This window comes from Amycolatopsis acidicola, assembly GCF_007713735.2.
Lineage (GTDB): Bacteria > Actinomycetota > Actinomycetes > Mycobacteriales > Pseudonocardiaceae > Amycolatopsis_E > Amycolatopsis_E acidicola.
In genome coordinates this window covers 110,180-164,138 of record NZ_VMNW02000006.1, presented here as the reverse complement: position 1 = coordinate 164,138, position 53,959 = coordinate 110,180, and the positions used below count along the sequence as shown (strand labels likewise).

The following is a 53,959-nucleotide window of genomic DNA, read 5'->3' as shown; positions in this document are numbered from 1 at the left end:
GTGCAGGCGCCAGGCCAGCGCGAACGGCGACCGCAGGCTCGCGGACGCGAAGGCGGGGCCGGGACGGGTCGGCACGATCGCCATCCCGACGTCACGCTTCGGCAGCAACCAGTACGCGATCGCGGAGAAGGCCACGGCCGCCGCGACCAGCGGGAGCACGACCCACCAGTGGTCACCGGCGTAGGGCCGGAGCTGGACAGCCCAGCCCAGCGGCGAAAACCACGAGAGCCAGCTGATGTCCTTCGCCGAGTCGCCGACTCCGCGCACCATGAAGAACACGCCGAGGACAGCGCACGCGACCCCGTTGGCTGTCCGCGAGTACTCCACCAACTGCGCCGCGATACCCGCCACACCACCGAAAACCAGCCCGGTCAGCGCGAGGCTGAGTCCGAACCCGACGGAACCCGCCGCCGGCAGCCCGGCCGCGAGCAGGGACACAGTCGAGATCAGCCCGGTGGCCACGGAGGCCAGGCCGGAGACGAGAAGCGCGGCTGTCAACGGCGCGTAGCGGCCGGTGACGGTCGAGGACAGCAGCTCCTGACGGCCCGTGTCCTCCTCCTGCCTGGTGTGCCGGATGACGGTGAAAATGCACGCCAGCGCAAGGAAAAGCCCGAGGAAGGTCAGGTACTTCCACGCCGTGTAGCCGCCGGCGGTGGTCAGGTCGAACGCCGGGCCGTAGATCAGGTTGGTCGACGGGTTCGCCGCCGAACCGCCCTGCAGCGACTGCCGGCTCGCCGCGTCGGGATAGAGCTGCTCGTACAGCCGCGCCGTCGCCGCCGGGATGACGGCGATCAGGATCACCCAGATCGGCATCGTGACCCGGTCGCGCCGCAGCGCGAGCCGGACCAGGTGCCGGGTGCCGACGAACTGGTTCATCGCGAACTCGCCTCGGTCGTGTAGTGGCGCAGGAACAGCTCTTCCAGCGTCGGCGGCTGGCTGGTCAGGCTGCGCACGCCGACCTCGGTCAGCTGGCGCAGCACCTTGTCCAGCGAGTGGGTCTCCACGTCGAACCGCACGCGGTTGCCCTCGAGCTTGAAGTCGTGCACGTCCGGCAGGCTGGACAGCCCGTTGGGGTGCCCGGCCAGTTCGGCGGTGATCGACGTGCGGGTCAGATGCCGCATGTCCGCCAGCGAACCGGTTTCCACCGTGCGCCCGTTCCGGATGATGCTGACCCGGTCGCACAGCGCCTCGACCTCGGCGAGGATGTGGCTGGAGAGCAGCACCGTGCGGCCGCGCTCGCGCTCCTCCTCGATCGCGTACTGGAAAGTGGCCTCCATCAAGGGATCCAGGCCCGAGGTCGGCTCGTCCATGATGAGCAGTTCCACGTCGGAGGCCAGCGCGGCGACGATCGCCACCTTCTGCCGGTTGCCCTTCGAGTACGTGCGGCCCTTCTTCTTCGGGTCGAGGTCGAAGCGCTCGATGAGCTCCTTGCGGCGGCGCTGGTCGAGCCCGCCGCGCAGCCTGCCGAGCAGGTCGATCACCTCGCCGCCGGAGAGGTTGGGCCACAGGTTGACGTCGCCGGGGACGTAGGCGAGCCGCCTGTGCAGGCTCGCGCCGTCGCGCCACGGGTCACCGCCCAGCAGTTCGACCTTGCCGGCGTCCGCGCGCAGCAACCCCAGGAGCACACGGACGGTCGTGGACTTACCGGCGCCGTTCGGGCCGAGGAACCCGTGCACCTCGCCCGTCGCGACCTGCAGATCAAGCCCGTCGAGGGCTTTCGTCGGCCCGAACGTCTTCGTCAGGCCGGTGATGGAGATGGCGTTACCCATGCCGCGGACGCTACACTTGTTTCACAAATTTGTGAAGTTAAGAAAATGTATGGATGACGTGAAGATCGTTGGGGGCGTCAGGAAGGATGGAGTCATGCCGAGCCAGCCGCCTCCCGTGGAAGAAGCCGCCCTGCCCTTCATCGAGAAGATGGGCAGCGTGCTCTTCAACGCGGGAATGCCGCGGATGCCCGCGCGTGTCTTCGCGGCCACGCTCGCCGCGAACTCCGGCAGCCTCACCGCGGCGGAGCTGAGCGGGGTGCTCAAGATCAGCCCGGCGGCGGTGTCCGGCGCGGTGCGCTATCTCGAACAGGTCGGCATGGTGCAGCGCGGGCGCACCCCCGGCGACCGGCGCGACTACTTCACCATCGGCAACGACTTCTGGTACGAGTCCGTGATCCGCCAGGAGGACAAGGTCTTCACCGAGCTGTCCAAGGTGCTCGTCGAGGGCATGGACGCCGTCGGCGCGGACAGCGAGGCGGGCAGGCGGCTGGCCGAGACTCGCGACTTCTTCGACTTCCTGGCCACCCAGCTGCCGCTGCTGATCGAGCAGTGGCACCGGCAGCGGCTCAGCGAAGGCCGTGCAACAGGGTCTTGACCAGGCTCTTCGCCAGCCCGGCGGAGTCCACGTCCTCGGCCTCGAACTGCCAGAAGAAGGCTTGCTGGAAGCAGGCGCCGAGCAACAGGGCCGACATCGCGTCCGGATCCGCCGCGCGTGGCAGCCTGCCCAGCCGCTGCTCGGTGTGCAGGTAACGGCTCAGTCCGGCCAGCGGGTTGCGCGGCCCGGCGCCGCGCGCGTGGATGGCGTCCCGGTGCGCGGTGAGGAGTTCCCTGGTGGAGAACAGGGAAGCCGCGATGGGAAAGCTCTCGCGGTAGAAGTGCAGCGCGGCCTCGGTGACCTTGACCAGATTGCCCCGCACGGTGCCCTTCCCGGCGTTGGCGGCCAGCTCCGCCAGCGTGCTGCCGAGCGCGGGTAGCTGTTCGGAGAGCACGCCGAGAAAGATCTCCGTCTTGTCCTGGAAATGCTTGTACAGCGCGGCTTCCGAGTAGCCGGCGGAACGGGCGATCTCCTTGGTGGTGGCCCGCGCGTAGCCCTGCTCCCGCATGATCCGCGCCGCGGCGGCCAGGATCTCGTCCCGTGTGCCCATTCTCAGTCCGTTCTCAGTGCTCGCTTGACGGTTGGTGAGTACTCACTAACCATAGCTGGTGAGTGAACACTAACCGAAGCGGAGGGACGATGAAACTCACGGTTTTCGGGGCCAGCGGAGGCACCGGCGTCGAGGTGGTACGGCAGGGGCTTGCGGCTGGGCACCAAATCACCGCCGTGGTAAGGGATCCGGCACGGCTCGACGTTCCGGCAGGCGAACGGCTCGAGGTGGTGACCGCCGAGGTGTTCGATCCGCAGGCCCTTGTGCCCGCGATCGCGGGGCGGGACGCGGTGATCTCCGCGCTCGGCCCACGCGGCCGCGGGCCGACGGTGATCTGCCGCGACGGCACGAGCAGCATCATGAAGGCGATGGAAACGGCTGGTGTACAGCGATTGCTTGTCGTGAGCAACAGCGGGATGCACACCGACGGTGACGGCTTCTTCACCGCCAAGCTCGTCAAACCGATCCTCATCCGCGTGCTGCGCGAGGGTTACGCCGACATGCGCGAAATGGAGGAGCGCGTGCGGGTCAGTGGTCTGCAGTGGACGGTGGTCCGGCCGCCGAGGCTCACGAACTGGCCGCACAGTGGGGAAATCGCCAGCAAAGTGGGCGGAAACGTCAAGGGCAGCTTCAACATCGGCCGCGCGGACCTCGCGGATTTCCTGCTGCGGGCGGCGGGAGAGGACAGTCTCATCCGGACGGCGGTGTCGGTGGCGAAGGGTTAGCTCAGTTGGGCCGATCGGGTGAAAGTGCCCGCGCCCGACCAGGGGCTACGAAAAAACTTCTGCCGCTGTGTATCTGTGGGCGCCCCCGCCGCGTCCTAGGTGGCGTCGGTTGAGTAGGCCCCCTTATGGAGGATGCATGAGCTCCGATCGCTCTTGCGAGGAGGAAATCGCGGCACTGCGCGATTCCCTTGCCACGCTGGGGGATCCGTGGCAAGCGGGGGAGACCTTGCTGAGCAGGCTGGGGGGTGAGTCGCGTGCGGTGCGGCTGGGGGTGCCGGCCCCGAGCGCGGCCGAGGTCGATGCCAGGGCGGATTTGCCAGGGCAGATGTCCGAGGTCGCGCTCGGGACCGCCGGCCAGGCCTGCACGGCGGCCTTCGCGCCGACGGGGGAGTTGCCGAGGTCGTTCGATCTGCGCAAGACGTGCGACGGCGACTACACGACGCCGGTGAAGGACCAGGGGGAGTGTGGGTCCTGCGCCGCGTTCGGGGTGGTCGCGGTGTTGGAGGGCACCGCGGCCTACACCCGGCGCCGGGCCGGCCTCGATCTGGACCTGTCCGAGGCGCACCTGTTCTTCGGGCACGCCAAGGAGCGCGACTACACCAGCACCAGTGGTGCCTGGCCGGACGACCTGCTCGGCGACTGCGTTTCGACCGGGGTCACCTTCGAGGACTACTGGCCCTACGTGGACTCCGGTGCCGGCGCGCTCAACCCGGACTGGCCCAACCGGGTCGCGCACGCGGCCGAGATGGTCGACCTGACCAGGGACCCGGCGGGGATCAAGCACCACATCTACGGGTACGGGCCGGTGACCGCGTGCATAGTGGTCTACGAGGACTTCTTCCACTACACCGGCGGCGTCTACCGGAGCACCACGAAGGACAGCAGTGGGGGACACTGCGTCGCGATCGTCGGCTGGGACGACGACCAGGGCTGCTGGATCGCGAAGAACTCGTGGGGCACCGACTGGGGCGAGGGGGGATTCTTCCGGATCGCCTACGGCGAGGCCTTCATCGAGGATTATCCGGAGCCCAGGCCGACGACACTCGGCTGTACGGGCGCAACCCTGCGTGCGTGGCTACCAGCGCAGCGCACGCTCGGCCTGTCCGTCTCCGCGCATGATGCGGGCGGCTGGGCGTATTTGGAGAACCTGGGCTGGACCCGGCTCTCTGGGGGGACGGGCAGCGCACGGCTACTCGCGCTGCTCGCCGACGCGCGGGCGGGAGGGCATCCCGTCAGCCCGTTCGTGCAGAACGACCAGTTACTCATGGTCCAAACCACCTTCTGACCTTCAGCAGGGGAGCGACAATGACCACCAGCGAAACCGAAGAAACCGGCCCAGCGCCGGACGGGATGACCCCGACGGGCAACTTCGAGCCGAACACCCCGCCTCCGGGTGGGAATTTCGAGCCGAACACGCCTCCGCCGACGGGCAACTTCGAGCCCAACACTCCGCCCCCTGGCGGGAATTTCGAGCCCAATACCCCGCCTCCGGGTGGGAATTTCGAGCCGAACACGCCTCCGCCGACGGGCAACTTCGAGCCCAACACTCCGCCCCCTGGCGGGAATTTCGAGCCCAATACCCCGCCTCCGGGTGGGAACTTTGAGCCCAACACCCCGCCGCCGGCCAACGGCACGGTGCCCTCGCCCAACGGCGGCGTCGTCACCACGCCCGCCACGTCGAACGGGTGGATCGCCAACCGCGTGATCCAGAACGTCTGGAGCACCAGCGCGCAGCCCGGCGTGTGGGCCCTCGTCGGCGGCGACGGCTGGAAGCGCCTCGCCGGTTCGGAGTCGGGCCGCAACCCGCTGACCGCGCTGGCGCTGCTGGCGAAGGTCAACGGCCTGCCGGTGTCGTACCACGTGGACGCCTACGGCCAGATCGACCAGTTGCTGGTCTGACGCGATGAAGCTGGTGGTGGCCGGCAGCCGAGGGGGCCGCCGGCCACCACCTCCCTACGGGGCGCGAGAGGAGGAATCCAGTGGCACTGGTCCGGCTGGCGCAGGCCGACGCGGGGGAGACGGCCGAAGTGCGTGTCGGGGACACCGTGGAGCTGCGGCTCCCGGAGGCGAAGATGTCCGGTTACCAGTGGCGCTGGCAGCTTCCCGACGCGGTCCGGGTGGTCGTGGACGAACACGTCCGGGGAGACGGCCACGAGGGGGCGGTGGCGCAGGGGGAGCGGCCACCGGGTGCAGGGGGGATACGTCGGCTGGCGTTCGACATCGTCGGCGCCGGCCGGCATCTGGTGCGTGCGGAACTGGCGCGGCCCTGGGAGGGGGAACCGCGCCGTTCCGTCACGTTCGTGCTGTCCGCGAGTGAGGATGCTGGTCCGAACGGGTGACATTGGTATCTGGCGATGGCTGACCGCCTCTGTTTCCGGCGAGAGCGGGATACTGCCTGCGCCGGACGAGGAGCGAAGTCTGAGAGCGGGGGCGAATGGGGTGACGGAAGTCCACACCGCCGAGGCGGACCCTCCGTGGGAGGGCCTGCGCGGGCCGGAGTTGTTCGCGGCCTGTCTCAACGCGGCGCGCGAAGGGAACAAGAAGGGCCTCAACCGCTTGGTCCGCGAGCTGACGCCCCTGGTGTGGAACGTCGCCCGCGGCCACGGGCTGGACGCGCACAGCGCGGAGGACGTGGTCCAGACGGTGTGGCTCGCCCTGCTCAGCCACCTCGAGCAGCTCCGCGAACCGAAGGCGCTCGCGGGCTGGCTGGTCACCACGGCGCGGCACGAGGCGCAGCGCGTCAACGGCCGGAAGGCGCCGCCGGTGCCGCTCACCGACGAGATGACGGAGTCCGTGCCGAGCACACTGCCCGCCCCGGAGGCCGAGGTGTTGCGCACCGAGCGCGACCGCAAGATCTGGGCGGCCTTCAGCAAGCTCCCGGCCCGGTGCCAGCGCCTCTTGCGGCTCACGGTGCTCGACGGGCGCGCCGAATACCGGGTCGTCGCCGAAACACTCCAGATGCCGCGCGGCAGTATCGGACCCAATCGTGGCCGCTGCCTCAAAACGATGCGTGAACTGCTGAACAGCGAAGGGGGCAGCGCGTGAACGAGACAGAAGCGCCGGAGGGCGGCGCCCATCCGGACGACGAGATGCTGCTCGCCGAACTGGGCCGGGTCATCGCGATGGCCGACCCGCCGCCAGCGGGACTGGTCGAACGCGTCCAGTTCGCGCTGGAGCTGGAAAACCTCGACGTCGAAGTCGCCCGCTGGGTGCGGGACGACGAGCTCGCCGGGGTTCGCAGCAGTGTCGACCAGGGCACGATCACGTTCACCGTCAGCGATCTGACCGTGATGATCAACCTCACCCGCACCGGCAGGTCCCATCGCATCGACGGCTGGCTGGTGCCGGCCGGGATGCACGGCGTGGAGGTCAGGGTGGCCGAGCACGGCGCGTCGCGGACCACGGCCGACGAGGGCGGCCGGTTCGTGCTGGAGGAGGTTCCGCGCGGTACCACCCAGATCGTGATCTCCGTCGGGGGTGCCGGGTGCGACCGCACGGTGGTCACGCCCGCTGTCGTTCTCTAAGGTCACCGGCCGTACGCCCGGCGGGCGGGGTGTGCTCAGATAAGGTCTGTGTCCCGCCAGCAACGTGTGCTCGCGGCCGCGGGCCGGCTGTACCAGCGTGGCCGCGCCGCCGCGGCCGACCACGGCCCAGCGCAGGCCGCGCGGCTGTTCACCGGTGCGCTCAAGCAGCTCGACGCGGACGGGACCGCCGACGAGGACTGGCTGGAGCTCCGCGCGCGGATCCTGATCAGCCTCGCGTCGGCAGAGGTAGAGACCACTTCGATGAAGGCGGGTCTCGTCCACCTCGAAGCCGCGCGCGCCCACCTTCGCCGTCTGCCGGAGAATTCGCGGCGCGCCACGATGGAAGCGATCGCCGGGCTGCAGCACGCGCTGATGTTGTTCCGGGTCGGCAGGCTCACCGAGTCGCTGGCACAGTTCGACGCCGCGCTGCCGGTGCTGGAGCAGGAGGCCCCGGACGATTGGCTGTTGTTCGCCAACAACTTGATGAACCGGGCGTACGTCAACCTCGCGGTGAGCAAACCGGATGCCGCGCTCGTCGACCTCAACCGGTGCCTCGAACTCGCCATCCGGCACGGAAACCGGCGGCTGGAAGGAAAAGTCCGACACAACCTCGGTGACAGGGCGCAGCTCGTCGGCGATATCCCCGCCGCGCTCGATCAGTACGAGCAGGCCGCGCGGCTGCTGACCGAAGCCGGGCCGGGTTCGCTGCCACGGCTCCGGATGGACCAGGCGCGGGCGCTGCTGACGGCCGGGCTCGCCGAGGAAGCGGCGCGGCATCTCGAGGAAGCTCTTCCCGGGCTGAAGAAGAACAGGGTGATGCAGGACTACGCCGAGGCGCAGGTGACCGGCGCCGGTGCGGCGATCCTGGACGGCGACTACGCGCTGGCGCGCCAGTTCGCGACGTCCGCGCGGCGACATTTTCTCAGGCGCAGCAACGAAAGATGGGCCGAGGTCGCGGCACTGGCGCGGCTGCGCGCCGACGCCACGGAGGCGTTGGACGACGGCCGCCGCCCGCCGAAGAAGCTGCCGGGTCAGCTCGTCGACCACGCCACCCGGCTGGGTGAACTCGGTCTGCGGGACGAGGCGGCCGTCGCGCGTTTACTCGCCGTGCGGCTGCTTTTGCGGCGTGACGCGGTGGACGAGGCCGAGGAGTTGCTCGCGCACGTCCCGAAGCCACGCCAGACCACGCCGGTCGACCACGTGATGCTGCGCCGGCTGTGTCATGCGGAATTGGCTGTGGCGAAGGGAAACTCGCGTTCAGCGCTCGCGCAGGCGCGGGCCGGGTTCGCCGAGCTGAGCCTGGTGCGCGATCGCATGGGCGGGCTGGACCTGGTGTGTGGCACGGCGGTGCACGGCCAGGAACTGGGCAGGCTCGCGTCCGGTCTCGTGCTGGAGCGTGCTCGCGGGCACGCGGGCGCGCGACGGCTTTTCGTTTGGCAGGAACGAACTCGCGCGCAGGTGTACCGCTACGAGCCGCTCCCGGCGATCGCGGATCCCGTGCTGGCGCGGCTGATCACCGAGATGCGGCACCTGCAGCGCGCGGCGCAGCAGGATCGGCTGGCGGGCAAACCGGTCGCCGCGCTCGAGGCGCGATACCGCGAGCTGCAACGGGAAGCGGGCCGGCTGGGGTGGTACACGAGCCCGTGGGGCAGGCCGCGGCCGGTGTCCGCGCCCGAGGACGTGGCCGAACACCTGGGTGATCGGGTACTGGTGAGCCTCGTCGGGCACGAGGACGCGGTGTGGGCCGTGGTGGTGCGGGACGGCCGGTTCCGGCTGCTGCGGCTCGGGCCGCTCGGGGAGACCGTCGAGATCACCAAGCAGCTGCACGCCGACCTCAATGTGCTTGCGCCGGACCAACTCGCCGCTCCGCTCGTCGCCGCGGTCACGACGTCGGCGGAGAAGCGCGCGAAGCTGCTTGACGAACTCCTGATCGGCCCGCTCGCCGACGCGATCGGCGATCGCGAGCTGGTGATCGTTCCGTTCGGCGAGTTGTACGCCCTGCCCTGGGCCGCGTTGCCGAGCCTCCGTGGGCGCCCGCTTTCCATCGCCCCGTCGGCCACGGCGTGGCGGACCGCGGCGGAACGCAGCCGCCCGGATCCCGTCGTGCTCGTCGGCGGTCCCGGCGTACCCGGCGCGATCGGCGAGGTGCGGGAGCTGCGGTCGGTGTACCCGAAGGCGACCCTGGTCGACGGGCAGGGCGCGACGAGCGGCGCGGTGCTGGAGGCGCTCGACGGTTCCGGCCTCGCGCACCTGGTCGCGCACGGCGCGCACGAACCCGCGAACGCCCTGTTCTCCCGGCTCGACCTCGTCGACGGCCCGCTGTTCGCGCACGAGACCGCGCGCCTGGAGCGCCCGCCGGAGCGGGTTGTGCTGGCCGCCTGCGAACTCGCGATGAGCCACATCCGGCCCGGCGAGGAAGCCCTCGGTTTCGCGGGCGCACTGCTTGCCAGTGGCTCACGCGCCGTCGTCGGTGCCATCGCCCGCGTCGGCGACAGCGCGGCCGCCGACGCGATGACCGACCTGCACCGCAGGCTGGCTTCCGGCGTCTCGCCCGCGCTGGCCCTCGCCGAAGCCACTGCGGTCGACCCGCTCCGGCGCCCGTTCCTGTGCCTCGGCGCGGGTTAGCGACCGTCCCTTTCGGACTCAGCCGCGCGCACCAGCCGCCCGGCGAGGAACACGATCGCCGTGCGGAGGAGCTTCTGCACGACCGGCCCGCTGCCGGGGAACTTCTCCTCGAACGAGCCGCGCCAGCGCAGTTCGGTGCCGCCGTCCGCGGCCGGGGTGAACAGGACCTCGGCGCGGTAGTCCTTGACCGGGCCGTTGCGGGCGAAGGTGTAGACGTGCCGCCGGTCCTGTTCGTACTCCAGCGTCTCCTCGAACATCAGCATCGGGAACAGGCCGACGCGCCGGATCGCGCCGACGCCGCCGACCGGGTCGGCCCACCGTTCCCAGCCGCTCTGCACGATCAGCGGTTTCGCCCAGTCGGACCAACGCGCCCCGTCCACTTCGAGCTGGAACAGCTTCGCCGGCGCGGCGCTGCTGGTGCGGACGACTTCGAAGGTGAACGTGTCCGGCATCGCGGCCCTTTCGCTCGTGGTGCACTCCGGGAGACTTTGGGGTGTGATGGTCGCATGGGCATCAACTTCGACGAAATGAAGAAGAAGGCGCAGGACGCGCTGGGCCAGAACGCGGAGAAGATCGAGCAGGGCATCGACAAGGCGAGCGGGTTCGCGAAGTCGAAGTTCGGCCAGCACTCCGAGAAGATCGACAACATGAGCACGAAGGCCAAGGACTTCCTGCACAAGAACCAGGGCGACGACCCCGGCCCGAAGTAGGCCCGCGCCTACGCCACCTCGCCGATGGCGGTGTCGTCGGCGATCGAAGTGATGCGGCCACCTCGCTCGCCCAGCCCGCGCAACCCGTCGCGGGCGTCCGGCGCGTCCAGGTTCACGCGGACCCCGGCCGGCGTCGCCTCACGGGCCTGCGCAAACGCTTGCATACCCTCGTGACCTGCGGTGATGGTCGCGGCGAGCCCGCCGGTCGAGGCGAGCGAGCCGCGCATCGCGCCGAGCCTGCCGAGCGCCTCGTCCAGCACCGGCAGCAGCGCGTCCCGGTTGCCCTCGGTCATCGCGCGCACCAGCTCCGGCCGCGTGCCCGCCACCCGCGTCCCGTCCGTGTAGGAGCCCGCGGCCAGCGCCATCGCCAGCGGCCCGCCCTGCGCCCCCACGGTCGCCAGCACCGCGGCGAGCAGGTGCGGCAGGTGGGAGATCCGGGCGACGGCCTCATCGTGCGCTTCCGACCCGAGCGGCACCACGTGGGCGCCGACGTCGAGCGCCAGCCTCGCCACCTCCGCCCAGGCGTCCAGATCGGTGTCGTCCTCGACGCAGACCACCCACGCGGCGCCGCCGAACAGCGCTGAGTTACCCGCGCGCCAGCCGGATTCGGCCGTGCCCGCCATCGGGTGCCCGCCGACGAAGCGCGTCTCGGGCGCGAAGGCGAGGACGGACGCCCGCACGGCCGACTTCACGCTCGTCACGTCGGTCAGCAGGCAGTTCGGGGCGTGCTGACCGACCTTGCGCACCACCTCGTCGAGCGCGGTGAGAGGCACCGCGAGCACCACCATCGCGTCCCGCTCCGCGGCTTTTCGCAGCGCGGAGCCGAGGTCGGTGGTGGTGTCGAAACCGTCGGCGGCGGCCGCGGCGGCATCGGCCTCCGACTCCGTCGCGCCCCACACCTCCCGGCCGACCGCCGCGGCGGCGCGCAGCAACGAGCCGCCGATCAACCCGAGTCCGATCACGCATACGTCTCGCACGGGGCGTCATCCTGCCAGTGTTCGGTGCGGCGGGCGCAGGGCGTCCAGCGCGAAGGCCGCGTGCATTGCCACACCGGCGGAGAAAGCGCTTTCGTCATACGTCACGCGATTGGAGTGATTGGCCGCCGCTTCGTCCGGCTCGGTGTCCGGCGGGCATCCGCCGACGAACGCGAAGGCCCCGGGAACTCGTTGCAGCACATACGAAAAGTCCTCGGCCCCCATGATCGGGTCCCGCATCACGACGGCCTGGTCCTCGCCCAGCACCTCGCGCGCCAGCGCCAGCGCGCGGCCTGCTTCGAGCGGGTCGTTCACCGTGACCGGGTAACCCGGTTCGATGTCGGCGTAAACCCGGCAGCCGTGCGCGGTGCCCACGGCTTCGCACACCTTCGGCAGCTCGGCCCGCACGAACGCGCGCGTGCTCTCCGAGAGCGTGCGGATCGTGCCCTCCAGCTCGGCGGTCTCGGGGACGATGTTCGTCGTGGTGCCCGCCGCTATCCGGGTCACCGACAGCACGGCGGGCTCGAACACGCTGACGCGCCGGGTGATCAGCGTCTGCAGGGCGCCGACCATCTCCGCGGCGGCCGGGATCGGGTCGATCGTGTGGTGGGGCGCCGAACCGTGCCCGCCCTTGCCGATCACCTGCACGCTGAAGGTGTCCGCCGAGGCCATCAGCGGCCCGGGCCGCGTCTGGATCTGGCCGGCCGGCATGTTCGCGATGATGTGCAGGCCGAAGACCCGCTCGACCCGTTCGCCGGCCGCGTCGAGCACGCCTTCGTGGATCATGTGCCGCGCGCCGTGGAAACCCTCCTCGCCGGGCTGGAACATGAACACGACCGAACCGGCCAGCTCGTCGGCGTGCCGCGTGAGCAGCTTCGCCGCCGAAACGAGCATCGCCGTGTGGGCGTCGTGCCCGCAGGCGTGCATGGACCCCTCGACGGTCGACGCGTACTCGACCCCCGTGTCCTCCTGCAGCGGCAGCGCGTCCATGTCGGCTCGCAGCAGCACCGCCGGGCCGGGTTGCCCGCCGCGCAGCACGGCCGTGACCGAGGTGGTGCTCTTGCCGCGGGTGATCTCCAGCGGCAGGCCGTCCAGCGCCTGCAGGATCTTTTCCTGGGTGCGGGGCAGCTGGAGCCCCCGTTCGGGGTAGCGGTGGAGGTCCCGCCGGAGCTCGACAGTGGCCGATTGCAGGGTCTCCGCCTCGGCGCGCAGCCCGGCGAGCCGTGCGTCCGGCAGCGAAGGCAGATCAGTGGGTCCGGTCATGGGTCGATCCTCACCCATATCCGTACTTCGCAGGTATACGGTGTGCGCATGGCGGTGCAGGAGCCGGTCGCGGGTTTCGCGGTGGCCGTGGTTCGGGAGGACGGCCGATGGCGCTGCAGCGCGCTGGAGCCCGCCGCGCTCACGAACCTGGACGCGGCGATCACTGAGCTGGCGAAGATGCGGTCGACCGGGGCGGTTTTCGGGCTGCTCGCGGTGGACGACGAGTTCTTCGTGATCGTCCGGCCCAGTCCGCGCGGGCCCTCGTTGTTGTTGTCGGACGCCGCGGCGGCGCTGGACTACGACATCGCGGCGGACGTGCTCGACCTGCTGCGCGCCGACCCGCCGGACGAGGACGACGAGTCGATCTGGCCGGAGGGCGATCTGGAGATCCTCGCCGACATCGGGCTGCCCGCCCCGGAGCTCGAGGTGATCGCCGGCGAGGTGGATCTGTATCCGGACGAGCAGCTGCAGATGATCGCCCAGCGCTGCGGGTTCGACACCGAGCTGAGCGCGCTGCTCGACGAGATCTGATGGACGACGCCGATCGCATCCGCGTCGCACTCGACGCCGCCCGCTCGGCGGGGCCCGACGTGCCGATCGGCGCCGCGGTGTTCGCCCCCGACGGCAAGCTGCTGGCCGGCGCCCGCAACGCGCGCGAGGAGCTGGGCGACCCGACGGCGCACGCGGAGATCCTCGCCCTGCGCGAAGCGGCCCGGAACCACGGCGACGGCTGGCGGTTGGAGGGCTGCACGCTCGCGGTGACGGTCGAGCCTTGCACGATGTGCGCGGGTGCCCTGGTGAACGCCCGCGTCGCACGGTTGGTGTTCGGCGCGTGGGAACCGAGGACGGGAGCCGTCGGGTCGTTGTGGGACGTGGTGCGCGACCGGCGGCTGAACCACCGGCCCGAGGTCGTCGGCGGCGTGCTGGAGGACGAGTGTGCGGCGCTCCTGGACGAGTTCTTCGCGGGGCGCCGGGAGGCGTGAGCCGCCGCCCGATCACGAGGCGCAGGTGGGTGCGGACGCGCTGAGACCGTGCAGTACCCTAGTCGGCGGTAGCGTGTCCGAGCGGCCGAAGGAGCACGACTCGAAATCGTGTGACGGTTAACCCCGTCCGTGGGTTCAAATCCCACCGCTACCGCTCTTTGAGCAGGCAGAGCGTCCCTCCCCGGGTTGAGCGGGGAGGGGCGTTTTGTCGTTGGGTCTCAGTTTGGGTCTCATTTGCACTCGGCGCGCCGGTCCAGGCCCGTCCGCCTGCGGTTGTACTATCGACTGATGGACCGTCGTTGGCCTGTTGTCATCGCCGGGATACTGGCGGCCACAGCCACTGCGGCCCAAGTCCTGGCGGGCTTCGAGGCGCTTCCCTACCCGGTCCAGATCGTCTTGCTGATCGTCACCGCGTTTGCCGCCGGTGCTGCAGTTGTTCTTAGCGCCATCACTACTTCAAAAAAACCTCGTTACTTGACAAACGACTGAGTCTGGCCGTCAAGGCTGGGCTTGTTTTCGCTGTTCAGGCCGGTATTGTGGCCCCGGCCCCGCCATCTTCGCCTTCGTCCGGAAGCAGTTCGGTCAGGTGGCGCCCCCACTGCTCTGGCAAAGTTCCTGCGAGTTGTCGTATCGCCTGCTGCTGCTCGGGCGTGAGGTCCGGCCCGTTCACCGCCTGGTCGTCCTTTCCAGCTTGCTTCCACATCAGCTCGCCCACTTCCTTCGCGATGGACGTCACGACCTCACGCGGCACGTGCATGTACCTCTTGGCGATCGCGGCGTCCGACCAGCCCATCAGTTCCATGACGGCCGGGAGCGGAACCTTGAGGACAAGCAGCATCGTCGCCGCCGTGTGCCGCGCGTCGTGGAGCCTGGCGTCCCGCACGTCGGCCTTACGGAGGAGGGACTTCCAGGCACGGTGGTACTCCTTCGGGTGCAGAACGCCCCCGCAGGGATTCGTGAACAGCCAATCGCCCTGAACCCACAGGTCGGCTGCTGCCCTCCGCTCTTCAGCCTGTCGAGCCCGATGAGCCTCCAATGCGTCGATCAGAGGGGCAGGCAAGCCGACCACGCGTTGCCCGGCGCGAGACTTCACCTCGCCGACGACAATCCCTCCGCCGTGACGGTGAGGGCAGTTCGCCGGACGCTCCTCGCCGCAACGTTCCTCCGGCGAGCATCCGTGCTTCCAAGTCATCTGCTGGACAGCGCGCCGAATCGTGAGCGTGCCGGAGCCCGCGCGATGCGGGCACGCCTCCGGCTTGCGCTGGCTCCGGCAGACGCTCACCACGGCGCAACCGTGCTCCCACGCGATATCAACGTCCGACCAACGAAGTCCCAGCGCTTCACCGCGCCGAAGCCCGAGCGTCAGCGCGACGATGAACCGGGCGCCGTTGCGCATGGTCGAGGCGACATCGAACAGTCGTTGAGCTTCCTCGACTGTGAAAGGCACGATCTCTTCCACCACAACGCGCGGAGCCTTCGCCACCCTCGCCGGATTCTGCGTGATGTGCTTGCGCCTCACTGCTTCGTTTAGAGCAACGCGGACCGTCCGATGGGCCAGGTGTGCAGTCGCAGGCTTGAGTCCTTTCCCTTGCGGGGAAGGCGCAATCATGCGGCCGTAGAGCTTTTCGAGGTGCTCAGGCTGAAGCTTGTCGAGCCGATGCGCACCGACACCGGGGATCAGGTGCTTGTAGACCGAAGCTCGATACCCAACCATCGTGGTCGGTCGCACGGTCGGGGCCGCGATGTTCTCAACCCAGTGCGTAAGCCACTGCGCCACAGTCTGGACTCGGCCGGGCTTACGAACGTTGCCCGCATCCCTCTCCTTTTCGAGCGCCCGTACGGCCTTGATGACTTCACTTTCGGTCTTCCGCTTGACGTGGCGACGGTCCGGCGTGCCGTCGTCGCGCACACCCACGGTCACGCGACCGTGCCATTTCCCGTCCTTTCCTAAGTAGACACTGGAGGTGCCATTCGGCGCACGAGTGCCCTCGGGGCGTTTGTTGCGTCCCACTGATTTTTCTCCTATTTGTGTCAGGCGAAGTTGTTTCAGGCGGCTTTTTGAGCAGAGATGAGCCGAGCGGCATAGGCCGTGACCGCGTCGGCAGGGATGCGCCGCAACGTGCCGATCAATACGGATTCCAGGTCGCCGGACTTCACGAGTGCGTAGGTCTTGGTCCGGCCGATTCCCAAGCGTGCGGCGGCTTCTTCGACTTTCAGGAGCACGCGTTCCGGCATCGTGGCCGGACGCGGCGCCTCCTGCGGCTGGTTCACCATCAGTTCAGCGAGTTTGGCCAGGAGCGAGGCGATCTCCGCCGCCTTGGTGTCATTGGTCATCGCGCCTCCTCGGGGTTGCCGGGCGTTTCGTCCGCGACTGCCGCGACCTCCGCGACCGCGCTGTTCAGCGAGGTTGCGGCCGGTGTCTTAGCGCCGCGACCAAGCGCGACCGATTGGGCCGCGCCGGTCGCGCTTGGTCGCGGCGGGGGCGCGGCGTCAGATGGAGCGTTGGCCTGCTCGGTTGCGTTGGTCGCGGAGGTCGCGGCCGTTTCGAGCGGCGGCAGGTAGCGGCTCCACGCGTCGGTAAGTCCGCCGTCGCCGTCGACGCGGTAACCCTTGAGTGCCTTGCCGTTGACCTTGATGTCTTTCGGTCGCACCAAGTACCGCTCAAGCTCCTTGGCGAGTCGTCGAGAGTCGAGAGGCTTGCCCTGAAGGTCGGTCCACGGCCCGTCTTCGACGTCATGCAGTTCCCGAATCAACTCGGCCGTCACCATGCGGTCGGTGCCGCGTGCGGTGAAGATGTCGCGCATATCGGCCAGCAACCGCACGCCGAGCGAGGCAGGCCGCGATCCTGCCTCCACAACGAAATGGCGGCACGCTTTACGTGCGATCTCCGGCCAGTGCCCGCCTGCCGCGTCCGCGATGGCCAGCAGCGGCCGCCAGATCTCCGCCGCACGGTCCCGGACACCTTCGGGTCGCTCGGGCCGCGCCCCGGCGATCTCGTCCGCGACACGGGCTGTCCAGGCCCCGAGGTCGGCTCGAATCGGCGTGGCTTCCCGCTCAACGTCCTGTTCTATGAACTCCTCGACCACTTCGTCATAGCGGCGCTTGCGCATGTGGATCGTGATTGCCCGAGTCGTAATCGTGTCGGGCATCCCTCCCGCGATCCCGGCCAAGGCAACGGGTGCGTAGACGGGGAAGCGGGTGACGTTCATGCTCTTCGCATCGCCCACGCACCGCGTGACGGTCGCCGTGCGCTTGTAGCCCGCGTTCAGCAGCGCACGGAGATCCTCGTTGTTGCCGCCTGTCTTTGGGTTGAACACTGCGTCGATCTCGTCGAACAGCAGCGTCATCGGCCCGTCGACAAGCATCCGGAAGATGGCCGCCGGAGTGATGCTGATGGTCATCTCCGGTTTCGCCACCAGGTACTGACCGACCTCCAGCACGCGAGTCTTGCCACTACCTGGCTCCGCGGAATCCAGGATGAGCCGGGGCGTGACGTAGAGCCGTTCGGCGACGTGCGTGTGTGCGTACCAAAGGGCCAGCGTCGGCGCGCAGTGCTCGTTCGGGAACGCGGAGAACCGCGACACGAACGCCACCACCGCGTCCAGCACTTCCCCGCCCGGCTTGAGAAAAGTGCCGGCCGGGGCCGGGCCGAGCCAGTCCAGTGGTTGCACCGGCGCGACCTCGGGCAGCTCCCGGTTCGGCGCGATGCCGTGGTCTTCGGCCTGTTTTGCAGCGCTGTGCCGCGTCATCCAGACCCGCTGGCAGTTCTCGGAGCAGAAGTCCGCCGACGGTGAGTCGTCACGCGGCCGACCGCACTGGCGGCAGTTGGTGGCTGGTTCGTCGGCAATCGCCGCGTCGATCGCCGAGAGAGCTTCGGTGATGTCAGCCATCAGGCAACGACCTCCAGCCGCGCCGAAACGCTTCCGTTGTTGAGTGCCGCGCGGTAGCGCGTCCACAGTTCGTCTGCTGCTCCGGTGTCGTCGGCGAGGCGGTGCAGTTCGTCAGTCGACGACTCGGCGACGGCTTGGAGAATCCGGCGCGCGTGTTCGTCGACAGCCCGGCGCCACGCGGCCTTGAGCACTACGGACTTGAGGTGCGCGGCGTGCTGTTCGGGGGCAAGCGGTGCTGCCTCGTAGGTCCGTGCGATCCACGCTGCGATCTCACGAAGCCGTGCCGCACGGGGCCGCCCTGCGATCTCCTGAGCGCGTTCGAAGAGCACGATGGGCATCGGTGGCTGGTCGTTCGCCACCGCGCCTATCGCGAGGTGGAGAACGAACGCGGCAAGGGGGTTGGCGACGTCGTTCGGACGCATCCCGGCGAGTAGCCGCCGGGCCGGATTGATGGGGAGCTGCATCACGCAACCGAGGAACTGGCGTTCCGGGTCGAGCAGAGCGGTGCTCATTGAATACCTTTCGGACGAAGGACGAAGGGGGGTCACTGGCCGTCTCGCTGGTCGCGGTTCTGTGCCTTGCGGATGGCGCGGTGAGCGCGCACGGTCGCGTTGTAAGCGCGGCGTCCGGCGCGGAGCGTGCGGCCGGTGCCGTTGCAGCGGCGGCAGAGCCGGATAGCACCGAGGATCGAAGAGCGGAAGTGGCCGAAGCCCCGGCAGGAGCGGCACGCTTTGTAGGGGTAGACGGCGCACGACCAGATGTAGCCGAGGGTGACGAAGAGCATGACCAGACAGAACGAAGCAGTCAGGCTGTCGAGGGGGTTCAATGTGGTCTCCTGGGCTGTTTTTGGGCGTGTTCGCCCCGCGCCTCTAGGGGCTAGGGCGCTGATCAGGTGCTGTTTCGGGGTCTAGGGGAGGCTCTAGGTCTAGAGGGAGGAGGCTCTAGACCTAGAGCCCGTCGCGGACTTAGCCGCGCCCTGTGTTTCGATCACGCTCAGTGAGAGCAGCGGCAAGCCACTCCCGCTTGAGGCCCATCCGGTTCGCACCCTTGCCGGTGCTCGGGTCGGTGGCCCACACCTGCTTCGTGGAGATGCCGAACGGCTTGAGCGCTCCGGAGAGCTGAGTGGCCTTGGCCGTACCGGTGGGCAGTTCAGCCCACGGGCCGTAGACAGCCGGTCGCACCTCGGCCAGCCGGTCCACAATGGATTCGGACCACGCCTTGTCCGCATCGCCGACAGCAGACAGCACGTCGGCGAGCAGTGTGCCTCCGTCGTTCTCGCTGTCCTCCGGCGTGAGGTCGAGCCCCGCCGCGTAGCCAGTCAGACGTCCGGCCGCCACGCGCATCGTGCGGGCACGCGCTGCCAGATTCTCTGCGTCCACACCGTCGATGTAGACGCTCCGCGTGATGCGTGGCTCATCCCCTTCGCCGGAGAGGATGCCGATTCCCTTGTCTCGGAAGGAAAGCGTGGTTGCCCGGATACCGTTCCGGTAGGACGAAGTGCCTAGAACCATGTCGTTCGCCGGTTGGCCGGTGACCTTGAGGCAGAAGCGCATCACTGCGTTGTCGCTGATCCCGGTCGGGATGCTCTTGGCGTCAGGTCGTTGTGTCGCAAGGATGATGACGATTCCCAGCGCCGGGCCGCGCTTCACGAGGTCGGTACAGATCTCCTCGATTTCGGCGCCATACTCCGGATGCTCAAACCACTTCTGGCACTCGTCGACGCCGATCACAATCGGATGCAGGCCAAGGGACTTCTTGCTGGCGAGTTCCGGTGTGACCTTGTTCTCCGGGCACAGGTCTTTGGGCAGCTCACGAATCACCTTCGCGCGGCGTCGCAGCTCCACGCTCAGGGCACGAAGGTCGGCCACGGCGTACTCGATGTCCTCCGGCTCATCCCCGGCGCGGTACCGGTGGGATATCGGAGCGAGGGGCGACAAGTCGCCAGTGCCCTTGAGATCGTAAGAATGCAGCTCGGCACGCGCGTCCATGCCAGCGACCAGCAGGAGCTCCCGCAAGGTGAAGGTCTTGCCCATACGCGGAATCGCGCCGATGACCATCGAGACGAACATCAGCGGGATGTCCACCCACCGGCCGCGCTGGTCAGTGCCGAACGGCTGAGGCTTGAACAAGTCCACGGTGCCGGACTTGCGTAGCGGCCAGACGGGCTGACGCGACTTGGACATGTCCTGATCGCCCACCCACAACACCATGCGGCCGGGATGAACCTCCGCGTTGCCTTCCGGCCACACGCACCCGAGCGGACGGCCCAAACCGGACGCCAGCTTGGCGCGCCGCTCGACCACTTCCCCGACCGTCACGCCGGGCGGCAGGTCGACGTCTGCGCGCCATCCGGGGCCGTCGCGAGTGATCGGCGCCGTGAAGCCGATTGCGTTGGGGTTCTTGGCCAACGCCTGATTGATGCCCGCGATGCCGAGTACAGACAGGGCCTGCACCACGTTGTCACTCGTCAGCTTCTGCACCTGGCCGGAGACAACCGCGCGGTTCGGGATCACCGGATTGTCCTTTGTAGAGCCGAGCTTGCCGAGCAGGCCGACCGCCAGCGCACCACAAGTCCAGATCACCCACTCCGGCAACACGTTCGGCAGGACCAGGAAGAGGACCAGGCCGAGCGTCGACACAAGTCCGAGCTGAATCCAGCGAAGCACCACACGGCGGTCCCGCTGCTGCGACAGCTTGAGGTACAGCTCTGCCTTGTCCGCCGTCGCGGTCTCAGCGCGCGCCGGGCGCCCTTCCGAGTCGGTCACGTATCGGCCGGTCGCGATCAGGAGGAGCAGTGCGCCACGCGGCGACCGGACGGCCAACCGCAAGGCGTACAGCGGCGAGCGCGCCAAGTGGTAGCCAGTCTTGTGGGCGTAGTGCTTGCCCACCCACTTCGCCGCTTCCGTAGCGTCCGAAACAGACCGCAGGTAGGCGGGGAAGATCGGCTGACGGTTCTGTGTCCTCAGCCGGTCCAGCCAGCTTGAGCCCTCGGTTACCGGTGTGTCCACGGCAGAGGCCGGCGCGGGCTCTTCTAACTCGTCGACTATCTCAGCGTCGACAACCTGCGGGGACGGGGTGTCGACTGCCACTGAGGGGAACGCGATGACCTTGCCGGACTGGTCGTCGCTCTCGCGGAATTCATCCGTCGTGGTGCTCATCAGTCGTTCACCTCCTGGTCGCGGTTGGTGTGGAGCAGGTGCGCCAGCGCGGCACCACAGCCGAGTACGACCACGGGCAGGCACGACACAAGCGTGGTGATCGGCCACGGGGCTCGGGTCACGCCCGCAGCGGACATCAGGTGGTAAGCGACCTGTCCGGCCATCCCGAGTCCGAGAGACGCGAACGCAGACCACTTCGCGAACTCACGTGCTCGCTCGGAGGAGTTCCCGCCGGACAGCCAGACCCGCAGGGCGAACGCGGCGTAGGTCTCGACCCCGATCGGCAGGGTGATCGCCGAGTTGATCGATGCCCCGTCCCAGATTCCCGGGAGCAACTCGATGGGGCCGAACCCGGTCAACCGGCCGAGCCCGACCCAGCCGCCCCAGATCGCGACGAACGCGGGTAGAGCCAGCAACAGCACCGGCCAGACCTTGATGTGCTTGTCGATGTGCTTGTCCGGCCCCGGGGCCGCGACGGGCGCGGCCTGCGCGGGTTCGCTTGCTTGCTCGGACGCAGGAGCCGGACCTGGACTCGGGGTCGAGTCGGGTTCGGGCACCACGTGAAGTGGGCGAACCGACGCGGCTTCTTGTTCTTCGTTCAGCTTGCCGAGGAGAGCGCGGGCCTTCGGTGCACCCACCTTGAACTCGGCCATGATCCGGTTGCGGGACGGAGCCGAACCGAGTTCCGCGGCCCACTCCCGGACCTTCGGCAACAGAGCGTCGACGGAGGGCGGATACGCACTCCCCGTGTTCCTGGGCATGTTCAGCCCTACCATTGGTTTTCTCCTGGCTCGTTTCGTGCTGGTTGGGAGACCCGGTCCGGCGGGTGGTTCTTGGCGGTTCCGTGCGCCGGGCCGGGGCGAAATCAAGCGGCCGTGTCCGCGTCCCACCCCCTCAGGCGGACCGACTGCACTGCGGCGCTGATCGCTTGCCGATCGATGCGCCGGACGTGGCGGTGGCTGGAAACCCGGTCGACCAACGTGGATGCGGGGCCGTCGGGGATGTCTGTCGTGAAGTACTCCGCGATGAGAGCGTCAACGTCCGATTCGTAGAGGCCATCGGGTGCGTAGCTGACGGGCGGAATGAGGTCGTCCATGAGAGATGTGCTCCTGCTGCTCTGTGCTCCCCTGCTCGGGGCTGACGGGACAACACGCTAAGCAACCCATGCAACCCTGTCAATAGTGTTGATATGGAAGAGTTGACTGAGCTGCCTGGCATAACATGGTTCGTATGGTTGGTGCGGTTGGTAAGTTCGGTCCTGATCCAGACGACCCGCGTGCGCCGTATTTGCAGGTGGCCAGCGGTTTACGAGCGGCGATCAAGGCGGGGGAGTACACCCCCGGCGCGCAGCTACCGAGTTACCAGGAACTCGCCGAATCCTGGAGTGTTGCCATCAACACCGCGAAGAGTGCGGTTGGCCTGTTGAGGGATGAGGGTCTGGTGGTCGTCCGTCCAGGCAAGGGATCGTTCGTCCGGAGTCAGGCGGTGGAAGACCAGGCCGTGGGCCACTCCGGTGAGGGTGGGGACGAACGTGTCTGGCAGGCCATCGCTGACCTCCGGCGTCGGGTTGCCGATCTCGAACGGGGTGCGGACCACAGTTAGCCCAACAGGGCTCGGAAGAAGGCGACAAGCCCGTCCACGACGCCGCCCAAGCCGCGCACCCAGCGCGCTACGTCCGCCGGGTACTTGATGACCAGGGTCAGGACTGCGATCACCACCAAGACCGTGATCACCTTTGCCAGCAGGCCGCTACCCGCATTGGCCACGGGGTAGGGGTTCTTCGCCATTTCGGTCTCCTCTCGCCGCCGGGCCGGTCGTTCCGATCCGGTGTTTCGTTGATGTGACTAGGAAACCGGTCGATGGCGGGGGTGCGGGAGTGTGCACAAGGGGGTGCATTCGTGCACGTGGGGGGTGCATTGGTGCGCGAAGGGGGTGCTCAGGGGGTGCTTTAATGATCATGGAGGTACCCGTGATCGACACTGAGAAGCAGCCCAACACGCTCCTAGCTGCGGTAATGAAGCAGGCGGGAGCGAGCAACAAGGGCTTGGCGCGGCGGGTGCGCTCCCTCAGTGAGCAAGACGGCGGCGAACTGGTTCGGTGCGATCACGTGTCGGTGAAGCGGTGGCTTGACGGCACTAAGCCTCAGGCGCGCACCTGCCAGCTGATCGCGCGCGTTCTCGGGGAGCTGCTTGGCAGCGCGATCACGCTTGCCGACATCGGGTACGCCGAAGCGGCCAGCGACGACGACGCGGCCGTGAGTGACGTCGGGCTCGAGTACGCCGAAGAGGTCGCGCAGACCGTCGTCACACTTGGGGCGATCACGGACCTGGAGCTGCGAACGCCGAAGAAGGTCGCGCCCCTGTCGGTTGTGCCGCAGGCGTGGAGCGATCTCGTGGTCCGGTGGCTCACGGACTCTGACAGTGATCGGTCTCGGCCGCCAGCAGAACCACGGCGCATCACCATGATCGACGTTGAGGCGGTCCGTGAAGCAACCGCCATGTTCAGCGGCTTCGACTACAAGTACGGGGGAGGACGGCCGAAGTCCCTCGTCGCGTCCTTCCTGGACCAGGAAGTCTTGCCGAACATCCCGCGCGTTTCCCCACACGATCCGGTTGGGCGCGAGTACTTCCGTGAAGTCGCAGCGTTGACGCGGCTGGCCGGGTGGACGGCGTACGACACAGGTGCGCATGGCCTCGCTCAGCGGTACCTAACGCAGGCATTCCGTTTGGCCAAGGCGGCGGGCGACAAGCCGCTGTGCGGCCGGATTCTCGCCGGTATGTCGCATCAGGCGAACTTCCTTGGCCACTACCAACGGGCCGTGGACTTGGCACGTGCGGCGCATAAGGGCGCGAACGGATATGCCACGCCGACGACAATGGCGCTCTTCTTCGCTATGGAAGCGCGGGCGCACGCGTCACTCGGCCGAGAGGATGACGTGGCGGCTGCTCTGCTCACGGCGGAACGCTGGCACAGTGGCGGAAATCCGGAGAACGACCCGGAATGGATCCGCTATTTCGACGCCGCCGAGCTGCACGCTGAGTTCGCCCACTGCTTCCGCGATCTCGGCAACGCCGAGTTGGCCAACCATCATGCCGCGGCTTCCATTCGGGAATCGGAATCGAACTATGTGCGGAGCCTTTCTTTCGTTAGAACAGTCCTCGCAACATCGCACTTGCAGGACGGAAACCTGGAAGAAGCCCTTTATGTTGCGCGGTCTGTGGTTGAAACGGCGGCGAATTTGAAGTCATTGCGCGTTGTGGCATACGTTGACGACTTCAAGTCGAGGCTCGGCGCTTTCGCGGGTGATCCGCTTGTACGCGAATTTCTCGAGTTTTTCCGGACTCATCTCCCGTCAGAAGACGCGCCAGTGTCGAGGAGCTTGCTTATCGCGTAGATCGGCCACGCGCTTTCGTACCTCGGCCGCAACCTCAGTTGATTCACCCATAGTTTGAGCAAGCCATGTCGTCATGTTCAATTCCCTGGCAGCCCTGACGACGGGGAAGCCCGGCCAGGTGATCGGGTCGAATCCGTAGGCGTCCACGTACGACTGGTATTCGGTTTCGGATACCCAACCGAAAGCCTGGTGTCGAACCGACAGAACGGCGGCATCCCACTCGCGGGGTCCGTAGGCAAAGTCTTCCAAGTCGATGAGGGTTATTTCTCCGGAGGTTGTCCGAATGAGATTGCCCGGATGAGCGTCTCCGTGTATTGGTCCTTGTGGAAGCTTGAACTCAACTTGCTTGAACTGAGATTCAACTTCTTCATGGCGTTCGCGTAGGAACTCGATATCCGAGGCCGGCAGTAGCTCGGGGGAGAGGCTCTCCAGGCGTTCGGGTATCTTCGGCATCGGTTTGAATTTGGGAAGATCGAAGCTGCTCGGTGCGGGCAGGGCGTGAAGTCGTCGAAGTATCCGCCCGAAGTCTCCGGCGGTTATTGGGGTGTCGCCGCTAGATATGTACTCCCAAAAGGTCACGGGGAAGTCGTGCACCACGAGTTCTGGTGAGATTCCGGGAGCAAGCCTCGTGGCTGGAAAATCGCGGGCTGCCAGCCATCGGGCTACGTCCACTTCCTTTTGGGCAGCAGGCACGGAACGGCCCACCCGCGCAACAATCGGGATTCCTGTGAGCTTGTAGATCGCGTTCTCGCCAAAGCGGAGCAGAGTAGCATCAGAAGCATCTAGGCCGACCTGGCTGCACGCCTGGTCAAGAACCCGTTGTGTCTGCTCTGATGTGAAAGCCCTGCTCGAAGCCATCAGCCGCGCGCTCCTTCGGATCGTGTCGCGACCAGGCTACAACGCTCCTTCTGCCGACTTGTTGCGCCCTTCCAGTATTTCCTCAAGCTGTGCGCCGAACCCGGCCGCATTGCTTCTTATCTGCTGAAGGCAGCCTTCGATCTCATCGAAAATATCCGCTATCCGGTTCAACTGAACTGCGTCAGCCCGGCTCTCGGCTATGTCCCGGTACTGCTCCCTGTATAGGGAAATCGCTGCCGTAGCCGCGCTCAAGGGGAGCGCACCCAATGCGATCGCCAGTTCTTTCAGCTCTTGATCGGATGACTCTTCGCTCATTCAAACCGGTTCCGAATTCCTCTGACTAAGAAGAAGCCGTGCCCTCGGAGCTGGGACATCGGAGGGCGCGGCTCGTTTGTTCGTCTCTACTTCTTTTTCTTGGCTTCGCGAACTGCTGCTCGACGCTCGGCGCGGTTCCCGTTGGGATTTGGTGCGGCCACAGGGACAGATTTGCTTGTGTCGTAACCGCCGGAGCTGTTTCGCGTCCTCGTCTTGTTAGCCTCGGTCATTTAGCCGGTGCCCCTCTTCGTCGTCCTTGTTCGGCAACTTGATGCCTTCGTGTTCCATTGCTTTAACGAGATCCGTGCGATAGAAACGCGCGATACGGTGTGCGTTGCGAGCTGCCCGACCGCTCTGCGCCAGCGTCTGTAGCCAGTCGGCTTCTTCCGCGTCTTCAAGTTCGCAGATCCCGGCCCTGTCGGCACGCACGATGTCGAATGCGTCCTTGTCGAAGTCGTCCAACGATTCGATGACGTCACCGAGCTGATCGATCATCATGGTGACCCGCTCGTGTTGCTTGAGATAGTCGTCGTCAGTTGGCCTCGGCATCGGTTCCCTTAGACCTCTGCTCGATGAAACTCAAGAAGTCAGCAAGTTCCTGCTCTGGGTCGTCACGTTTTCTTTGGAGGAACCAGAGTGCGATTTTCTTCGAGTTCTTCACCGGATAGGTCCCCTTTGACCTAAGAGTCATTACAAGTCCGCGCTGACGGAGCAGCTGAGTCGCTAGACGGGTAGTGCCGAGTGACACACCGTATTGCCGCGAGATCTCGCCCTCTGCCGGGAGTGGCATTTGTGGCGGCAGTTCGCCGTTCGCAATACGTTCCATCAAATGGTCAGCCATCGTCTTGTACAGGTACCCTGGCTCCGAGGTTAAGTGGAATATTTGTTCCGTTGCCTGTCGCATCTGTACCGTCCCTCACTGCGTTGGGCCGCGCCCTATTGCGCAATCAACGCTAGGCAGTGGGGCCTGTCGGTTCCAGTACGATTCAGGCACTCACATAAAGTCATCGCGCGCATCGAGCAGGAAAGCACGGGCGCGGTCTCCGTTGAGTGCATGACTGCCGAAGAAGTCGAACAGTTCGCGGTGGTACTTGATGTCCCGGTGGTCGCGGTAGTCCACGCGACCGGAGAACAGCTCCACGATCACCAATCGTTCGTCGTACACGTGGAATGAGTTGAGTGGCGCGGCCGGAACCTTCGCGTTGAGCGGGACAATGCCCAAGTGAACGTTCGGCCGCGTCGACAGGTCGGCCAGGTGCGCGCATTGCCGGGCCATCGCAGATCGGTCGATGCGCTTCCACCTGACGGCCTGTTCCGTCAGCAAAACGTGGAACTCGCGCGATGGGTCGTCCAACACGGTCTGTTGGTCGAGCCGGGCAGCTACGGCCTTGTCCACGTCGCGCGCCGGAGAAGTAGGCAGCATCGGCGCCAAGGCCGCACGGGCGTACTCCGGTGTCTGTAGCAGCCCGCCGACCATGACGGGTAGGAACGACCGTTGGACGCTGGACAGCTCGATGATGTGCTTGATCTCTGTCTGCGCGCGCCAAAGGCCAAGCTCGGCCATCGCGCGCCCCGACACGTGCGCCACGTTCGCGCGGCGGGCCAGGGTGACGAGCTTGTCGGCCAGGTCGTCAGGCACCTCCAGCGCCTTAACCATGCGCTCGACCTCTTCGACGCTGGCCAGTTCCTTGAGCGACTCGATGCGGCTGACCTTGGACTGCGACATGTGGCAGCGGTGAGCCAACCGCGCCTGCGATAGACCGGCCGCCTTGCGTAGCTTCTGAAGCACCGTTCCGACGTCAGGCGGTGCGCCCTGGCCGTCAGGCTCGGTCGCGATACTCACCGAAAGGCACCGCCTCTGCCAGCGCCAAGTCACGCCAGCGTCGGTACTGGTCAACGTCTGCTTGGTCGGCAAGGTCGCGGTCTCGGAGGGTGCCGTCCGCGTTGTAGTGCAGCAGCAGAACCGTTGTGTCGTCGAACAGCCAAAAGTCCTGGTCGGGCAGGTCAACTCTGCGGTCAGTCAGGTCGAGAATCAGGTAGTCCTCACCAGCGGCGACGTTGCCAGGTAGCGCCCAGGCGAACATGTACCGCGTGTAATCCGTGAACGGCCGCCGCACCACCTTGACTCGCTGCATGGTCTTCCCGGCCGCGACGTGCTGTCGGACCGTCGTCTCCCAGCTCGCGTTGTACTCGGCAGGCTTCGGTTCACCAGCCAGGAACCGCTCATACGACGGCTGGTCGCGCGGGATGGTGTACGTCTGGAGCGTCTCCAGCCGGAAGGCTGACCGCTCGAAGTCCGAGAACAGCGCGGCCGCCGTCTCGTTGCTTACTGCCACCTACTGACCCCCGGACAGCTCAGGCAGCGCCTGGCGCACGATGTGCAGCGGCAGTTCCACGGCCTGCTCGTCGGGGCCGAGCTTTAGGCCGGCACTTACCGCGTCACCCTGGAAGACGACCGTCCCCCGGTCGGACAGGTAGACGGTCGGACACTCGTTGTCAGGGCAGTCACCAGCGATTTTACGTAGCTCCATGCTTCTAGCTTGACGATCTTCGAAGCACGGAGCAACCATCGGGACGCGCTTAGTCGCGGTCTTGCATAACTTGGCGCGGCGGGGTGCACCGTGCGAGTACGGCCGCGCCGGGGCGCGTGCTGCCAATGACTGTAGGTCGTTCAAGCGACGCCAACAGCAATGAGCGAAAATAAGCCGTGATTGAAACTGTTCTTGTCTCGGCATTGACGTCGGGTGCGGTGGCTCTTGGGATCGAGTGGTTGGCTAAGCCACGGTTGGAGGCTAGAAAGGACCGTCTCCTCGACTTGCATCGCAAGCGTCGATCGTTTGGGAATCAAATGACCACAATTATGCTCAATGCGGCCAAATGGGATGACTTGGATCTTGGCGTGGATATGCCAGAGTCAGCCAGGAAGCGGCTAAGAGAAGAAAGACGCGAGGCTGACGGCCGGATTGAAGACGCCATTCGGAAGATGAACGCAGAGACTGTAGACGTGGTATTTTCTTATGCGGGCAAGCGGATCAAAGAAACAATCATCGGTTACATCTTTTTGATGCAAATGCTGATGATCTCTGATCGTACTCAAGCTGAAAAGCGTAAGATTCTTCTAGAGGTCACAGGAGCTGCTCACACGTGGCTCTTCAGTAGAGTCTGGCATTACAAAGCCAGAACCAAAGCTTTCCTCACCCTAATGACGCTTTTGCGGAAGTACCAAAACGGCGTATCGGACTCAGATAGCACCTCGTCTGACGAGCGACGGTCTCCGGGGGGCACCAGTGGCGAGATAGGCTAGGTATCAGTATCAGTATCAGTGCTGAAGTCCAGTTCGGCCTGTCCGGCTTTTGGCGCCTCGATCTCAAACATTTTGGCAAGATGCTCGTAAATATCGGCAGACAGGGTAGCGAATAGTGGAATCGCAGTGAGTGCAAGCGATACGAGAGGTATCCGGGCGCTCGTACGCGCGGTTGCCGATGCGCTTGTGAAATCGCACGACAAATGCTGCCCCGAGATAAGCTTCACTTCGGCACGCTTGATTAGACCGCTGGACCCCATAGATTGGCCTACCCCAGTAAGCTCCTCGGTGTCGACTAGGTTGCTTCCGTCTGAGGATGCGTACTTCAAAGTTCTGTTCTCCGAGGCAAATTCAACCTGATCGATATGTAACTTCGATGCACGATTATTTAGTGCGGGGACAGTAACTCCGTCGCGTCGCGTGGGGCGCACAGAGTCAAGTTCTTGAACGCGATCGCCGAAGTACGCAGCGAAGCTTCGTCCTCGAAGTCCTAGGAGGTTGTGCTGGGCAAACCAACGGGTTCCTATCACGTTGTCGGTATCGCTCAAAAATTCCTGCGCCTCTTTAACTCTTACGCAGCGCCCCCAGAGCACATTAAGATTAGCGTGAATAAAATGCTCAAGGTTAGGTGAACCTTGCGGCAGGGTAAGTCGAGTCAGCTGAGGAAGGCCGACGTTTGCGCCGAGGCGCCGCCAAAAGTAGTCATCGTCAATTTCATCGTATTCCATTAGGAAAGCTAACGCGTCGTCGGAGATTGCAGCCAGACTGTGAGGTGAGTTACCGGGAAAGTTCGATAGACTGCCACCAGCTCCAACCCACACGGCCTGCAAAAGACTTTGCATCCGGGTCGCGTGGTCAAGGTTCAAATATCGAGCGATCGCGTAAACAGCATTTTTTGTGCGTGTTCGATCCAAGGAAAGTGCGCCATCGAATCCCCCGCGGAACGCGAGCGTCGCAGCTTTCCCGTTGTTTTCATCGAGAACTCCTCGGCCGCCTTGAGCGAGCGATGATGTGGCTAGCTCAAGAAATTTTGAATCTCGCCCGTCGATTAGGCTGCCGAGCCCAGCCGCATCTGTAACTAACGTGTCGTTGCGTTCGGATTGTCGTTCTAGTTCGTTTGCAGAGCCGCCTTCGCTAGCAATAGCGTCAGAAAGCTCAAAAATAATCGGTCGGTTCTCTTGGATGAATCTGAGGTCTTCGAGGAGATAACCAAGTTCGGTTTCGGACCTGAGATAGAGGTAGCGCTTGGCGTTTGAGGGCCACGATACGATTAGATCCGGCGCGAATGTGTGATTAAAAAATTCTGTCTTCTTGACTCGCGCGCGAGGGTCAAGTTGGTAGAATTCTTCGATCACTGCATTTTTTATGCCGTCAATGCTTGCTTCTGGAGTGTCGAGATTCATCGCATATGAGATACGTTCTGCGTATGCGGACCCCTTCATTGAAACCCCCTTTCAGTTTCGTGCTTTCTGATGATGGCGAGATGTTCCTGTGTTGGCCGAAGATGCTTCTCTTGTCGGTCGCTTAGCACGATTATCCAAAGCCGTTCAGCTACGTCTTTGCAAAGTTCTTTGGAGATCGCCGATCCTGCTTCTTTTTCATCCTCTAGGCCTAGAGCTAGATGTCGATATTCTAGCACGGAGGAACGTACTTTAGCTTCTTTGGTAAGTTCATCCCATTTATCAGAACTAAAGGGGGACCATGTGATATACATAAAATTGTCGCATCGGTCCGGTCTTAATTCTAGTGCGCGGTAGCATTGGGCTAGGAACTTTTTATAATGACCGGCTTGGTCCAACGCTCGGTAGTATTTCTTAGATTCGGCTAGAAACTCTTCGCCGTCCATGTCTCCACCCAGTAAAATTCCACCGAGATCAAAGGAGAAATTCCTGTTTTCGAGAGCCCATGAAAACTTCAATTTTCTGACAGCCACAGGCTGTGGGTTGACCCACTGCGTATTTGCTCGGGTGGTTGAGTCTAGCCATATCTTGGCGCGTCGCGCACCGTCTGCACCCTTAGCCTGCGTCTCCTCGCCGGTCACGATGCCATCCTAATCGCTTAGGCTCTGCAAACAAGTGATCCCAGATCTCGTTCAAAATCCGTTACGTTTGAGTCCGTTTGGGGGCAGGTAGTCGCGGCGATCGCGCGTCGCAACCATATCGGCGCCGCTGAGGGCGGTATGCCAAAGGCGTCGGCCATTTCCCAGACGCAGCACGCGGGCACCTTGCCACCCGCAGGTTTCGATTTTGCAGCGACCGTCGGATGCTGCCATATCGAGTGCCGGTTCGAGGTCAGTATCGTGTGAAGCCAGAATCGCCACGTCGTAGTCACCGCTTGCTGCTGCCCGAACGAGTGTGAGCGCAGTGAGTACATCCACGCCCTTCTCTTGCGCGGGGTCGGTAGGCCAGTTCGGCGGGTATCGCAACGGTCGGTAGGTCACCGTGACTCGCCGGTCGCGTGTCCACTCCGAACGCTGTCGCTGAGAGATGCCGTAAACGAAGGACTGGCGATGGTTGCTGGGCTGGCCCCGAAACACCCGCACGGCCGTTACTGAGGCGTCCTTCTGGCGTTCGTCACGTTGGTTTCGACTACGCACAGCAACGACCTGTTCGGCGAAGCGTAGCGGATCGATTAAGCAGTCCTCAACCGCTGTACCGTTGGGCGCGAAGAGATCGTGCGCCGTGAGGTGAATGTTCTGGTAATCGATGACCAGGCACACCCGTAGCACCCCCATGTGGTGCTCCCTTGCAAAAAAGCCCCGCCAGTCCCGGAGGACGGCGGGGAGCAACGTCTATGACTATACAGCAATCACAAGGTCGCGCTAGCGTCCATCAGCGTTACAACGCTTGCCGCCAGCATGGGACACCGGTTGGCGCGAGCAACGAACACCAAGGTCAGGTGCTTGAAGCTGTCGGTCGCATGTGAGGTGGGTCGAAGCCAAGCGGGGTCTCAGTTTGGGTCTCATTCCCACCGGTTCGAGCGTGGTTGGGTCCGAGCTCGGAGCAAGGTTCTCAGCCCGCAGACCAGCGAAGTTGTGCTGGACCGATGGCGGCCGGACCCTACCGACCTCGTCTGAACACCAAGATCCAGAACTCGAAATCGTGTGACGGTTAACCCCGTCCGTGGGTTCAAATCCCACCGCTACCGCTCTTCGAGCAGGCAGAGCGTCCCTCCCCGGGTTGAGCGGGGAGGGGCGTTTTGTCGTTTCGGGGGTCGACGTACTGCGGCCTCGATCTGTCCGGCCGACTACGTGTCGCCGTCGCCGTCACCGCACTGGGGTGACCGCGACCGTTTTGTTGCGCCTTGTTACCCCGACGTCTTCCCTGCCCTCACTGGTTCGGGGGAGGATGCCTCGACTGATCGAGACTGAGGGGACTCAGGGTGAAATCACACAGATTCGCTGTGCTCGCCGCCGTGACGATCGCCGGGTTGGGGGTCAGCGCCCCCGCGCTGGCCGCGCCGAGCACCGACCTCCTGATCGGCGAGGTCTACGGCGGCGGTGGCAACTCCGGGGCCACGCTGACCAGCGACTTCATCGAGTTGACCAACGCGGGCGCGGCTCCGGCGAGCCTCGACGGGTGGAGTGTGCAGTACCTGCCCGCGTCGCCGAGTGCGTCGAGCAAGTGGCAGGTCACCCCGCTGACCGGGAGCGTCGCGGGGGGCGGTCGCTACCTCGTCGGCGAGTCGAAGGGCTCCGGCGGCACCGTCGAACTGCCGACGCCCGACGCCTCCGGCGGCATCGCGATGGCCGCGGGCGCGGGCACGGTCGCCCTCGTGCACGGCACGACAGCGCTGACCTGCCTCACGGCCGCCGACTGCGGCGCCGACACCACGATCCACGACCTCGTCGGCTACGGCAGCGCGGTCGTCCGCGAGACGAACCCGGCGCCGGCCGCGAGCAACACCACCTCGGTCGCGCGCACCGGCGCCGACACCGACGACAACTCCGCCGACTTCGCCGCAGGCGAGCCGAGTCCGGTCAACTCCCATGGCGAGACCCCGGGCGGCGGCACCCCGCCGGTCGCCGCGCGCATCCACGACATCCAGGGCACCACCAGGGTTTCCCCGCTCAAGGGCCAGAAGGTCACCGGCGTGACCGGCATCGTGACCGCGCTGCGCACCTTCGGCTCCGCGCGCGGATTTTGGTTCACCGACTCGCAACCCGACGCCGACCCGCGCACCAGCGAAGGCCTGTTCGTCTTCACCGGCTCCACGACACCGCAGGTCGCGGTCGGGGACGCGGTCACCGTCACCGGCACGGTCAGCGAGTACTACCCGGACGACCCGAACAACTCGATCTACCAGTCCACCACAGAGCTCACCGGTCCACAGTGGACCATCGACTCGAGCGGAAACGCCGTCCCCACACCGACTGTGATCAACCCGGACACGGTCCCGGACACGCTGGCCCCGCAGCCCGGCGGCAACATCGAGAGCCTCCCGCTCGAGCCGGCCAAGTACTCGCTGGACTTCTGGGAGGCGCACGAGGGCGAGAGCGTCAGCATCTCCGACGCCCGCGTTGTCGGCCCGACGACGGCGTACGACGAGCTGTACGTGACCAGCAAACCCGACCAGAACCCGACCCCGCGCGGCGGCACCGTCTACACCGGATACGACAAGAACAACACCGGGGTGCTCAAGGTCGAGTCGCTGATCCCGTTCGCCGAGCGCCCCTTCCCGGTCGTCAACACCGGCGACACGCTGACCGGCGTCACGTCCGGCCCGGTCGAGTACGACTCCTACGGTGGCTACAGCCTGCAGGCCAACGTGCTCGGCGGCGTCAAGTCCGGCAACACCAAGCCGGAGGTCACCAGCAAGCAGCGCGGTGACGAGCTCGCCGTGGCCACCTACAACGTCGAGAATCTGTCCGCTGTGGACAGTCAGGAGAAGTTCGACCAGCTGGCGCACGGCATCGTCGACAACCTCCGATCCCCGGACGTGGTCACGCTGGAGGAGATCCAGGACAACAACGGCGCCGAGGGCAACGGCGACGGCGTGGTCGCCGCCGACCAGACCCTGCAGAAGTTCGTCGACTCCATCGTCGCCGCGGGCGGCCCGCGCTACGAATGGCGCGAGATCGACCCGCAGGACCTGACGGACGGCGGCGAGCCCGGCGGCAACATCCGGGTCGGCTTCCTGTTCAACCCGAATCGAGTATCCTTTGTGGATCGTCCGGGTGGCGACGCGACCACCGCGGTCTCGGTGGTGAAGGAGCGCGGCAAGACCCACCTGTCCGCTTCGCCCGGCCGCGTCGATCCCACCAACGAAGCGTGGGAGGACAGCCGCAAACCGCTCGCCGGTGAGTTCGTCTTCCATGGGCAGACGGTCTTCGTGATCGCGAACCACTTCAACTCCAAGGGCGGTGACGAACCGACGCACGGCCGCAACCAGCCGCCGACGCGCGGTTCCGAGGTGCAGCGCGGAAAGCAGGCTCAGGTGCTGCGCGGGTTCGTGGACCAGATCCTCGCGTCGGACCGCAACGCCAACGTCGTCGTGGCCGGTGACCTGAACGACTACCAGTTCTCGCCGGCGCTGCGGACGCTCACCGCCGGCGGGAAACTGACCGACCTGATCGGCACGCTTCCGGTCAACGAGCGCTACAGCTATGTCTACGAGGGCAATTCCCAGGTGCTGGACCACATCCTCACCTCGAAGGGCCCGCGCGACGTGGACTACGACGTGGTGCACATCAACTCCGAATTCGCGGCACAGGCGAGCGACCACGATCCGCAGATCGTCCGCTTCAAACCGGGCGACCGCAGCTGAATTAGGAAGCTCGACGGGACGCGCCGGTCCGGGTTCACTGGAACCGGCGCGTCCTGGCCAGAAACCGCCGCCTGTAACACGGCCGCGCGGTTGCCGATCCCTAGGCGACGCACCGCCCGAGAGGAGACGGCACCGTGACAGCCACCCGACGTCTGTTCACCAGCGAATCGGTGACAGAGGGCCATCCCGACAAGATGTGTGACGCGATCAGCGACACCGTCCTCGACGCCCTGCTGGCCGCGGACCCACGCAGCCGGGTCGCGGTGGAGTCGCTCATCACCACCGGTCAGGTGCACGTCGCGGGCGAGGTGACCACGGAAGCGTACGTCGACGTGCCCGCGCTGGTGCGGGAAAAGATCCTGGACATCGGCTACGACTCGTCGGCAAAGGGGTTCGACGGGAACTCCTGCGGCGTGAACGTCGCGATCGGCTCGCAGTCGCCGGACATCGCCCAGGGCGTGAACACCGCGTACGAGTCGCGGTTGGAGAACGCGCTCGACGAGATCGACAGGCAGGGCGCGGGCGATCAGGGCCTGATGTTCGGCTACGCCTGCAGTGACACCCCGGAGCTGATGCCGCTGCCGATCGCGCTGGCGCACCGGCTTTCCCAGCGGCTCACCGCGGTCCGCAAGAGCGGCGCGGTCCCGTACCTGCGCCCGGACGGCAAGACCCAGGTGACCATCGACTACGCCGGCGACCGGCCGGTCCGGCTGGACACGGTGGTCATCTCCAGCCAGCACGCCGAGGGCATCGACCTCGACGGCATGCTCACGCCCGACCTGGTCGAGCACGTGATCCGGCCCGAGGTGACGAAGCTCGGCCTGGACGCGGCCGAAGCCAGGATCCTGATCAACCCCACCGGCCGGTTCGTCGTCGGTGGCCCGATGGGCGACGCGGGGCTGACCGGGCGCAAGATCATCGTCGACACCTACGGCGGCATGGCCCGCCACGGCGGCGGTGCCTTCTCCGGCAAGGATCCGTCCAAAGTGGACCGGTCGGCGGCGTACGCGATGCGCTGGGTGGCCAAGAACGTGGTGGCCGCCGGTCTCGCGGAGCGCGCCGAAATCCAGGTGGCCTACGCGATCGGCAAGGCGGCGCCGGTGGGGCTGTTCGTGGAGACGTTCGGCACCGAGAAGGTCGATCCCGGTCGGATCCAGGGCGCCATCACCGAGGTGTTCGACCTGCGCCCGGCCGCGATCATCCGCGACCTTGACCTGTTGCGCCCGATCTACGCGCAAACCGCTTCGTACGGCCATTTCGGGCGCGCCGACCTCGATCTTCCTTGGGAGAGGGCCGATCGGGCGGCGGCGCTGAAGGACGCGGCGAAGGCATGAAGATCGCGGTGACCGGGTCGATCGCGATCGACCAGCTGATGGCGTTCCCCGGCCGCTTCACCGACCAGCTGGTCGAAGGCGCACTCGACAAGGTTTCGTTGTCGTTCCTGGTCGAGGAGATGCACGTGCGTCGTGGCGGTACCGCCGCCAACATCGCGTACGGGCTCGGCCGCCTCGGGCTCACCCCGATCCTGGTCGGCGCCGTCGGCGCGGATTTCGACGACCACCGGTCGTGGCTGGACAGGCATGGCGTGGACACCAAGTCCGTGCACGTCTCGCGGACGCAGCACACTTCGCGGTTCCTGTGCACCACGGACCGGGCGCAGAACCAGATCGCCTCCTTCTACGCCGGCGCGATGTCGGAGGCGCGGGAGATCGAGCTGCGGCCGGTCGCCGACCGCGTCGGCGGGCTGGACCTGGTGCTGGTCGCGCCGAACGACCCGATGGCGATGGTGCGGCACACCGAGGAATGCCGTGCGCGCGGTTACCGCTTCGCCGCCGATCCGTCCCAGCAGCTGGCCACGATGTCCGGGGAAGAGGTGCGCGGCCTGGTCGAAGGCGCCGAGTACCTGTTCACCAACGAGTACGAGACTTCCTTGCTGCTCAAGGGAACCGGCTGGTCGGCCGACGACGTGCTGGCGCGCGTCGGCTGCTGGGTCCGGACGCACGGCGGCGACGGGGTGCGGATCGACAGCGGGACCGAGTCTCTCCGTGTGCCCGCGGTGCCGGCGAAGGAAGTGGACCCGACAGGAATCGGTGACGGCTTCCGCGCGGGCTTCCTCTGGGGCCTCCACGCGCGGCTTTCCCCCGAGCGCGCGGCGCAGGCGGGCTGCACGCTCGCCACGATCGTGCTCGAGTCGCTCGGTGGCCAGGAGTACACAGTGGACCGTGGCGCGTTCGCCGACAGGGTGGCGAAAACCTACGGCGGCGAGGCCGCGGGCGAGATCGAATCCCGGCTGCGCGCCCGTTACTGAGCCGTTCGTTACTAATCCGACTACAGCCACGGCGGACATGGGTTGCTCCAAGCAACTCCGCTGCGGTTGGTATCCGCCTACTTCCGGTCGGATTACTAACGGCGGGCGCGCCAGCCGAGCCGCAGTACGGCGTCCACCAGCTCCTGGTACAGGGGCTTCACGTCGGTGAGGTAAGCGTCGAGGCGAGACGGGTGCGCGTTCATCGCGGGCTCCGGATCCTCGGCGACCTCCAGCCACGTCAGCCGCGAGACGTTGTCCCGCGCCATCCGCCACCAGTGCTGGGCCGTCTTGATCGCGCGGTGCTCGCGCTCCGTCGCCGCGGCGACCTCCGTCGCGGCGGCCGCGATCCTGCCCTGGAGGTTGTCGGCCTCGCTCTGCTCCCAGGCGCGCAGGTCCTCTGCCGCGCGGCCTGCCATCCCGACGATCTCCTTGTAGCGCAACGCTGCCGACGTCATCAGTGCTCCGGGCGGTCGAAGGGGATCATCACTTCCGGCGAGACGTGCGTGCTGCGGTCGAAGAACAACGCGCGGCCCGGACGCGGCGACCAGTGCACCACCTGGCCCGCCGCGAACTGGCTGAGCTCGCTGCCCTGCACGTCCAGCGCGGCCCAGGCGCCGATGTCGTCCGGGCCGCCGAAACCGAGGGTGTCCTTCAGGCGCGCCGTGCTGCGCCACCAACCCAGCGTGTGCACGCCCTTCGTCGGGCCCTGTTTGAGCACGGCGCGGAAGTGGTCGAGCCCGCTCTTGAGTTCGCCGGGTTTCTTGGCTTCGAGCGTGGGTAGCGCCGCGTCCACGCCGTAGAGCAACAACATCCGCGGATGTTCCGCCGGCTCTTCGAGCAGCCGGAGCATCCGCTCGGTCAGCTCGTCCTCACGCAGCTTCTCGATCAGATGCCCGTCGGCCTTGAGCCCGTCCGCGACCTGGTCGACCGCGGGCGCGCACCTGTCCACGAGACAGCACACCACGAACTCGACGTCACCAGGGGCGAACTGACGGCCGAGCGACCGGGCAGCGGCGTCCATTATGGACAGTGCCTCGGCCATCGCCGTGCCGAGCACCGCGAGGTTCCGGCCGGGCGAACGCGACAGCTCGACGGCGCACGCGGCGTCCTCCACGTCGATCGACTGGCCGATCAGCGCGTGCGGCCTGCCGCCCGGGGTGAGCGAAACGTACGCCGGGACCTGCTCCAGCATCGGCGAATGCGCCCCGTCGAACAGCCTCGGGCGTTGGTGCTCGTCGGCGTAGCGCTCCCACAGTTCTCGTTGGAGCGACGCGAAAATGTCCTTGCCGCTGGAGTCGGGCACGTGGGCCAGCTGGTTGCCGTGGGCCACGCCGGAGTCGTGGTTCACCACCGCGTGCCACTTCGGCGCGGCCACCGCGGCATTGTTCGTCTCGGCCAGCACGCGGCGCGCCTTCGGCATCGCGATCCGGAGCGTGCACTGCTCGAACACGGCGGGTTTGCCCCAGAACGCGTCGATCCCGGCGATGTCCTGGCTGGCCAGGATGAGGTGGATGCCCTGTGCGCGGCCGCGGCGGGCGATGTCCTCCAGCAGCGCGGTCGCCTGGTTCGTCACCGCGTCACGGCCCGCGAACAGATACTGGAACTCGTCGATGATCGCGACGATGCGCGGCCAGTGCCCGTCCGGATCCTGCTGGCGCAGCGCGGCGAGGTCGGTGACCTCGTGCTCCTTCGCCGCGGCAGAGCGGCGGCGCAGTTCGTCGGCGAGGAAACGCAGCAGCGCCAAGCCGAACTCGCGGTCGGTGTTGACGTTGACCCCGATCAGCCGCGCGTGCGGCAGCCAGCTCGCGTCGCGGCGGCCGGGCGCCAGGCCCGCGAAGGACACGCCTTCCTTGAAGTCCAGCAAGTACAACGCCAGTTCGTCCGGCGGGTACCGGGCGGCGAGGCTGCCTATCAGCGCGTACAGGAAGTTCGTCTTGCCCGAGCCGCTGGGGCCGCCGATGAGCGCGTGCGGACTGCCGTCGCCGATCACGACCTCGACCGGGTCACCCTCGAAAAAGCCCACCGGGGCACGGAGTTCGCGAGCCGAGCTCTCCTGGCCCAGCTCCGTCGGCAGCAGATCGGCGAACGAGCGCGGCCCGCCCTGCCTCGCGATCAGCGCCTCCGCGAGCCTGCTCGCCGTGCTCCCCGCATCCGTCGCGGGGATCGGCGGATCCAGGTCCACCACGATCTCCGAGCCGGTCATGCTCGTCACCGCGTGCCGCTCGTCGAGCAGGCGGATGTTCTCCACGCCGCCGCCGAGCACCGTCGGCAGGTCGACCACGATCAGCGAGATGCCGGCCGCGAGCGCGCCGCCCGCGATCCTTCTCAACTCGCGCAAGGGCTCGCGCGCCCATTCCTCGCCGTTGCCGAACAGCACCGCTATCCGCCATGGCTCGGTGCGCTGGCCCATCGACTCGCGCATCCCGCGCAGGGTCTGGTGCCCGGCCTGCATGGTCTGCGCGTGGATGCGGCGGATGTGCCCGGCGAGTTCGTCGAGCAGGTCCTCGAGCCTCGCCGGGTCGTAGACCGTCACCGCGCTGGTGCGGCTGAGCGGATACAGGTTCGGCAGCACGGCGGTGAGCTGCCCCACGTCCCACAGGTGCACGCGGACCGAGCCGGGCTCCATGGCGCTGAGCACCCGCAGCAGCAGGCCCTCGATCATCGCCTCCACCGCGGCCCTCGTCTTGGGCGCCGTGGTGATGGCCAGGTGCGACTCCTCCAGCAGCGGCACTGCCACCGGGAACGGACCAGTGGAGTCCAATGTGGACGAACCTATTCGCCACAACGGCGGTGGTGTCAGGCTTTCCCCGCCGATCCGGCCGAGCCAGCTGCTCGGCGGTTGGCCTGCCGGACCGGGCGCCGCCTCCTCGACCAGCGCGCGGAGCTTGGCGGGCACCGTGCCGGCGTCCCGGTAGAACGCGTTGTGCACCTCGTTGAGCTGGTCACGAAGCCCGGCCATGGCCGGGTTCAGCAGCGCCTCGGACAGCTCCGGGTCGGTCGCCGCGCGGGAGATGCCGACCTGGAGGATCCGGCGCTGCAGCTCCAGCCTGGCGAGGTTCGTCTCGGCCGATTCCCGCGAGGAGCGGGCCGCGCCGAGCACCAGGCCGAGCTGCTGGCGCATGTTGCCGAGCGCGGTGAGCACCCGCGCGCGCTGGTCGTTCGACTTGCCGAACTTCACAGTCTTGCCTGGTAGCCGTTCACCAGCTCGTCGGCCGCGACCAGGCGGTCGACGTCCTGGCGGAGTCTGTCCTCGGCGAGGGCGAGCTCGGGCGGCACCCACGGTTCCGCCTGCTCGAAAGCGGTGACGATCGTTTCGCGAGCTTCATCTAGCAGCTCCACCGCGCGGTTGGTGTGTTCGGTTGCCTCAGCCAGTTTCGCACGGAATGCGCTCAGTTGCGCATGCAGTTCGGAGAGTGAGTACATCTACAGCCGTGCGGAGTACGACTCGGCCGACGAAACGGCAGCCTGGATCGTGCTCTGCTGGCCGTTGATGCCCTGCACCGCCTCGGCCAGCAGGCCGTGCGCCTGTGTCACCTCCGGCTGGGTACTGCCCTGGGTGACCTGCCCGAGGATCTGCTGTGCCTCCTCCAATGCCTGTGCGGCCTGTTGCAGGGCGGCGACGCTGGCGTTGCACTTCTCGTTCGCCATCGCGATCCCAGCACGGATCTCTTCCACTCCGGCCATCGGCGCGGTTTCTCCTCGGATTCATCGGGTTTCTCTGGCCGCCGTGCTCGGCGGCCGGCACCAAACTATCGGTAGCGGTGATGCGCGAATGAGGGCGGTCGCTAGACCGTTCGAGTGAGAAATGTCCGAAACCTACTCGCATCCTGTCGGGGGTTGCTATCGGGCGGGTTCGAGGGGTTCCGGGGAGTCGGGCTCGGGTTCGACGTGCGGCAGCACGCGGTCCAGCCACCCCGGCAGCCACCAGCAACTCTTGCCCAGAACGAACATCGCGGCCGGCACGATGACGAGCCGGATGATCGTCGCGTCGATGAGCACGCTCACCCCGAGTCCGAGCGCCAGGATCTTGATCACGACGCTGGACGAGGCGAGGAACGCGAAGAAGACACACATCATGATCAGCGCGGCGGAGGAGATGACCCGTGCCGTCACGGCGAGCCCGTCGGCGACGCTCGCGTGGTTGTCCTTGGTCCGGCTCCAGGCTTCGTGCACCCGGGACAGCAGGAACACCTCGTAGTCCATGGACAGGCCGAACACGATCGCGAACATGATCATCGGCACGTACGACTCGATCGGCACCGGCTCGTCGACGCCCAGCAGCGAACCGCCCCAGCCCCACTGGAAGACGGCGACGATCACGCCGTACGACGCGGCGATCGAGAGCAGGTTGAGCACCGCGGCCTTGAGCGCCAGCACGGGACTGCGGAAGGACAGCAGCAGCAACACGAACGCGGCGGCCACCACGACACCGATGATCGCGGGCAGCCGGTCGGCGACGATGTCGCGGAAGTCGAGCTGACCCGCGGTCATCCCGGTCACGTAGGTCGTCGAACCGGTTGTCACCGGCGGCAGGGTTTCCGTGCGCAAGGTGGTCAGCAGCTCGTCGGTCGCCGTGTCCTGCGGGCTGGTCGTGGGCGTGACCGTGGACAGCAGGAGCGCGTTGTCCTTGCTGGGGGACAACGGGGTCGCGCTCGCGACGCCGGGCGTGCGGGCGAGCGCCTGCTGCGTGTCGCTCGCGAGCGTGCCGGGCTGGGTGGGATCGCGGGGCACGACGACCACCGTGAACTGCCCGTTGACGCCGGGCCCGAAGCCCGCGCTGATCGCGTCGTAGGCCTCGCGGGTGGTGCTGCCCGGCGGGTCCGCGCCCTCGTCGATGTGCCCTAGCTGCATGGAAAACGCGGGGATGGCGAGCACCGCCGCGACCAGGACCCCGCCGCAGAGGAACCGCCACGGGTGCTTGTCGATCCGCACCGCGTACCGGTGCCAGCCGGTCTCGGTCCCGTCCGCGGACTGCTCGGCGACCGGGCGGCGGACGTGCCACTTGTCGATGCGGCGCCCTGCCAGGCCGAGCAGGGCGGGTACCAGCGTCGTCGCGGCGATCCCGGCGACCACCACGGTGATGGCGGCGGCGAGGCCGAGTTTCCCGATGAACCCGACGCCGATGGTGAACAGCCCCATCAGCGCGATCACCACGGTCGTCGCCGCGATGAGCACCGACCGGCCGCTGGTCGCGACGGTGCGGCCCGCGGCCTGGTTCGGCTCGACGCCGTCGAGTACGAGCTGGCGGAATCTGGTGGTGAGGAAGAGCGCGTAGTCGATCCCGACGCCGAGGCCGATCATGATCGCCAGCGTCGGCGAGGCCGTGGCGAAGGTGATCGCGCTCGCGAGGAGGCCGAGCACGCCGAGCCCCACCGCGACGCCGATGATCGAGGTGACGATCGGCAGGCCCGCGGCGAACACGCTGCCGAACGCGACGAGCAGGACGAGCAGCGCGATGACGATGCCGATCAGCTCGGAGCGCAGGTCGCCGGTGCCCGGCTCGGCCGCCTTGCCGAGCGTGCCGCTGTAGTCGACGTCGACGCCTGTCGCGCGGACCGGGTCGGTGGCCCGGTCGATGCCGTCGACGAGACTCGAACCCAGTGCCGTGGGTTTGTCGTCGAACTGGATGCTCGCGTAGGCGATCTGGCCACTGCCCGAGGTGGTGGCGGGGCTGAGCGGATCGGACACCGACACGACGTGCGGCACGGTGCGGACCTGCGCGACAGCGTCCTCGATCGCGCTGCTGCGGCTCGCGAGCGCGCCCGAGTCCGTGGTGAAGACCAGTCGTGCCGACGTGGACCCGCCGACGATGCCGTGCGCGGTGAGTACCGCGCTGCCCTGCCCGGATTCCGCGCTGGGCAAGGTGAAATCGTCGCTGTAGGTGCCACCGAAGGCCGAGTTGGCCGCCGTCGCGCCGGCGAGCACCACCAGCCACACGATGATCACCGGCCAGTGGTGGGTGGCGCACGCGGTCCCGATCCGCGCGAGGAGCCCGGTGCGTGTTTCCTGCCTGTTCTCGACCCGGTCCGTCATCTGATCACCCGGTTTCCCAGCGGTGTCCCGGATTCAGGGTCACCCCGGCAACGGGCGCGGCCATAGGGTCGAAGGGCCCCACCGTCCATCTTGCACATTCGCGGGTTGGTGATTCCCCAGCCGCGTAAGGAGAATCGCGGCGGCACCCCGTGTGACCGCGGCCACGGCGCCCTCACGGAAAACGCCGGGCCCCTCAAAGCGGGAAGCCCGGCGTTCTGCCTGTTCAACGGCGGAGGATACGGGATTCGAACCCGTGAGGGCTGTTACACCCAACACGATTTCCAATCGTGCGCCTTAGGCCGCTCGGCCAATCCTCCGTGGAAGAGGGTACAGCAGCCTCGCTCCACCAGCGGTTACGGGGTCCGTGGCGCCCGCGAGCCGTTGCGGGCCAGGGGCTTTTCGGGGGTCAGGCCGCCTCCGGGGTGGCCTGCAGGGCCGCGTGGCCAGCCGCGGTGAGCCGCACCGGGACGCGCTGGCCGAGCGAGCCGGGGCGCGCGGGCCGGATGAGGCCGGCGTGGGCGAGCAGCCGCCCCGTCGTCTGGTCGCAGCACGCGAGGCCGTCGACGTACAGGTCGGGCTCGCAGCTGCAGGTCATTTCCACGCGACCGGCCGCGGCCGCTCTCAGGATCGCCAACGTCCGGCGGGGGAGGGATGTGTGCATGTTCGTGACCGCCTGACGCTGCAGGAGTTTCTCTAGTTGGTACGGACGATTCGTTCAGTGAAAAATTCTAAGGTGGGTGTCGCGAACCGGTCAAGCGGTCCGCGACATCGGCACCGCCGGCGCGCGCACCGGCTCGAACAGCGCGCAGATCTCCTCGATGACCTGCCGATGCGACGCGATGCCGAGGTGGCCCGCGCCGTGCACCTGCACGTTCAGCGCCCGCAGATCAGGGTGTTCGAGCCGCGCGTTGCGCAGCGGCAGCACGATTTGGTCGGCGTCGCCGCTGAACGCGACGAACTCGGTCGTGCAGCCCGGCGCGGGCTCGGCCAGCTCGATCATCAGCTCGCTGCCGGGCCGAAGCTGCCGGGCTAGCTGCAGGGGCGGCGCCAGCCAGGCGGCCAGCGTTCCGGCGTGCGGCGTGGCGAGGGTGACGACGGTTTCCGCGCGCACGTGCCCGCCGAGCCGCTGCACGTAGTAGCGCGCGATGAGCCCGCCGAGGCTGTGCCCGACGACGCCGACCGTGGCCGAACCGCTGATCTCGCACAGGGTTTCGATCTGCTCGGCCAGCCGGGCCCCCGCCGTCCGCACATCGCGCACCCACGGGCTGTAGCTGAACGACACGACCGGCCCGACCTGCCGCGCTTCGAGCGCCTGCCGGAGTTCGGTGAAGATCGAGGTGTTGTCCGCGAAGCCCGGCAGCACCACCAGCGGCAGTTCCGTCGCCCCGGCCGGGGCGACGGGCTGGGGCTGGCCGAAGCCCGTCGGATAGCGGACCAGGTGGGTCAGCACACTGGCCAGTTCGAGGGCCGCCGTGCGCAACATCGCGCCACCTCAGCTGAACAGGCCCAGCTTGGGCATGACCTCGGCGGCCGCGGCGAGCAGTGAACGGACCGTGCCGAGGTAGGTCTTGGCCTCGGCCGGGACGACGTGGCTGTCGCGGCTCGTCGGGGCGTCCAGCTCACGCGCGCGCCTGCGGAGCATCTCCACCTGCGCGAACTGGTGGCCGAACTGGGCGGCGACCGCCGTGCCGACTACGTGGTCCGGTGCCGCCGCGGAGGCGCGAAGGCCTTGCTGCGCAAGCAAACCAGAGCCGATGAGCTGGGCGGCCTGCGCCAGCAGCACGAACGCCGAATCGGGCGACGCGTCGGTGAGGTGCTCCGCCGCCGCGGCGTGCTTGCTGGCCAGCTGCAGGAACGGCTGGCTGGCCGAGGCCGGCCCGCTGACCAGCTCGAGCTGGCCTGTGCGCATCAGCCTTCGCACGACCTCATGGCCGTCCAGCTCGACGCCCGCGATCTGCGGTGCGACGCGCGGCCGGATCGGCGCGACCTCGACCACCGGGTGACCGGGGCGCTGGCGCGGGATCTTCAACGTGTCGATGTCCTGCTCCAGCGGAACGACGGAGAAATGCACCGGCCGCTTGAGCCGCTGCTCGGTGCGCCGCGCCGCGGTGGTGAGGGCCCGGCTGTCCAGGTTCACGCCGTGTGGCGCCGCGATCATCAGCTCGACGCTCTCCGGCGAGGGGCCCGCGATGCCCGCGAACCGGTCGGCCCAGACCCCGCCCAGCACGATGCGTGCCACGCCCGGCACGCACCCGAATTCCTCGCCGACGACCTGCGGGACGCCGTACGTGAGCCGCATGAGTTCGGTCAGCGGTCCCACCAACGGCCCCCGATCCCCGGCGGCGCGCATCAAGCGGATCGTGCCCTCCCGGCGGCTGCTCAGGATGCCGGCCTTCTCGAGGAGCTTGTTCTCCTTGTCGACCGAAGCCAGCGAACTGCCCGCGTGCTCGGCGAGTTCGGTGAGGCTGAACGAGCGGTCCGGGTTGAGCAGGGTCGCCGCGAGGATCCCCGCCTGGACGCGGGAACGGAACACCGGCAGCAGCGCCGGAGTGCCCTGCGCGCGACGGGCCGGGCCTGGCGTCGCCGGTGCGTTCTCCGTGACGACCGCGTGGCCGAGCCGACTTCGCCGCCGTGCCGCGGCGGCCGCCACGTCGAGCCGTTCCTGCGGGATCTGCAGGACGACGGCCAGCCACTGGCGCGTGCCGAGGCGGGGGATCTGGTGGCCGCGTTCCCAGCGGGCCACCAGGTCGCGGGTGATCGTGGGACGGCCGGACACCGTGGCGAGCTCGCGGGCCAGCGAGTACTGGCTGAGCTGCCGCCTGCGGCGTGCCGCTCGGATGACTTGTGAAATCGGCTGGTTGAAGTCCACTTCCATGGTCCTCGTGCTCCCTCGATCGCCCTGGTCCGCACTGGTTCGCCCTGGGAAACTTCGACGCTAGCTCCGGTGTGACCCCCTCGGCTGTACGTTTCGCGCACTCCTTTGGCGATTTGGCGCACGGTGTGACTGCCTGTGCAGGTCCACGGACCGAGGGGGTCAGGTGGGATGAAATCCGCCCCCTGGTTGGTCCCCGCCCGTCGCGGTGAGTGTGGGATCAAGCGATCAGGGAGCAAACGAATGGTAGCGAAACCGGGAGTTCATTTCTCCGAGCTGATGATCGGCCCGCGGGATTCGATTCGAACCGCGTTGTCCGCAATCGAACGGCACCGTGTTTCGACCGTGTTCGTCGTCGACCACGACGACAGGCTGACCGGTGTGGTGGCGGAACGAGACATACACCGGGCGCTGCTGAACGGTGACGACCTGGACACCTCGGTGGAACGCCTGGTCCGGAAGTCCGTCGTGACGGTGAAGCCCACCGACGGGCGGGCCGAGGTGCTGGACCTGATGCATGCGCTTCGCCTGCGGGAGGTCCCCATCGCGGACGCGTCGAGGCGCGTCTGCGGGGTGCACATCGAAGCGGAAATCGTCGGCTCACCCAAGCTCGACAACTGGGCCGTCATCATGGCAGGCGGAAAGGGAACCCGACTCGGCGCGTTGACGAAGAACATGCCGAAACCGATGCTCCCCGTCGCGGGAAGGCCCATTCTGGAGCGGCTGGTACTGCATCTCGTGGGGTCCGGGATACAGCAGATCTTCATTTCCGTGAACTACCTCGCGGATATCATCGAAAAGCATTTCGGCGACGGCAGCCAGTTCGGCTGCAACATCGAGTACCTGCGGGAGGATCCCGACCGCCCGCTGGGCACCGGCGGCCCACTGCGCCTGCTCGACGACCTCGGTTACCGCTCGTCGTCGCCGATCCTGGTGATGAACGGCGACCTGATCACGGCCTTCTCGGTGCCGGGGTTGCTGGAATCGCATACGCAGCAAGGCTCCGTCGTGACGGTGGCGGTGAGCGAGTACCAGCACCAGGTGCCGTTCGGGGTGCTCGAATCGGTGGAGAACAAGCTGGTGCGCATCGTCGAGAAGCCGACCCGGTCGTGGCCGGTCAACGCGGGAATCTACGTGATCGAGCCGGACCTGCTGGCCCGGATCCCGATGCACGAGCTGTACCCGATCACCGAACTTTTCGAAGACTGCCTCGGCCGCGGCGAACGGATCGGCCTCTGGTCGATGAGCGAGGAGTGGCGGGATATCGGCCGACCGGCCGAGCTGGCCCAAGCAAGAGGCCAAACCTGACCCGGCTCCGTTCGGGTCGGTTACCGGGGCTGCCAGGTGGCGGCCACTCCACTCGTGGCGTTCGCCGGGATGAATTCGGAATCCGTCCCGGTCATCGCCAAACCGCTCTCCACCATGTCGCGATAGTCGTGTCGCGGCCGGAATCCCAGGTGCCTGTTCGCGTTGTCGATGCTGAGTTCGAGCTGGTGCCGGATGGGTAGCTCGACCATGAGCTTCGGAACCTCGAACAGGTCCGCGATGACGGCCGCGCCTTCGTCGTGCGGGGTCGGTTCCGCCGCCGCGATGTTGAAAGCCCTGCCGAGGGCTCCGGGCTCGGTGAGCGCCCGGTACACGCCGTCGACCGCGTCGCGCACGTCGACCAGGCTGAGTGTCCAGGGCTCCCCGCCCGGTCCGGCCAGTCCCACGGCGGTGTCGGGCGCCGCATCCGCGACCGCGGCCTCGTACATCGGTGCCAGCTCGGGGTGCCCGTCGAACAATGGCCAGAGATGGCAGTCCTTGCCCAGCCGGTGCCAGCCCAGCATGGTTCGCCAGAAGTCCACCCGAAATATCTTCGCGGCTTCCTCGGGGCTCACTACGGTCGCGAACCGGACGATCGAAAACGGGATGTCGTACTGCACGGCGTGATTGCGGAGCACGATTTCGCCGATGAGTTTGCCCGTACCGTAGTAGTCGCCGGGCAATTGTGGTACGTCCTCCGTCAGCGGAACGGCGGGCGGGGCGCCGGGGCGATAGGTGCCATCCGAACTCGTGAGCACGAACCTTTCCAACCGGTTGCCGCATTGCACCGCACCTTCCAGCAGGCGCAATGTCCCGAAGGCATTGATGTCGTAGAACCTGTCCACCGGGGTGTCCCCGCGCATGAGTTGCGCGGCGAGGTGCACGATATGCGTGACGCCTTTGCACGCCACGTTGATGGCGGCCTGGTCCCCGAGATCCGCCTCGACCACCTGCACCTGCGGGAAGGCCGCGAGTTTCGGCGCCTGCGGGTCGCCCGGCGGGATCATCGCGCGTACCTCGGCACCGGCCGCGGTGAGCCGCCGGACCATGTTCGCACCGACCCGACCCGACGCTCCCGTAACCAAAACCTTCATGCGAGCCCTGCTTTCTTCGCTGCCGCAGTACGTCTGTCACAACTGATCCTTGGACAATCAACCCAGTGCACATATAGTGAAACACTGGTTTCAATAGTGCAAGGTCTTCCGGGAAGGGAAGCGAGCATGGCCGAGCGCACGAGCGGAAACCGGACTCGACTGGAAGGGGGCGCCACTCTCGTCACGTTGACCAGCGAGCAGCCTGGCCCGACTCTGGCCCTGCTGGGCGGGGTGCACGGTGACGAAGACGAAGGTGTGCTGGCCGTTCACCGGTTGGTCGACGTGCTCGAGGAGTCGCCCTTCGCCGGAGCGGTGCGTGCCGTTGCTCCGGCGAACCCCCTTGCCTGGGCGGCACAGTCGAGGACGGGGCCGCTGGACGGCGAAAACCTGGCGCGCGTCTTTCCCGGGAGGCAACACGGCACGCCAACGGACGAACTCGCCCTTTCCCTGACGCAGAGCGTCATCCAGGGCGCGGACCTGTTGATCGACCTCCATTCGGCCGGTGTGCGGTACAGCATGCCGTTGTTCTGCGGGTTCGGGGCCGACAACGGGACGGCCGAACGATCACGGCATGCCGCCGAAACGTTCGGCGCGCCTTTGGTATGGATGCATCCCAAGACGGCGCCGGGCAGAAGTCTGGCGGCGGCGGCCGCACTCGGCATTCCGGCGATATACGCGGAATGCGGTGGTGGGGGCGAAATCAGGACGACGGAGCTCGAGGCTTACGTGCAAGGAGTGCTCGCCGTCATGGCCGATATGGGCATGACGACGCGTGCCGCCGGCGGCAGCCCGGTCCGTCCGCGCTGGGTGCACGGAGAAGGCGATCTCGACGACGGTGCGCAGTCCGCTCACTATGGCTTCTTCGTCACTGCCACGTCGGCGGGCACAGCGGTGGGCTCCGGTGAGGAGATCGGCAGGGTCTTTTCCTATTCCGGACAGTTGCTGGAAATCGTCCGGGCCCACTCGCCGGGGATCGTCATGTTCCTGAGGAGACGATCGAGAGTGCAGCCGGAAGACGTGCTGTACGTGCTGGCGCATTTGGGGGACGGGCTCGATGCCTAGGGGAATGAGCAGGTTCGCTGCCGAGCTGCCCCCGGTCGACGATTTCGTCGAGTTGGGGGCCGGTGATACTCCGCTGCTGGAGCTCACCACGCTCGCTCGACAGCTGGGCATCGAGCGACTGTCAGCGAAAATGGAGTCGCAGAACCCGACCGGTTCATACAAGGATCGGGTGGCGGCGATGTCCATGTCGCTCGCCCTCGACCGCGGCAACCCAGGGTGGATAGCCACTTCGTCAGGTAACGCGGGCCTGGCCATGGCGGCGTACGGTGTGCGTGCGCGGCTTCCCGGGTTCCTGTGCCTCGTGGCATCGGCACCGCCGGAAAAGCGGTTACCACTGGCGCCATACGGGATAGGCGTCGTCGCCGTCGACGGGGTCGGACGTCAGTCGAAGTCCAACAGCGACAAGGATCTGCTGGAGCAGGTCAGGGCCGCTGCCGATCGGTTCGACCTGTACCTCGGAGTCACCGCGCACGCCTACAACCCGGATGGCATGCGCGGTATCGACACCCTTGCCTACGAGTTGGCCGAACAGGCGCCCACGATGAGCCACGTGTATGTGCCAACCGGTGGCGGCGGACTGTTGACCGCGATCGCTCGTGGTCTCGCGAGGCGCACGATGCCGACAAAGGTGATTGCTTGTCAGCCGACGGGATGCGCGCCGATCGTGGAATTCCTGCGGCAGGAGATCCCCGAACCGCAGGTTCCGGCGTGCCACTGCGACATCTCCGCACTCCAAATCCCCCAGCCGCCGGACGGGATCGTCGCCGCGCTGGCCGTGAAGTCGTCGGATGGGTGGGGAACCGCAGCGGACGACGATGCGATTCTTGCCGCGCAACAGCTGTTGGCCGAAACCGAAGGCATCTTCGTCGAACCGGCGTCCGCTGCCTCGTTGGCTTCGCTCGTCCGCGACATCGCTGAAGACCGTGTGGGGGCTGGAGACCACCCGGTACTCGTGTTGAGCGGGGCCGGATGGAAGGACCTGGGCCGGATGGCCGAACGAGCGGACAAGTTCCCGTTGGTGGAGTTGAAGCGGGTCTCCGAGGAGATCGAAGGCTGGTTCGGAACGCTGCGTCAGCGTGCGAGCCGCTGACCAACCGGAGGAGGAATCATGGGAGTCGATCGCGGGCGGTTGGCCGTGGTCACCGGTGGTGGAACCGGGATCGGGCGCGCGACAGCAATCCGCCTGTCCGAATCCGGTTACGAGTGCCTCGTGGTCGGGCGCCGCAAGGAAAAACTCGATGAGACGGTCGAATGCATCACCGGACGTGGCGGGAAGGCGGTTCCGGTTCCGGCTGACATCACCACCGTCGAGGGGCGTGAGAAGATCTTCGAGGTGGTCGACGTCCAGGAGTCGTGTCTGAGCGCGTTGGTGAACAACGCCGGTGACTCGAACCTTGCGCCGCTGTTCGACCAGGATCTGAAGAAATGGCAGGGCAACTTCTCGCTGAACCTCGAGTCCGCGGCTTTTCTCGCCTTCGAAGCCATCGAACGGATGTCGGAGTCGGGCGGCGCGATCGTCAACGTGGCGTCCGTTTACGGGATGGTGGCGTTGAACAACCGGCTGTACGCCGATCGATTCCCGGCGTCGTCGGCAGAAGGCCCGACGAGAGACGTCTCCTACGCGGCATCGAAGGGGGCGCTCAGGATGCTCTCCCGGGAGCTCGCCGTCGCTGCCGCGCCGATGGGTGTCCGGGTGAACACGGTGTCTCCGGGAATGATCCAGGTGGAGAAACACGAATTCGAGTCCGACTACCTGCGGAAATTCGAAGAAATGACGCCGATGGGCCGCCTCGGTCGTCCGGCGGAGATCGCCGGCGCGATCAACTTCCTGCTTTCGCCCGAAGCAAGTTACATCACAGGATCCGAGATCGTGGTGGACGGAGGCTGGACCGTCTGGTGACGGCGTGAGCGCTGGTGGCCCGGAGTGTGTCGCCACCAGCGCCCAACCCTCAGGCTTGTCCGAGACTTTGGTGGACGTGCTTCGTCAGGCGGAACGAGGCGAGGCATTCTTCAGGGGACACCGGCGGCACCCCGGACCGGGCGAAACCGAGGAAGGCTTTCAGGAACCGGGTGTTCATGAGGCCTACGTCTTCGCAGGTCCAGATGTGCTCGCGGAGCCTGCTCTGGAGCACGGCCACGTAGCTCATGCGTTCCACGGCGCCGTTGTTCTCCAACGTCGCGCTGCGCCCGTCGGCGAAATCGATGACGACGACATCATTGTTCGCCGTGCTCAAGCCCGAGACTTTCACCGCGTGGAAGCTCTTCATGACCTTGCCGACAACCTCGACCGCATGACTCGCGTAGAGCCTTGCCCGAAGGGGGCACTGGACGTAAATGCTCTGCACACCACCGTAACTCTGCTCCACCAGTTGGGCCAGGCCGTCCAGCGCCGCATCGAAACGGAGAGCCGATCCCGTGAACCACGGCACCCCGTGGCGTCGTGCGAGCGAATCAATCGCCTCTGCCTCGGCTTCGTCGGCCGCGAGCGGCTTGTCGACGAACGTCGGCAAGCCCGCGGTCAAGCTTGGCTCGCTGTGCGCAAGGTGTTGCGCGGGATCTTCGGACAAGACCATGACCGCGTCCACATTCTGTGCGGCATCAGCCGGCGTGGCCACGATTTCCACGTCACACGCGAGCTCCATCAGCTTGGCGTCCTCCGCGGATTCGGACCACAACCGAGTCACCCGCGCACCACCGAAATCCAGACTCTCCGGGAAGAGCCGGGATGCCTCGCGCAGATGGGTGCCGAACGCCTGGTGCATCATCCCGCTGGGCCGGCCATCGGGAAGCCGTTGCGGGAAGGGGATGTCTTGCCGCCAGCCGTTCAGCAGTCCGATGTACTGACAAGCATGACTGTTCGTCGTTCCGATAACGCCAATCCGTATCGACATCAGGACCTCCTGATCAATCGGCCACGACCACGCAAGGAATTAAGCTGTGCGCGCAGCTGTAAAAATCGCCTCTTTCGCGGGAGTCTACTCCTCTGGAAGGGTTTCGGCAGCGTAGCCGGGCAAAATTTCGGGATAGAGGATTCGAAGTATGCGACGTATATGTGTCGTCACCAGTTCACGTGCCGACTACGGTCCGCTGCTTCCGGTTTTGCTGGCCATTCGTGACGACCCGAAGCTCGAGTTGCGCATCGTGGCTTCAGGTGGACATTTAGTTCCTGTGCAGGGATGGACAGCAGGGCAGATTCTTGTTGACGGATTTGAAATCGACGAAAATGTCGAGACTGTACTAGCGAGCGACACCGCGACCGCGACGGTGAAATCACTCGCACTCAACGTCCTCGGGTATGTGCAGGCCTTCGACAGGTTGAGCCCGGACATCGTAGTCGTTCTCGGTGACCGTTATGAAGCGCTCGCGGCAGCGGTCACCGCGGCGCTGAAACTGATCCCGCTGGCCCATATCGGCGGCGGCGAATTGACGGTCGGTGCCGTCGACGACTCGGTCCGCCACGCGGTGTCGAAGCTGGCGCACGTCCATTTCACGGCCAACGGCGAGTTTCGCAACCGGGTGATTCAACTGGGTGAACCTCCCGACCGGGTCTTCGAAGTCGGCGCACCGGGCCTGGACACCATCAAGCGTGTCACGCTCGTCGGAAGGGCGGCTCTGTCGAAAGAGCTGGGGCTGCCTCCGAGTGAACAGTTGATCGTCGCTACCTATCATCCGGTTACCGCTGCCCCTGAGGCGAGCACCCGCGGTGCCGTTGCGATGCTCGAGGCACTCGAGCTCTTTCCGGACAGCTATGTGGTCTTCACCGGGACGAACGTCGATCACGGGGGCGGGCAGGTCGCCGAACTCATCGATGCCTTCGTCCGTGGACACGCGGCGAGGGCCACCTTCAGGTCGTCGCTCGGGCAGGTGCCTTATCTGAGCCTGGTGAAGCATGCCGACCTCGTGCTGGGCAACTCGTCGAGCGGGCTGGTCGAAGCACCATTCCTGCGCACGCCGACCGTCAACATCGGCAAGCGGCAGGCAGGCCGACCTCGTGCGGACTCCGTGATCGACTGCACGGAGTCCACCTCCGAGGTCGCCGCCGCGATCCGGTATGCGCTGGGGCCCGCCCACCGCGCCGTAACGGACAATGCGGAGTCGAAGTACGGGCAAGGTGGGGCAGGACCGGCGATAGCGCGGGTACTGCGGGAGCTGGAATTGCAAGACTTGTGCGTGAAAACATTCTTCGATGTCGGTATCAGTTGTCAGCGGGCCCGGCTGACAAGCGACGCGGCGAAGTCGTAGGTCGGCCGGTAGCCGAGCAGTCGACGGGCCTTGGCGGTGGACAACTCGAACGCCAGCGTCATGGGGAGTTCGGTGCTGACAGTACCTACCTCGAATTGAGCGGCGATGTTCTTGGCTCCTTCCGAAAAGCTGGTCGACCGAGGTCCCACCACGTTGAAGGATTCGTTTCGAGCCTGCTCGTTCTCAATGGCGAGAACCGTGCCCTGCGCAGCGTCACGTACATCCGTCAGATGAATCGACCAGGGCGAACCGCCGGGGCCATCCAGGATGACGGCGGGGTTGCCCGGCTGCTGCCAGAAAGAGTCCTTTAAACTTTTTTCAACAGCATCGGAATGCGGTTCGAATAGCCGGGCGAGATTGCTTCGCTTCCCGGCGTCGAGCTGAGCTTGCAGGAACGCCTTTGCCCAATCGAGACGGTACAGGTGCGCGGCCTCGTCCGGGGTGATGACGGAGCCGTAACGAAGGATTGTGTAGTCGAATCCGTGAATTTTCTGGTAGTTCCGGACTAGGTGCTCTGAGAGAACTTTGGAGGTGCCGTAATAGTCGCCGGGAATCTGCTCGTGGGTCTCGTCGACCGGATTCGCCTTCACTTCCCCTGGGCCGTATGTGTTGTCTGTGCTGGCATAGACGAAATGCACGT

The 53,959-nt window shown here is 66.5% G+C and carries 59 protein-coding genes and 2 tRNA genes (2 of these 61 cut by a window edge); 24 read left to right on the top strand and 37 right to left on the bottom strand.

Going from position 1 to position 53,959, the window contains the following annotated elements; genetic code table 11:
- Positions 1-876, bottom strand: partial view of an ABC transporter permease gene (locus FPZ12_RS07050; RefSeq protein ID WP_150980208.1) — the 5' portion only. 720 nt of this gene lie to the left of the window's left edge; 876 of the gene's 1,596 nt are visible here — the first part of the coding sequence; its start codon is at positions 874-876; its stop codon lies beyond the left edge, outside the window.
- Positions 873-1,769, bottom strand: coding sequence for an ABC transporter ATP-binding protein (locus FPZ12_RS07045; RefSeq protein WP_144762136.1), 897 nt, complete (start codon positions 1,767-1,769; stop codon positions 873-875). The genes FPZ12_RS07050 and FPZ12_RS07045 overlap by 4 nt, the downstream gene beginning before the upstream one ends.
- A gap of 94 nt (positions 1,770-1,863) precedes the next feature.
- Between FPZ12_RS07045 and FPZ12_RS07040 the strand changes: the two genes are divergently transcribed.
- Entirely contained in the window at positions 1,864-2,364 is a 501-nt protein-coding gene (locus FPZ12_RS07040; RefSeq protein ID WP_144762139.1) for a GbsR/MarR family transcriptional regulator, read from the top strand.
- Here the strand turns inward: FPZ12_RS07040 and FPZ12_RS07035 are convergent.
- The gene (locus FPZ12_RS07035; RefSeq protein ID WP_144762142.1) at positions 2,336-2,914 is read right to left on the bottom strand and encodes a TetR/AcrR family transcriptional regulator; all 579 of its coding nucleotides are present in this window, start codon (positions 2,912-2,914) and stop codon (positions 2,336-2,338) included. The two genes, FPZ12_RS07040 and FPZ12_RS07035, sit on opposite strands and share 29 nt — an antisense overlap.
- A gap of 89 nt (positions 2,915-3,003) precedes the next feature.
- On the opposite strand from FPZ12_RS07035, the gene FPZ12_RS07030 reads away from it, so the two are divergent.
- The 7 genes from FPZ12_RS07030 (at position 3,004) to FPZ12_RS07000 (ending at position 9,788) form a co-directional block, all read left to right on the top strand.
- A complete protein-coding gene (locus tag FPZ12_RS07030) occupies positions 3,004-3,639 on the top strand; it encodes an NAD(P)-dependent oxidoreductase (RefSeq protein WP_144762145.1) in 636 nt (211 codons plus the stop codon).
- A gap of 136 nt (positions 3,640-3,775) precedes the next feature.
- Positions 3,776-4,924, top strand: coding sequence for a C1 family peptidase (locus FPZ12_RS07025; protein WP_144762149.1), 1,149 nt, complete (start codon positions 3,776-3,778; stop codon positions 4,922-4,924).
- A gap of 20 nt (positions 4,925-4,944) precedes the next feature.
- Positions 4,945-5,538 carry a hypothetical protein gene (locus FPZ12_RS07020; protein WP_150980206.1) on the top strand — a complete coding sequence of 198 codons (594 nt, stop codon included), beginning with the start codon at positions 4,945-4,947 and terminating at the stop codon, positions 5,536-5,538.
- Between the two features lie 80 nt (positions 5,539-5,618).
- Positions 5,619-5,978: a protease inhibitor I42 family protein gene (locus FPZ12_RS07015; RefSeq protein WP_150980204.1), complete on the top strand. Its 360-nt coding sequence runs from the start codon at positions 5,619-5,621 to the stop codon at positions 5,976-5,978.
- A 100-nt stretch (positions 5,979-6,078) separates the two neighbouring features.
- A complete protein-coding gene (locus FPZ12_RS07010; protein WP_166462612.1) occupies positions 6,079-6,684 on the top strand; it encodes an RNA polymerase sigma factor in 606 nt (201 codons plus the stop codon).
- A 44-nt stretch (positions 6,685-6,728) separates the two neighbouring features.
- Positions 6,729-7,163: a carboxypeptidase regulatory-like domain-containing protein gene (locus tag FPZ12_RS07005; RefSeq protein WP_208025776.1), complete on the top strand. Its 435-nt coding sequence runs from the start codon at positions 6,729-6,731 to the stop codon at positions 7,161-7,163.
- 48 nt (positions 7,164-7,211) lie between these two features.
- Positions 7,212-9,788: a CHAT domain-containing protein gene (locus tag FPZ12_RS07000; RefSeq protein ID WP_144758196.1), complete on the top strand. Its 2,577-nt coding sequence runs from the start codon at positions 7,212-7,214 to the stop codon at positions 9,786-9,788.
- Here FPZ12_RS07000 and FPZ12_RS06995 read toward each other — a convergent pair.
- Entirely contained in the window at positions 9,785-10,240 is a 456-nt protein-coding gene (locus FPZ12_RS06995) for an SRPBCC family protein (protein ID WP_144758198.1), read from the bottom strand. The two genes, FPZ12_RS07000 and FPZ12_RS06995, sit on opposite strands and share 4 nt — an antisense overlap.
- A gap of 54 nt (positions 10,241-10,294) precedes the next feature.
- Here FPZ12_RS06995 and FPZ12_RS06990 point away from each other — a divergent pair, with 54 nt between their 5' ends.
- Positions 10,295-10,498 carry an antitoxin gene (locus FPZ12_RS06990; RefSeq protein ID WP_144758200.1) on the top strand — a complete coding sequence of 68 codons (204 nt, stop codon included), beginning with the start codon at positions 10,295-10,297 and terminating at the stop codon, positions 10,496-10,498.
- An 8-nt stretch (positions 10,499-10,506) separates the two neighbouring features.
- Here the strand turns inward: FPZ12_RS06990 and FPZ12_RS06985 are convergent, their stop codons facing one another.
- Together FPZ12_RS06985 and FPZ12_RS06980 are read right to left on the bottom strand one after the other, a co-directional pair.
- Positions 10,507-11,460 (bottom strand): prephenate dehydrogenase, encoded by a 954-nt coding sequence (locus FPZ12_RS06985; protein WP_144758225.1) that lies wholly within the window; start codon positions 11,458-11,460, stop codon positions 10,507-10,509.
- Positions 11,461-11,481: 21 nt separating this feature from the next.
- The gene (locus FPZ12_RS06980; RefSeq protein ID WP_166462611.1) at positions 11,482-12,735 is read right to left on the bottom strand and encodes a M20 metallopeptidase family protein; all 1,254 of its coding nucleotides are present in this window, start codon (positions 12,733-12,735) and stop codon (positions 11,482-11,484) included.
- 48 nt (positions 12,736-12,783) lie between these two features.
- On the opposite strand from FPZ12_RS06980, the gene FPZ12_RS06975 reads away from it, so the two are divergent.
- The 4 genes from FPZ12_RS06975 (at position 12,784) to FPZ12_RS06960 (ending at position 14,207) form a co-directional block, all read left to right on the top strand.
- Positions 12,784-13,266 carry a tRNA adenosine deaminase-associated protein gene (locus tag FPZ12_RS06975; protein WP_144758201.1) on the top strand — a complete coding sequence of 161 codons (483 nt, stop codon included), beginning with the start codon at positions 12,784-12,786 and terminating at the stop codon, positions 13,264-13,266.
- Positions 13,266-13,718, top strand: coding sequence for a nucleoside deaminase (locus tag FPZ12_RS06970; RefSeq protein WP_144758203.1), 453 nt, complete (start codon positions 13,266-13,268; stop codon positions 13,716-13,718). The genes FPZ12_RS06975 and FPZ12_RS06970 overlap by 1 nt, the downstream gene beginning before the upstream one ends.
- Positions 13,719-13,785: 67 nt before the next feature.
- Positions 13,786-13,872: transfer RNA gene (locus FPZ12_RS06965), tRNA-Ser, on the top strand.
- Between the two features lie 134 nt (positions 13,873-14,006).
- Positions 14,007-14,207: a hypothetical protein gene (locus tag FPZ12_RS06960; protein ID WP_144758205.1), complete on the top strand. Its 201-nt coding sequence runs from the start codon at positions 14,007-14,009 to the stop codon at positions 14,205-14,207.
- 34 nt (positions 14,208-14,241) lie between these two features.
- Here the strand turns inward: FPZ12_RS06960 and FPZ12_RS06955 are convergent, their stop codons facing one another.
- The 8 genes from FPZ12_RS06955 to FPZ12_RS06920 form a co-directional block, all read right to left on the bottom strand.
- Positions 14,242-15,729 (bottom strand): tyrosine-type recombinase/integrase, encoded by a 1,488-nt coding sequence (locus FPZ12_RS06955; protein ID WP_144758207.1) that lies wholly within the window; start codon positions 15,727-15,729, stop codon positions 14,242-14,244.
- 35 nt (positions 15,730-15,764) lie between these two features.
- On the bottom strand, positions 15,765-16,052 hold the full coding sequence (locus FPZ12_RS06950) for an excisionase family DNA-binding protein (protein WP_144758209.1): 288 nt from the start codon (positions 16,050-16,052) through the stop codon (positions 15,765-15,767).
- Entirely contained in the window at positions 16,049-17,608 is a 1,560-nt protein-coding gene (locus FPZ12_RS06945) for a DUF3631 domain-containing protein (protein ID WP_144758211.1), read from the bottom strand. The genes FPZ12_RS06950 and FPZ12_RS06945 overlap by 4 nt, the downstream gene beginning before the upstream one ends.
- Positions 17,608-18,120, bottom strand: a complete 513-nt coding sequence (locus FPZ12_RS06940; protein WP_144758213.1) for a hypothetical protein — start codon at positions 18,118-18,120, stop codon at positions 17,608-17,610. The genes FPZ12_RS06945 and FPZ12_RS06940 overlap by 1 nt, the downstream gene beginning before the upstream one ends.
- 32 nt (positions 18,121-18,152) lie before the next feature.
- The gene (locus tag FPZ12_RS06935; protein ID WP_243769710.1) at positions 18,153-18,434 is read right to left on the bottom strand and encodes a hypothetical protein; all 282 of its coding nucleotides are present in this window, start codon (positions 18,432-18,434) and stop codon (positions 18,153-18,155) included.
- Positions 18,435-18,573: 139 nt separating this feature from the next.
- Positions 18,574-20,766 (bottom strand): cell division protein FtsK, encoded by a 2,193-nt coding sequence (locus FPZ12_RS06930; RefSeq protein WP_144758215.1) that lies wholly within the window; start codon positions 20,764-20,766, stop codon positions 18,574-18,576.
- Positions 20,766-21,527 carry an ABC transporter permease gene (locus FPZ12_RS06925; RefSeq protein ID WP_243769709.1) on the bottom strand — a complete coding sequence of 254 codons (762 nt, stop codon included), beginning with the start codon at positions 21,525-21,527 and terminating at the stop codon, positions 20,766-20,768. Before FPZ12_RS06925 ends, FPZ12_RS06930 begins: the two co-directional genes overlap by 1 nt.
- A gap of 104 nt (positions 21,528-21,631) precedes the next feature.
- Positions 21,632-21,862: a hypothetical protein gene (locus FPZ12_RS06920; protein WP_144758219.1), complete on the bottom strand. Its 231-nt coding sequence runs from the start codon at positions 21,860-21,862 to the stop codon at positions 21,632-21,634.
- Between the two features lie 134 nt (positions 21,863-21,996).
- On the opposite strand from FPZ12_RS06920, the gene FPZ12_RS06915 reads away from it, so the two are divergent.
- Positions 21,997-22,368: a GntR family transcriptional regulator gene (locus FPZ12_RS06915; RefSeq protein WP_144758221.1), complete on the top strand. Its 372-nt coding sequence runs from the start codon at positions 21,997-21,999 to the stop codon at positions 22,366-22,368.
- Here FPZ12_RS06915 and FPZ12_RS06910 read toward each other — a convergent pair.
- On the bottom strand, positions 22,365-22,553 hold the full coding sequence (locus FPZ12_RS06910; RefSeq protein WP_144758223.1) for a hypothetical protein: 189 nt from the start codon (positions 22,551-22,553) through the stop codon (positions 22,365-22,367). The genes FPZ12_RS06915 and FPZ12_RS06910 overlap by 4 nt on opposite strands.
- A 182-nt stretch (positions 22,554-22,735) precedes the next feature.
- Between FPZ12_RS06910 and FPZ12_RS06905 the strand changes: the two genes are divergently transcribed.
- Complete coding sequence (locus FPZ12_RS06905; protein WP_243769708.1) at positions 22,736-24,160, top strand: NsdA family TPR-like regulatory protein; 1,425 nt, start codon at positions 22,736-22,738, stop codon at positions 24,158-24,160.
- On the opposite strand, the gene FPZ12_RS06900 is transcribed toward FPZ12_RS06905, so the two are convergent.
- The 7 genes from FPZ12_RS06900 to FPZ12_RS06870 all read right to left on the bottom strand — a co-directional run bounded on the left by FPZ12_RS06900 (position 24,119) and on the right by FPZ12_RS06870 (position 27,864).
- A complete protein-coding gene (locus FPZ12_RS06900) occupies positions 24,119-25,018 on the bottom strand; it encodes a phosphotransferase enzyme family protein (protein WP_144746655.1) in 900 nt (299 codons plus the stop codon). The two genes, FPZ12_RS06905 and FPZ12_RS06900, sit on opposite strands and share 42 nt — an antisense overlap.
- A gap of 36 nt (positions 25,019-25,054) precedes the next feature.
- Positions 25,055-25,333 carry a hypothetical protein gene (locus tag FPZ12_RS06895; RefSeq protein WP_144746653.1) on the bottom strand — a complete coding sequence of 93 codons (279 nt, stop codon included), beginning with the start codon at positions 25,331-25,333 and terminating at the stop codon, positions 25,055-25,057.
- A 216-nt stretch (positions 25,334-25,549) separates the two neighbouring features.
- The gene (locus tag FPZ12_RS06890; protein ID WP_144746650.1) at positions 25,550-25,831 is read right to left on the bottom strand and encodes a hypothetical protein; all 282 of its coding nucleotides are present in this window, start codon (positions 25,829-25,831) and stop codon (positions 25,550-25,552) included.
- 34 nt (positions 25,832-25,865) lie between these two features.
- On the bottom strand, positions 25,866-26,174 hold the full coding sequence (locus FPZ12_RS46980) for a winged helix-turn-helix domain-containing protein (protein WP_341771207.1): 309 nt from the start codon (positions 26,172-26,174) through the stop codon (positions 25,866-25,868).
- Between the two features lie 153 nt (positions 26,175-26,327).
- On the bottom strand, positions 26,328-27,176 hold the full coding sequence (locus tag FPZ12_RS06880) for a helix-turn-helix domain-containing protein (protein WP_243769707.1): 849 nt from the start codon (positions 27,174-27,176) through the stop codon (positions 26,328-26,330).
- Positions 27,154-27,669: a DUF6879 family protein gene (locus tag FPZ12_RS06875; protein ID WP_144746647.1), complete on the bottom strand. Its 516-nt coding sequence runs from the start codon at positions 27,667-27,669 to the stop codon at positions 27,154-27,156. Before FPZ12_RS06875 ends, FPZ12_RS06880 begins: the two co-directional genes overlap by 23 nt.
- Positions 27,670-27,864, bottom strand: a complete 195-nt coding sequence (locus FPZ12_RS06870; protein ID WP_144746645.1) for a hypothetical protein — start codon at positions 27,862-27,864, stop codon at positions 27,670-27,672.
- A gap of 176 nt (positions 27,865-28,040) precedes the next feature.
- On the opposite strand from FPZ12_RS06870, the gene FPZ12_RS06865 reads away from it, so the two are divergent.
- Positions 28,041-28,637 carry a hypothetical protein gene (locus FPZ12_RS06865; protein WP_144746644.1) on the top strand — a complete coding sequence of 199 codons (597 nt, stop codon included), beginning with the start codon at positions 28,041-28,043 and terminating at the stop codon, positions 28,635-28,637.
- Here FPZ12_RS06865 and FPZ12_RS06860 read toward each other — a convergent pair.
- The 3 genes from FPZ12_RS06860 to FPZ12_RS06850 are packed head-to-tail and all read right to left on the bottom strand — an operon-like array spanning position 28,634 to position 31,371.
- Complete coding sequence (locus FPZ12_RS06860; protein WP_144746642.1) at positions 28,634-30,040, bottom strand: hypothetical protein; 1,407 nt, start codon at positions 30,038-30,040, stop codon at positions 28,634-28,636. The two genes, FPZ12_RS06865 and FPZ12_RS06860, sit on opposite strands and share 4 nt — an antisense overlap.
- A 35-nt stretch (positions 30,041-30,075) precedes the next feature.
- Entirely contained in the window at positions 30,076-30,678 is a 603-nt protein-coding gene (locus FPZ12_RS06855) for a hypothetical protein (RefSeq protein ID WP_144746640.1), read from the bottom strand.
- A gap of 51 nt (positions 30,679-30,729) precedes the next feature.
- Positions 30,730-31,371 carry an NYN domain-containing protein gene (locus tag FPZ12_RS06850; protein WP_144746638.1) on the bottom strand — a complete coding sequence of 214 codons (642 nt, stop codon included), beginning with the start codon at positions 31,369-31,371 and terminating at the stop codon, positions 30,730-30,732.
- A 647-nt stretch (positions 31,372-32,018) separates the two neighbouring features.
- Between FPZ12_RS06850 and FPZ12_RS06845 the strand changes: the two genes are divergently transcribed.
- From FPZ12_RS06845 to FPZ12_RS06835, 3 genes are all read left to right on the top strand, one after another.
- Positions 32,019-34,403: an endonuclease/exonuclease/phosphatase family protein gene (locus FPZ12_RS06845; RefSeq protein WP_243769706.1), complete on the top strand. Its 2,385-nt coding sequence runs from the start codon at positions 32,019-32,021 to the stop codon at positions 34,401-34,403.
- Between the two features lie 134 nt (positions 34,404-34,537).
- Entirely contained in the window at positions 34,538-35,737 is a 1,200-nt protein-coding gene (gene metK / locus FPZ12_RS06840; protein WP_144746636.1) for a methionine adenosyltransferase, read from the top strand.
- Complete coding sequence (locus tag FPZ12_RS06835) at positions 35,734-36,711, top strand: carbohydrate kinase family protein (protein ID WP_144746634.1); 978 nt, start codon at positions 35,734-35,736, stop codon at positions 36,709-36,711. The genes metK and FPZ12_RS06835 overlap by 4 nt, the downstream gene beginning before the upstream one ends.
- Before the next feature lie 95 nt (positions 36,712-36,806).
- Here FPZ12_RS06835 and FPZ12_RS06830 read toward each other — a convergent pair whose 3' ends face one another.
- The 9 genes from FPZ12_RS06830 to FPZ12_RS06790 form a co-directional block, all read right to left on the bottom strand.
- Complete coding sequence (locus FPZ12_RS06830) at positions 36,807-37,166, bottom strand: hypothetical protein (protein ID WP_144746632.1); 360 nt, start codon at positions 37,164-37,166, stop codon at positions 36,807-36,809.
- Complete coding sequence (locus FPZ12_RS06825; RefSeq protein WP_144746679.1) at positions 37,166-39,832, bottom strand: FtsK/SpoIIIE domain-containing protein; 2,667 nt, start codon at positions 39,830-39,832, stop codon at positions 37,166-37,168. Before FPZ12_RS06825 ends, FPZ12_RS06830 begins: the two co-directional genes overlap by 1 nt.
- A gap of 53 nt (positions 39,833-39,885) precedes the next feature.
- Positions 39,886-40,050, bottom strand: coding sequence for a hypothetical protein (locus tag FPZ12_RS06820; protein ID WP_243769705.1), 165 nt, complete (start codon positions 40,048-40,050; stop codon positions 39,886-39,888).
- An 84-nt stretch (positions 40,051-40,134) separates the two neighbouring features.
- Positions 40,135-40,395, bottom strand: coding sequence for a hypothetical protein (locus FPZ12_RS06815; protein WP_144746629.1), 261 nt, complete (start codon positions 40,393-40,395; stop codon positions 40,135-40,137).
- 156 nt (positions 40,396-40,551) lie between these two features.
- On the bottom strand, positions 40,552-42,744 hold the full coding sequence (locus tag FPZ12_RS06810; protein ID WP_144746627.1) for an MMPL family transporter: 2,193 nt from the start codon (positions 42,742-42,744) through the stop codon (positions 40,552-40,554).
- A 230-nt stretch (positions 42,745-42,974) separates the two neighbouring features.
- A tRNA-Ser gene (locus tag FPZ12_RS06805) sits at positions 42,975-43,061 on the bottom strand.
- An 89-nt stretch (positions 43,062-43,150) separates the two neighbouring features.
- Positions 43,151-43,339 (bottom strand): hypothetical protein, encoded by a 189-nt coding sequence (locus FPZ12_RS06800; protein WP_424923573.1) that lies wholly within the window; start codon positions 43,337-43,339, stop codon positions 43,151-43,153.
- Positions 43,340-43,495: 156 nt separating this feature from the next.
- Positions 43,496-44,227, bottom strand: a complete 732-nt coding sequence (locus FPZ12_RS06795; protein WP_144746625.1) for an esterase/lipase family protein — start codon at positions 44,225-44,227, stop codon at positions 43,496-43,498.
- A gap of 9 nt (positions 44,228-44,236) precedes the next feature.
- Positions 44,237-45,619: a helix-turn-helix domain-containing protein gene (locus FPZ12_RS06790; protein WP_144746623.1), complete on the bottom strand. Its 1,383-nt coding sequence runs from the start codon at positions 45,617-45,619 to the stop codon at positions 44,237-44,239.
- Between the two features lie 240 nt (positions 45,620-45,859).
- Here FPZ12_RS06790 and FPZ12_RS06785 point away from each other — a divergent pair, with 240 nt between their 5' ends.
- Positions 45,860-46,924, top strand: coding sequence for a nucleotidyltransferase family protein (locus FPZ12_RS06785; protein WP_166462609.1), 1,065 nt, complete (start codon positions 45,860-45,862; stop codon positions 46,922-46,924).
- 20 nt (positions 46,925-46,944) lie between these two features.
- On the opposite strand, the gene FPZ12_RS06780 is transcribed toward FPZ12_RS06785, so the two are convergent.
- Positions 46,945-48,015, bottom strand: coding sequence for an NAD-dependent epimerase/dehydratase family protein (locus FPZ12_RS06780; protein ID WP_144746619.1), 1,071 nt, complete (start codon positions 48,013-48,015; stop codon positions 46,945-46,947).
- A gap of 126 nt (positions 48,016-48,141) precedes the next feature.
- Here FPZ12_RS06780 and FPZ12_RS06775 point away from each other — a divergent pair, with 126 nt between their 5' ends.
- The 3 genes from FPZ12_RS06775 to FPZ12_RS06765 are packed head-to-tail and all read left to right on the top strand — an operon-like array spanning position 48,142 to position 50,977.
- A complete protein-coding gene (locus tag FPZ12_RS06775) occupies positions 48,142-49,077 on the top strand; it encodes a succinylglutamate desuccinylase/aspartoacylase family protein (protein WP_144746617.1) in 936 nt (311 codons plus the stop codon).
- A gap of 4 nt (positions 49,078-49,081) precedes the next feature.
- Positions 49,082-50,167 (top strand): pyridoxal-phosphate dependent enzyme, encoded by a 1,086-nt coding sequence (locus FPZ12_RS06770; RefSeq protein WP_166462608.1) that lies wholly within the window; start codon positions 49,082-49,084, stop codon positions 50,165-50,167.
- Between the two features lie 45 nt (positions 50,168-50,212).
- Positions 50,213-50,977 carry an SDR family NAD(P)-dependent oxidoreductase gene (locus FPZ12_RS06765; protein WP_243769716.1) on the top strand — a complete coding sequence of 255 codons (765 nt, stop codon included), beginning with the start codon at positions 50,213-50,215 and terminating at the stop codon, positions 50,975-50,977.
- A 49-nt stretch (positions 50,978-51,026) separates the two neighbouring features.
- On the opposite strand, the gene FPZ12_RS06760 is transcribed toward FPZ12_RS06765, so the two are convergent.
- Positions 51,027-51,968: a Gfo/Idh/MocA family oxidoreductase gene (locus FPZ12_RS06760; RefSeq protein WP_144746611.1), complete on the bottom strand. Its 942-nt coding sequence runs from the start codon at positions 51,966-51,968 to the stop codon at positions 51,027-51,029.
- Positions 51,969-52,116: 148 nt separating this feature from the next.
- On the opposite strand from FPZ12_RS06760, the gene neuC reads away from it, so the two are divergent.
- The gene (neuC, locus tag FPZ12_RS06755) at positions 52,117-53,319 is read left to right on the top strand and encodes a UDP-N-acetylglucosamine 2-epimerase (RefSeq protein WP_144746609.1); all 1,203 of its coding nucleotides are present in this window, start codon (positions 52,117-52,119) and stop codon (positions 53,317-53,319) included.
- Here neuC and FPZ12_RS06750 read toward each other — a convergent pair.
- On the bottom strand, positions 53,280-53,959 hold the 3' portion of the coding sequence (locus FPZ12_RS06750) for an NAD-dependent epimerase/dehydratase family protein (protein ID WP_166462606.1). 319 nt of this gene lie beyond the right edge of the window; 680 of the gene's 999 nt are visible here — the last part of the coding sequence; the start codon falls outside the window, past its right edge; its stop codon occupies positions 53,280-53,282. The two genes, neuC and FPZ12_RS06750, sit on opposite strands and share 40 nt — an antisense overlap.

What these genes read in the sequence shown, in the direction of transcription:
- FPZ12_RS06760 (WP_144746611.1), bottom strand. Translation starts at nt 51,968, where the DNA reads ATGTCGATACGGATTGGCGTTATCGGAACGACGAACAGTCATGCTTGT.
- FPZ12_RS06895 (WP_144746653.1), bottom strand. Translation starts at nt 25,333, where the DNA reads ATGAGCGAAGAGTCATCCGATCAAGAGCTGAAAGAACTGGCGATCGCA.
- FPZ12_RS06890 (WP_144746650.1), bottom strand. Translation starts at nt 25,831, where the DNA reads ATGATGATCGATCAGCTCGGTGACGTCATCGAATCGTTGGACGACTTC.
- FPZ12_RS07020 (WP_150980206.1), top strand. Translation starts at nt 4,945, where the DNA reads ATGACCACCAGCGAAACCGAAGAAACCGGCCCAGCGCCGGACGGGATG.
- FPZ12_RS06815 (WP_144746629.1), bottom strand. Translation starts at nt 40,395, where the DNA reads ATGGCCGGAGTGGAAGAGATCCGTGCTGGGATCGCGATGGCGAACGAG.
- FPZ12_RS07035 (WP_144762142.1), bottom strand. Translation starts at nt 2,914, where the DNA reads ATGGGCACACGGGACGAGATCCTGGCCGCCGCGGCGCGGATCATGCGG.
- FPZ12_RS06980 (WP_166462611.1), bottom strand. Translation starts at nt 12,735, where the DNA reads ATGACCGGACCCACTGATCTGCCTTCGCTGCCGGACGCACGGCTCGCC.
- FPZ12_RS46980 (WP_341771207.1), bottom strand. Translation starts at nt 26,174, where the DNA reads ATGGCTGACCATTTGATGGAACGTATTGCGAACGGCGAACTGCCGCCA.
- FPZ12_RS06860 (WP_144746642.1), bottom strand. Translation starts at nt 30,040, where the DNA reads ATGAATCTCGACACTCCAGAAGCAAGCATTGACGGCATAAAAAATGCA.
- FPZ12_RS06780 (WP_144746619.1), bottom strand. Translation starts at nt 48,015, where the DNA reads ATGAAGGTTTTGGTTACGGGAGCGTCGGGTCGGGTCGGTGCGAACATG.
- FPZ12_RS06835 (WP_144746634.1), top strand. Translation starts at nt 35,734, where the DNA reads ATGAAGATCGCGGTGACCGGGTCGATCGCGATCGACCAGCTGATGGCG.
- FPZ12_RS06990 (WP_144758200.1), top strand. Translation starts at nt 10,295, where the DNA reads ATGGGCATCAACTTCGACGAAATGAAGAAGAAGGCGCAGGACGCGCTG.
- neuC (WP_144746609.1), top strand. Translation starts at nt 52,117, where the DNA reads ATGCGACGTATATGTGTCGTCACCAGTTCACGTGCCGACTACGGTCCG.
- FPZ12_RS06830 (WP_144746632.1), bottom strand. Translation starts at nt 37,166, where the DNA reads ATGACGTCGGCAGCGTTGCGCTACAAGGAGATCGTCGGGATGGCAGGC.
- FPZ12_RS06995 (WP_144758198.1), bottom strand. Translation starts at nt 10,240, where the DNA reads ATGCCGGACACGTTCACCTTCGAAGTCGTCCGCACCAGCAGCGCCGCG.
- FPZ12_RS06810 (WP_144746627.1), bottom strand. Translation starts at nt 42,744, where the DNA reads ATGACGGACCGGGTCGAGAACAGGCAGGAAACACGCACCGGGCTCCTC.
- FPZ12_RS07040 (WP_144762139.1), top strand. Translation starts at nt 1,864, where the DNA reads ATGCCGAGCCAGCCGCCTCCCGTGGAAGAAGCCGCCCTGCCCTTCATC.
- FPZ12_RS06910 (WP_144758223.1), bottom strand. Translation starts at nt 22,553, where the DNA reads ATGGCGAAGAACCCCTACCCCGTGGCCAATGCGGGTAGCGGCCTGCTG.
- FPZ12_RS06795 (WP_144746625.1), bottom strand. Translation starts at nt 44,227, where the DNA reads ATGTTGCGCACGGCGGCCCTCGAACTGGCCAGTGTGCTGACCCACCTG.
- FPZ12_RS06960 (WP_144758205.1), top strand. Translation starts at nt 14,007, where the DNA reads ATGGACCGTCGTTGGCCTGTTGTCATCGCCGGGATACTGGCGGCCACA.
- FPZ12_RS06800 (WP_424923573.1), bottom strand. Translation starts at nt 43,339, where the DNA reads ATGACCTGCAGCTGCGAGCCCGACCTGTACGTCGACGGCCTCGCGTGC.
- FPZ12_RS06775 (WP_144746617.1), top strand. Translation starts at nt 48,142, where the DNA reads ATGGCCGAGCGCACGAGCGGAAACCGGACTCGACTGGAAGGGGGCGCC.
- FPZ12_RS06975 (WP_144758201.1), top strand. Translation starts at nt 12,784, where the DNA reads ATGGCGGTGCAGGAGCCGGTCGCGGGTTTCGCGGTGGCCGTGGTTCGG.
- FPZ12_RS07030 (WP_144762145.1), top strand. Translation starts at nt 3,004, where the DNA reads ATGAAACTCACGGTTTTCGGGGCCAGCGGAGGCACCGGCGTCGAGGTG.
- FPZ12_RS07025 (WP_144762149.1), top strand. Translation starts at nt 3,776, where the DNA reads ATGAGCTCCGATCGCTCTTGCGAGGAGGAAATCGCGGCACTGCGCGAT.
- FPZ12_RS06785 (WP_166462609.1), top strand. Translation starts at nt 45,860, where the DNA reads ATGGTAGCGAAACCGGGAGTTCATTTCTCCGAGCTGATGATCGGCCCG.
- FPZ12_RS06825 (WP_144746679.1), bottom strand. Translation starts at nt 39,832, where the DNA reads ATGCGCCAGCAGCTCGGCCTGGTGCTCGGCGCGGCCCGCTCCTCGCGG.
- FPZ12_RS06925 (WP_243769709.1), bottom strand. Translation starts at nt 21,527, where the DNA reads ATGCCCAGGAACACGGGGAGTGCGTATCCGCCCTCCGTCGACGCTCTG.
- FPZ12_RS06920 (WP_144758219.1), bottom strand. Translation starts at nt 21,862, where the DNA reads ATGGACGACCTCATTCCGCCCGTCAGCTACGCACCCGATGGCCTCTAC.
- FPZ12_RS06970 (WP_144758203.1), top strand. Translation starts at nt 13,266, where the DNA reads ATGGACGACGCCGATCGCATCCGCGTCGCACTCGACGCCGCCCGCTCG.
- FPZ12_RS07045 (WP_144762136.1), bottom strand. Translation starts at nt 1,769, where the DNA reads ATGGGTAACGCCATCTCCATCACCGGCCTGACGAAGACGTTCGGGCCG.
- FPZ12_RS06945 (WP_144758211.1), bottom strand. Translation starts at nt 17,608, where the DNA reads ATGGCTGACATCACCGAAGCTCTCTCGGCGATCGACGCGGCGATTGCC.
- FPZ12_RS06870 (WP_144746645.1), bottom strand. Translation starts at nt 27,864, where the DNA reads ATGGAGCTACGTAAAATCGCTGGTGACTGCCCTGACAACGAGTGTCCG.
- FPZ12_RS06950 (WP_144758209.1), bottom strand. Translation starts at nt 16,052, where the DNA reads ATGACCAATGACACCAAGGCGGCGGAGATCGCCTCGCTCCTGGCCAAA.
- FPZ12_RS06790 (WP_144746623.1), bottom strand. Translation starts at nt 45,619, where the DNA reads ATGGAAGTGGACTTCAACCAGCCGATTTCACAAGTCATCCGAGCGGCA.
- FPZ12_RS06900 (WP_144746655.1), bottom strand. Translation starts at nt 25,018, where the DNA reads ATGGCTTCGAGCAGGGCTTTCACATCAGAGCAGACACAACGGGTTCTT.
- FPZ12_RS06915 (WP_144758221.1), top strand. Translation starts at nt 21,997, where the DNA reads ATGGTTGGTGCGGTTGGTAAGTTCGGTCCTGATCCAGACGACCCGCGT.
- FPZ12_RS06930 (WP_144758215.1), bottom strand. Translation starts at nt 20,766, where the DNA reads ATGAGCACCACGACGGATGAATTCCGCGAGAGCGACGACCAGTCCGGC.
- FPZ12_RS07005 (WP_208025776.1), top strand. Translation starts at nt 6,729, where the DNA reads ATGCTGCTCGCCGAACTGGGCCGGGTCATCGCGATGGCCGACCCGCCG.
- FPZ12_RS06940 (WP_144758213.1), bottom strand. Translation starts at nt 18,120, where the DNA reads ATGAGCACCGCTCTGCTCGACCCGGAACGCCAGTTCCTCGGTTGCGTG.
- FPZ12_RS06850 (WP_144746638.1), bottom strand. Translation starts at nt 31,371, where the DNA reads ATGGGGGTGCTACGGGTGTGCCTGGTCATCGATTACCAGAACATTCAC.
- FPZ12_RS06770 (WP_166462608.1), top strand. Translation starts at nt 49,082, where the DNA reads ATGAGCAGGTTCGCTGCCGAGCTGCCCCCGGTCGACGATTTCGTCGAG.